Origin of the sequence: Desulfuromonas acetoxidans DSM 684 (assembly GCF_000167355.1) — a bacterium.
GTDB classification, from domain to species: Bacteria; Desulfobacterota; Desulfuromonadia; order Desulfuromonadales; family Desulfuromonadaceae; genus Desulfuromonas; species Desulfuromonas acetoxidans.
On sequence record NZ_AAEW02000003.1, the window covers coordinates 57672 to 115342 of the forward strand.

Here is a 57671-nt window from a genome sequence, read left to right on the forward strand (position 1 = left end):
TGTCTTCATAAGAAGAGTAGATAAACCCCATGTAGGCAAAAGCTATTAACAGCAAAAAGCTTCGGCCTTTCCAAGTACGCAATAATGCCATCCCTAAAAAGACCGTGATTTTTATAATTCCAGCTCCAGCAATAACACCAGCAGCAGTTAGACCGGCCCCCGTAACTCCTGCACCACTTGGGAGGTTATCTTTACTAGACATGCGATATCCTTTCAAAAAATACTGCCCACGCTCTATAACAATAACGAGCGGGAGCGTATAACATGGGAACAATAGAATTCAATGACTTTAATATTAAAGGCCTTAAGCTCTTTCTTAATCCAGATGACAACAGATGGCATCAAAATGTGGACATGGAGCGAACTGTCAATATTTTATGGAAAGGTGATGTTGGCCTTTTCAGATACCATTATTCATTCCTTTTTTTGACCATACCGCCAGCTTGCCCAGCTGCGGTACCAGCGGCTTTATTTGCTGCACTTGTTGATCCTGGAGCTGAAACACCTTGGTGCATGGCCCCGGCGAAAATCATCCCGCCTTTATCGACACTTGCTTGCTCTCCCAAACTGGCCGCCCCTTGTCCGATCCACCGGATTACATTGTCGGGCAACCAGGTTATCAAGCTAAACAGTTTCTGCAGTGCCAACACCATCACGACGGTAAAAATCACGGTGGTTGCAGTGTAAGTGATTGCCCCTGACAGTTGGCCAGCAGCAAGCCCTGCGGTATAGATCTGGAACCCTTCGGCGAGGTATTTGCCGATACCGTTTAACATGACAATTGAAAATACAAAGCCAATCATTAACAGCGGTGGCCGCAGCAGGACACTGAAAAAAAGGAGATAGCCTTGCTTGGCGCGTTCCCCCGCTAATCCATCACCTTCAGGTAGTGCATGTGCCGCGGCCCAGAGTGGAGCTGCAACCATGGCCTCCGCAAACTGGATCAACACGCCAATCACCGCCATAGTGAAGAAAATATATGGGATAATCGGCAGGTAGTAAGCCCAGGTCAAGCCGACGATCAGCAGAGGCAAAGCCAACAAACTGGCAACTGACAATGCAGCCTTCAGAAACGGGCTAATAGCTTTAGCCATCAACCCAAAACCGGGAATCTTTCCGGCAAAACCAGCAACAGCGCCTGCAGCTTTGCCGATAACGCTATTGTCTATCGACTCTTTAAAGTTCTCGTAGGTCACTTTAGCGACATACAGACCCACGATGCCATTGATAATTTGATGCCCTTTGCTTTGCAGGTACAAAAGAGGCTCCTGCCCCTCTGAGAGGGCCTCTATTGGGTCAAACAACACTGAGAGGCCCATACTATTGGACGGACCAAGCAAGCCGCTTAAATAGCCCCAGAAGCCCGAAGACTGGGCGGTATTGAATGCAACCTCTGCCAGTTCGGTGGCATCCGTCCTGGTCGCCATAATCGTGGCGATTTGCTGGGATGCCATGGTGTAGGTTTCCTGATCCTCATCAGTTTTGACTAGCCGATCAATATCAATTGGTGACTCAATAACAGGGCCTTGATTTATTCGCTCGTTGGCCTTTTGGTTCAGGCGCAAGCTGCTCCAGTAGTACCAACCAGACGAGGCCCAGCCCAGCTCTTTAGCGGCTTCGGCATAATCGGCCACCTCCTTGGCGAAACTGTCTTGGTCCTTTTCCATAGCTGCCGGGATTGCATCCCTCGTACGTAAAATATAGTTATTTAGAGCCAACTCGTATGACCTGCGCACCTCACTTGCAGATAGAGCCGTACTACTGGTGATCGACTCAACAATCTCCGTTGATGCCTCTTGTAGATCAGCTACCAGCATTGAGACAGCTTCAAGACGAGCCTGACACACTTCTGAGTCCTGGCCGGTCGGGCAGTCTATCAAGACAGTGCCAAGCACTTGACTGTCGGTTGATTCCTGATTGTTTATCGTCTGTTTATCATCTGTAAACTTGGCCCACAGATCAGATAGAAAACCGGTTTTCTGGGTTATTGTAACGAATTGCAGGCGGTGGTTCGCGGGGCGGGTTCCGTCTTCGTCTGGCTCACTTTCAATTGTATCAACGGTCATGACTGCAGGTGGGATCTGAGCGTTTTCCTGTGTATAGTCAAAAGCCCTTTCCTGTTGCAGCACCATGGCTGATAGAAGGTGTTGTCCAAGCTCTTCCGTGTGCTGCAAGCTGGTGTCGGTGTAGTACAAAACACCGCCGCTGTTTTGCAGCTGGTCCATGGTGGCTGAGTGTATCCACGACGCGCCACCAAATGACATGTAGGTTAGACTCAAAACCATTAATTGCATCAGGCAAAGCCCCTTAACTGCAGGAATTGGGGCGAGGCTAACGAAGGCAAAACATGAACGTATGGATGTCCAAAAAGAATTGTATTTACGGCCCATTGTCTCGCCTGTCTGGCTCGATCCAACCAGGCCTGTGCCAATGGTGTAAAGCAAAATGACAACGACACAACTGAAAAGAACCAAGTTGAATGCTTTAAGAGCGGCATACAGAACTTCTGAACCGCCAGCTGTCCCTGCTGGGACATTCAAGAGGTTATGCCAGCCTTCACCGAACCACCGACTAACCAGATGAACTGCAATATCCTGGTCTGGGGGAGTTAACACAATATCCGGCTGCTGAATGATTGTCTGCGCCGTCGACTCGGCTTGTGTACCAAGAGTTTGTACATCAGGCATCTGACAACCTCACTTTCAGCTTCTCAAACATAAACCGTCCATCCCGTAGGCCCTGCAGATAGTGATTTAAAGGGTGATCTGGGTTTGGTGCTGACTCAATCAACTGATCGAGGATAGACAGCGAGACAAAAGGGCCTGCTGCGTCTACCTGGTTAATCCAGTTTTCAGTTTTTATGATTATTTCAGGAATCATTTTGGTACCTCCACTTACATGCAAGGTGCAGCGCCATTTTGCCCACCTCCGCCTCTACTTCGCCCAGCCGGAATCGGCTTGTTGTTAAAATCATCACTGAAAGAATCTTTGATTATTTGATGAATTATCGGACTGACGGCAACCATTGTTCCAGCCAAGACCAATTCCCAGAGTTTTTGACAGTCCTTATGTCTGTAGATCCTGCGTGTTACGCGATCTGGATGCTTTGGTTTGAATTGATGATAACCTTCGATCCAGCTTTCTAGAGCATCGAAAACTAAAAGCAAATTTTGACGAAAAGCTTCCCGACTTGCGGCCACTTCGATCTGCTCAAGCTGAGATATGGAAAAAGCAAAGCCATGCTCCAGTGTCATTTTCACAATCAGTTGTATTAGTTGCATTTCTTGCGCTGCAGAGTTGTACATCATGTTCAATCCTTATCTTGGTTTGAAGACGTTTGACTCATTATCCTGCTGCTGGCGGCGTTTTTGCTCCAAACACAGGCGTTGGACTTCAGCTTGCATCCTCGCCAACTGGGAAGCTTCGGCTTGGTCCTTAATTTCTGGGACTTGCGACAGTCTTTTCTCTGCCTGATGGAGATCACCGGAGTTAGGCAGCGTCTTCAATTTTTGGAAGGCGTCAGCCCTTTCGCTCCTGTTTTCCTGAATCAGCTGGGCGGCTCGGCCTTTCAAGTCGGTGTGACTGTTTTTCAGCTCTGCGCCGTGCTCTCGCAGCAAGATTTTCACTTTGCTGTCGATCAGCTCGACCCGTTCAGCCAGTTTCTGTAGTTCCTTGCGGTCGCCTCCGGCGAGGGTTTTGGAGGCAAAGGACCTGTCCTGGTATTGCCCAAGTTTGGTTTTGTACTGATCAACAACCTGTTTAGCCTCTTTTTTCAGTTCTAGATATTCGCGCTCAATCCGCTTAATTTCTGGATTTCGTTCCTTGTTCGCCATCTTCAAAGCGTCTTTTTCGGCGAGCTCCGGCTGCTGCAACCAGGTGCTCAGCTGATCACGTTCTTCTATCCCGGCTTTGATCCGCTCGATCTCTTTCCGAAGCTCGGCAATCAACGGCTTATCGCCCAAGGCTTGCTCGATGGCTTCTCGTTCCTGGTCGGTTAGATCGCATTTGATAGAGTCGGCCGGAATTCCCAGCAGGCGGGCTTGCCTGAACATTTCGGTATGGAAATCTTTATCTCCGCCGCTGACATCGAATTTCGTCCAACCTTTTTGCAAACCGAGTTGCAAGGCTGCTTTGCAATTGGCTTCCGAGCTACTGCTGACGGTGATCATGTTCTTATATCCATGATCCAACAAGGCAATCGCCTGCGAGTTCTGCCAGCGGAATTCCCCGGTCGTTTCGTTTTTAACCATGTAGTCGAGAGCTTGTTTATAGCGCTTCGGTTGAGTCGCTTTCGGCGGCTTCGCAGAAATGTCTTTTTCGATCTGAGCAAGCAGCTTTTCTGCCTGCTGCAGCTGAGCAATGCGCTGATTTATTTTTTCGATTTCTTTGTTCAACTGCCCTCTCTCCGTTTCTTTGCCTTGCCTCTCCATGTTCGTCGCCGTTGGCCCTTCGTGCATGGTCGCCACTCGATCAATTCCCTGCGCTACTAACGTTCGCCGGTCAATACGAATATCTAAACCTTCGCGCTCCAATTCAGCATTGCAGACTCGCTCCCAGGTGTCGCGCATCCACTCGGCGGGGTCTTCATATTTGCTTCCTCCTGGTTTGCGTTTCTTGCAGGCGATGGGGTCAAGCTCGACAACCTTGTTGCCGAGACTTCCATCCTTTAAAATCTCACAAGCACTGTAGAGGATGTGCGAGTGATGGTTGCGGGGATCGCCGTATTCTTTTTGTCGCATGTCGTTTGTCGGCCGATGCCTGGCTAAATCGGTCGCAACGTTGTACTTTTCGCGGATCGCCTTCGCCATATTTCGGGCAGCGCGGTTTTTTCCCTTGTCGCTTAGCTGGTGAGGGATTGCGATTTCACATTCCCGGCTCGTCACGGCGTTGTCTTTTGTAAAATTCACTTCAACTGAATTCCAAAAATCCTGCCTGCTGATTTCCTGCCCACCGGGCAGGGTGAGTTCGGCGAACTCAATTCCTTTTTTTCTCCGGTAGTCGTAGGTTTCACCGGTTCGGTGATCTTCGATTTTCTCCCCGGCCCGATAGGCCGCTTTTCCGCAGGAACTGGGGCCTTTGGACCGATTGAAAGCCTTCAAGCTGCAGTGAAAAAACCCTTTTTCCATTACTGACAAATCCTTTGATTTGGCTTTTGGTTTTCGGCGCAGCCCGCACGTGAACTCGAAGAGTTCACTCTAAGTGCGCCCTTCTGAACTTCGCTTCGCTCGTTCAGTGCGGGTCAACCACACCAGCGGCGACGGTTTAAATTTGCTGCGGTGTCGATTTATTGATTGGCTGCAAACCAAATAATTCTCGGTCCCTGTCGTTATTTAGGTAATCATTTAGTTGCCGAATTAGCTTCACTCTAAAATCTGGGTCGGCTTTTGCCCGGCTGATAAAAAATGAACCAACCAAAATCTTGCGGCGGGTATCTTTCTTGCGTTCTGCTCCTGCAATTTTATTTTTTAGCTTGGCGAGTTTCGCTTTTTCCTGCTCGATCTTTTTCTGTTGTTTTGCTATTTGTTCGTTGACGTTATTCACAGCCCCACCTCGTCATGCTCTTTTTCGATTTCGTCGATTTCATTTTGATCAGCTTTGAAAATTCGGATTCTTACCTTACCGAACAACAAGGCAAAACTTGGCGCTGACCAAAAAAATAGCCATCCAAACCACCAATAAGTAGGCTGGACCTCTTGCCAGTTGTACCTCGCGGCGCTGCAAGCATCTAGAAGCGGTTGCAGAGCGTGTTTTGCAGCCAGATCACCCGCAACCGCTGCTGAGATCATGGCTGCGAGTAAGAAAGCGAAAATCACCCCTGTGGCTGCTCCTTTTAGATCAATGCAAATCATTGTTTTCTCCTGCTATCTGTTTCATTATTTTTCTTATCTGACTTCTACCTTTTTTTAATTCTGAGTCTGTTATCCCTTTATTTTGCAACTCGGGTTGTTTTCGAGTCGCAGACTCTAATAATTTCTTTTTTTCACTTTCACGCCACCTATATAGCTGCTTTCTGTCTATCGCTGATAAATCCCCCTGGCTGGCCAGGCGGCGTTTTATTTTTGCCTGAAAAGCATCAGGATCATCGTTCACGCTGCTATATTTTTTGTGCTTAACTGCCAAACGGACGTAATCATCTATTTCCAGCTTCGCAGCATGATTATCGTGCACCTTGGCATCCCCTTTTCTTATCATTTTCCTAGATTTTTTCTGATCAAGATAATCCCGATAAATATCTAACAGTTTCGAGGTGTTAAGTTGATAACCATTACTTGTTCTGCCACCGTCTTGACGATAGCGAGGCTCAGTAGTCAGCCAGTTTTCTCTTCTCAGATCAGCAATCACTTTACGACATGCTCTTTCCTTGTTTTTCCCTGTAAAACCAGCTCGTTCTGCGATTGTGACAACAGATGGAAAACAATATCCTTCGTCGGTTGCCTGGTCTGCGAGGGCCAGAAAAGTCATCTTTGCCGTCCTAGGCAGCGGCAGCTGCCAAACTGCATTGACAAGCAAATTGCTCATTACTATCCCTTGCTTGGCCGACCAGGGCGGCGGCGCTGGGGCACGGTTGACTCAAACTGGCGGTCAACCCACTCCTGAAGTTGATTTTTAGTCCAAAATGCCCTCTTCCCAATCCTGATACCCCGAGGAAACTCTCCTCGTGTCATCCTGTTTTTTAATGTCTGCGGCGCGATTTCGAACATTTCAGCAACCTCATCCACATCCAAAAGTCCCAATTCTTGTCTGTTCATTTCCCATTTACCTCCTTTTTTGATGTCACCCTATCCCCCCAAAATGAACTTGGCAACTAAAAAAATTCCGTAACTATTTGATATTATTCTATTTTATGTGTTATCAGATAACTAATAACACACAATGAAACTTCTAACACCTACAGCAACGTCTTGGAATTTATGGTTTTCTAATTTTTCATTGTGTGGATTCTGAGGTCGACAACAAAGGATGAAAAAAATTCATAATTCATTCAACAACTGGGTTTGGCGAGCGTAGCGAGTTGCTTTTCAGTAAGCCGAAGGCGAAAACCACCACGCAAAATTCGCGCGCGCGTTAGGTAGTGGTTATCTAGTGGTCAAGATTAGGGTTAACTACTGGTGGTTACCCTGTCTCCCAGGACAGGGGGGGGCCTGTCTCCCTGGACAGGGGGGGGCCTGTCTCCCAGGACAGGGGGGACCTGTCTCCGAGGACAGGGGGGGGGCCTGTCTCCCAGGACAGGGGGGGGGCCTGTCTCCCAGGACAGGGGGGGGGCCTGTCTCCCAGGACAGGGGGGGGGCCTGTCTCCCAGGACAGGGGGGGGCCTGTCTCCCAGAACAGGAGAACTGAACGGTTTTACCCTTTATTTATCGAAAAATTTAAACGGGGACAAATCAGGGACGGACTCAATGGGACAGTACAGGGATAGTACGGGGACAAAATGGGGACACTAGAGGGACACTTATGGACATTTTTTTCTAATATTCAAAAAAGTGATAAAAAACAAAAAGCCAGTCGTTACAGACTAAAATACTGTAATAACTGGCTTTTTTAATGGTACCCGGGACGAGAATCGAACTCGTACAGTCTTACGACCGAGGGATTTTAAGTCCCTTGCGTCTACCAGTTCCGCCACCCGGGCAAGGTGTCGCTAGTTTTAATGCATTCTCCGGACACTGTCAAATAAAATTCCCTTATCATCCCTACGATATGTTAGCAACATCGACAAAGGTCAATTCAGGCATCTCGGTAAAGTAGCCATATTTAGTGCAAAGCTCAAAAAACAGTGTCAATCCCTTAACGTGAACAACATCAAGATCATAAGACATACAGTTCCAATAATCGACGAGTTGCTTCCGTGACATCCATGGGCGATCAGCTACAGCTTCAGCAAGGGCATACAGATTTTGAAAAGCCTTATTTATGGAGTACTGCAGTTGTTTTTGCAACAACACAAACTCATTGGTCAAACGTTGATAAGCGTGTCGATGAACAATCCACAGGGCAAAAACAAATGGCAGCCCGGTGTGCTGATGCCACAACTGGGCAAGATCATACTGGCGACCTTTTTCGGGACCGACGGTCAGAGAGGCTTTAAGTGCTCGATCACCAATCAATAAAACAGGCTTACCTTTATTGAGGTAGTTTTCGGCCGGCTGTTCGGGAACGCAGCTGTCGATTGTTTGGCAACCGTAAAATTCTTTTAAAATGACATAAAGTAGATGCACAGATGTGGCAGACTCCCCAGTTAGATAAATTTTCTGGCCATCTAACTCTTCGAGTGGGGTTGAGCTGAAAAAAAGTACGCTCTGCACTTCATCAAAAGCACTAATGGAATAGTTTGGCAACAGGACGTAATCATGAAAATTGCGTCCATACTCAAAGGAAGAGGACGGACTCACATCCAATGTTCCTTGGGCAAGCATGGCATTAAGTTGAGCTGGAACATCTTTAACAATCGTTCCATCGAAACCAGCCTGTTGCAGATATTGGAAGAAAGGAACACAGTTCAGATAATCAATATGTCCTAATTTCATTTGCATACATCGCCCTCCTTTTAATCGAACCGGTTGGCGAAGGTTCAACATTCAGAATCACGCAAAAAGCGGAGAAAAATCTCCGCTTCTTATACGTAGCACAATTAAATAACAGGGAGTTTAAATCTTAACCCGTTCCAAAAATCCGGTGTCGATATCGCCTTCGATAAATTCTTTATTGTTCATGATTTTCTGATGGAACGAAATGGTTGTCTTGATCCCCTCGATCAGATATTCATCAAGAGCTCGCGACATCCTTTTAATGGCCTCCTCACGTGTTTCAGCATGAACAATCAATTTGGCAATCATTGAATCATAGTGAGGCAACACCTTGTACTGATCGTAAACAGCGCTGTCAACACGCACCCCAAGTCCACCAGGGGTATGATAACCATTAATCAATCCCGGACACGGAGTAAATTTTTCAGGATCCTCAGCGTTGATCCGGCACTCAATGGCATGACCGTTGATTTTAATATCTTCCTGCTTAAAACGGAGTTCCTCGCCAGCCGCAGCAAGAATTTGCTCTTTAATAATATCAACGCCAGTGATCATTTCCGTTACAGGATGCTCTACCTGAACACGGGTATTCATCTCCATGAAATAAAAATCATTGTTGGCATCGAGGAGAAACTCAATGGTGCCAACACTGGAATAATTGACCGCCTTGGCTGCAGCAACGGCACAATCTCCCATACGTTGACGAACATCATCGGGCAGAATGGCGCACGGCGCTTCCTCGATCAACTTCTGATGGCGGCGTTGAATTGAACAATCACGCTCGCCAAGGTGGATCACATGACCATGTTTGTCAGCAAGGATCTGAATTTCTACGTGGCGAGGACGCTCGCAATATTTTTCAATATACACTTCCGGATTACCAAATCCAGACTGTGCTTCGGAACGCGCTGCAGCAAAAGCATTGGGCAAAGATGCCGGAGAATGAACAATTTTCATTCCACGGCCACCACCACCAGCCGTTGCTTTAATAATAACCGGATAACCAATTTCGCCGGCAATGCGCACGGCTTCTTCAACATTAGGGACCCCATCTTTGGTGCCAGGAAGAATCGGCACTCCAGCGCTGGTGACCGTTTGACGGGCACTGATCTTATCCCCCATCAAGCGCATATTTTCCGCGGTCGGGCCAATAAAGGTCAGGCCACAGTTATTGCAGATATCAGCAAACTCTGCATTTTCAGAAAGGAATCCATATCCGGGATGAATGGCATCGGCATCAGTCACTTCAGCAGCACTGATGATCGCCTTCATATTCAGATAGCTGTCAATACTCGGTGCCGGTCCGATACAAACGCTCTGGTCGGCGAGCTTGACATGCAAGGCCTCACTGTCCACATCGGAATGAACGGCGACGGTTTTGATGCCGAGCTCTTTGCAGGCACGCAGAATGCGTAGAGCAATCTCACCGCGATTAGCTATTACAACCTTGTGAATCATAATCTCTCCAGAATTCATCGTTGCCGACAGATAACCATCGGCACGTGCGTCACGAGTTAAACCTTTTCGACAACAAACAAGGCATCTCCAAATTCAACCGGCTGAGCATTGGCTTTGGAAATCTCGATAATTTTGCACTTGAATTCAGCCTCGATTTCATTCATCAGCTTCATTGCTTCAACAATACACAAGGTCTGGCCGGCTTCGACAACATCACCAACCTTGACATACGGATCAGAATCCGGTGAAGGTGCGGCGTAAAAGGTCCCGACAATCGGAGACGGGATCGTATCGTATTGATCATTTACCGCTGCAGGGGCCACATCAGCTGGGGCTGCAGCAGCCGCAGGAGCAGCAGCCGGAACCGGTGCAGCAGGTTGAGCAGGAGCATAGGCCGGTGCAGAGACATGCACCACTTCAGGCTCACTGCCACGCTTGATGACAATGCGCTGCTCTTCGTTTTCCATCTCAAATTCTGTAATATCCGTATCCGTAATAACCTTGATCAATGACTTGATATCTTTAATATCCATTTTCTTTTCTCTCCAAAGTGTGACCCTGCTGGCGCTTATTATGATATTCGACCAGACAGGGGGGGAATCATGCCACCTGACGATAAGATTTGGGGATTTGCGTCAGGCAACGATAACCATCCACTGTCATCACAACAGTGTCTTCAATACGAACCCCGCCGACTCCAGGAACATAAATACCAGGCTCGATGGTAAAAACCATTCCCGTTGTCAAAAAAGCCTCTGAGCGTGGCGATACGGTTGGAGCCTCATGAATTTCAAGACCTACGCCATGGCCAAGTCCATGGCCAAAATATTTACCGTATCCCTTTTTCTCAATATACTGCCGTGCCACGGCATCGATCTCACTGGCTTTGACAGACGGTATCAAGGCAGCTAAAGCCAGGTCATGAGCTTGCAGAACAACATCATAAATTGCTCTGAGCTCGTTAGACACGTCTCCCACTGCAACCGTCACGGTTTCATCGGAATGGTACCGTTGGTAACGGGTACCAAAGTCGATGGTCACCAGATCACCTGACTCAATCTTCTTGTCAGAAGCTACGCCATGAGGTAAAGCCCCTCGATCTCCAGAGGCGACGATCAGGTCAAAGGCTTTTTCCTCACCTCCTGCCCGGCGCAGAAAGCATTCCAACTCAAGGGCAATTTCTCGCTCAGAAATACCTGGCTTTATCAGCGGTATTACGGCATCAAAAGCCTGTTTATTCAGCTGAGCAGCTTTCTCAAGACAACGAATCTCTACATCGTCCTTCACTTGGCGAATCATCCCCAAAGGTGCATCCAGGGGTACCAAGTCAAATGAAGAGGCCTGCTTAAGCAATTTCTGATGGAGAGAAACCGTTACAAAATCGGCTTCAAACCCCACCCGTTTTACCGTGCATTCCGTTAAGGTCTCAATAACCCCTTCGACCTTTTGAGAATACTGGCGCTTATGCCCGGCGGATACTTGCGCTTCGGCCTGCGCAACATATCGCGAATCTGTTAAAAAATAACTCTGTTCGCGAGTCACCAACAAGACACCATCAGTTCCGGTAAACCCGCAAAAATAAAGCAAATTTACAGGGTTAAAGAAAATAATGGCATCGACATCTTCACGATGCATGATTTCGCGTAAGCGATCAATCCGATACTCTAACATAATGCTTTTTTGCAGCACACTTAAAAAGTTTATGCCTGCTTCACATGCTCTATTAGAGCAAGCAAGGCAAGACGGTAACCACGAGAGCCAAGACCACAAATCTGCCCCAGACAAACCGGTGCCAAATACGAGTGATGACGGAATTCTTCGCGACAATGAATATTGGACAGGTGAACTTCAACTGTGGGAATTGAAACGGCACAGACGGCATCGCGCAAAGCAACACTTGTATGGGTATAGGCTCCGGGATTGATGACAATAGCGTCAACGCCATCGGTCATTGCCTGGTGGATTGCATCAACCAAGTCACCTTCATGATTGGACTGGTAACACTCAACAGCAACACCAAGCTCATCAGCATAACGACTTAATCCATTGTTGATTTCATTCAAGGTCTCTTGGCCATACACTCCAGGCTCACGCACCCCTAATAGATTCAAATTCGGGCCATGGATGACTTTTATTTTCATGATTCCGTCTCAATCGCGTTAGGTTTATTCAAGTTCTTTTTTTAACTTATGGGCATCACGCCGCAAGAGGTAGCGTCCCTTGCCAATATTGGCCTCATCATCAAACAGAAGAGCAACAAAATATTCCTCACTGAGCATCTCAACAACAATGGTCAACTGTTCACACTTAACCATGACCTCTTTCAACGCTCCTGCTGAGAGCAGTTGAGTCGTGTGCATTAATTCTTTGACCACGGCTGCAAACTCGACGGTGATCGCCTGAGTCTCTTCAGCTGCAGTCCCCTGTCGAAACACCGAATCAACGGCAATCCCGTCACATCCCATTAAAACAATTGAGGTTGCACCGGGCGTCTGATCAACAATTTCCTGTAAAATCGCTTTAAACATGCGTCCTCCTGCGTTGTATACTCAACAACCAACGGCTCAATTGCTGACGTTGGTTGTCCGGCGTTAGACTGTTTTTTGCATCCTCTGCGCCATGTTGTTCACCACGGATCTGCTTCACACGGTTCTGGTACAAAGCATTCTCCGGTTCCTGTTCCAAAAGCTTTAGATACAAAAGCAAAGCTTTTTCAACTAATCCCTGTCGAAAATAGAGGTCTGCCATCGTAGGTGTGACAACAATCGGCTCATCAAATTCCTCATCTGCGTCCTGCTGATCCAACATCTCTTCCAGACGTTTCAATTCTTCGCCAGAACCATAAGAATGTCGCCAATCGGCACATTTTTGCTCAGCGAGATGAAAATTACCCAAACGGATCTCCAAGTCTATTTCAACAAGAAGCCCGGAACGCCAAGCTGATGAAGAAGCATCGAGCTGTTGCAGAGTTGAGCGAACTTCATCATACAGCGCATTTTCAAGGTAAACACGCGCGGCCAAAACCCGACCATCATCAGATTCTGGATTATTTGCAGACCATTGTTTGACTGCGTCCAGAGCCGCATCAAGTAACCCAGCACTGAGGTAAAGGCCTACCAGTTCGGAAATAACATCTGAACTTGTATCCGATGGAAGGCGCTCCACCAGCTCGCGAATTCGCTTCAGTTCTGACATATCTGACCGTCAACCCAATACAGATTTAAAAACAGATTCAGGATCTTCAAGAGAGACAATGCGACTCTCTCCAATCCCGACATTAACAATAAACCGCAAAATACCACCGTGGACCTTTTTATCTCGCCCCATCGCCGCTAAATAATCTTCAAGGGAAAATGGCGGTGGTTGAGTAACAAAGCCAAACGCCTCAAGCAGTCGGGTCAATCGTTCAACATCTGAATCCTGACAAAGCTCCATCAGACGTGAAACGTTAGCAGCCACAAGCATACCGATAGCCACAGCTTCACCATGAAGAACAGTGCCATAACCGGATAATTGCTCAACGGCATGACCAAAAGTATGGCCGAAATTCAATACTGCACGAACCGAAGATTCGCGTTCATCAGCAGCCACGACCTCGGCTTTCAACTCACAGGAACGGCGAACGGCATACGCCAATGCCTCGGTGTCCAACGATAACAACGGTTCAACATGTTCTTCCAACCAGGAAAAAAACGTCTCATCAAACATAACTCCATATTTGATGACCTCTGCAATCCCGGCCAAAACATTGCGCTGATCCAAAGTCTCCAATGTCGCCACATTGATAAAAACAGCCCACGGTTGATAAAAAGCCCCAATCAGGTTTTTACCCAGCGGATGATTGATCGCCGTTTTACCTCCAACAGAACTGTCAACCTGAGCAAGAACCGTCGTTGGAATCTGCACAAACGGTATACCGCGCAAAAAAGTCGCCGCGGCATAACCCGCCATATCTCCAACAACGCCGCCACCCAAAGCAATAATACCGGAATGACGATCACATCCCAATTCGATCAATCGTGTATAAATCGTATTGAGAGTCTCAGCATTTTTATATGATTCACCGTCCTCCACAACAATTTGTTCGACATCATATCCCGATTCCGTCAGCAACTGACTAACCAAAGAGCCATATAGAGGCAAAACAGTTGTATTAGTAACAATGACAACCTTACCGGGAAATTGAATCCGTTGTAATTCTTCACTCAGACCGGAAAATCCATGATGAGTAATCAGGATCTGATAGCTGCGATCTCCTAGCCCTACACTCAGTTGTTCCACATTCTATCCTTGCGCAAGCTTTTGTTTGATTTCCAACACAACCTCTTCCGGGGTTAATTCATCAACATCAATCTGCACATCAGCCCTTCGATAAAGCTCCTGACGGCTCTCATATAATGCCTTCAGCGACTCCAAGTCATTTTGGTTAACAAGAGGTCTCTCTGATGACCCTTCTAGGCGTGCAAGAACTGTCGGCCATGAACACGCCAAAAAAACGACCACGCCGCAAGAGTTCATTATCTGCCAGTTTCTCTCAGAACCGATAATACCGCCACCAGTTGAAAAAACCAGCCCTTCTTTTACTGAAAACTCTTTTAGGAGTTCAGATTCATAGCGACGAAAGACATCTTCGCCCTCTTCTCTGAAAATCGCATTTATTGAACGCTGCTGCCGCTTGACAACCTCATCATCAAGATCAATAAAGCCCATTCCTAGAGCATCGGCAAGTAGCTTACCCACTGTTGATTTCCCAGACCCCATAAAACCTACAAAATAAATCTTTTTATACGTCACAAGAGTTCCCGATTGACAAGATAAAAGTTGAGTCATTACTAACGGAGCAGAAGCCCGTTATATCATCCGTAGTTTTGATAAAAACAGTTTAGAATTGACATCATACAAGAAAAGGACAGGCGATGCCTGTCCTTTTCTTTACCATTGGTAAAAAAATAAACTAATCAACAATATGCGGCGTCAAGAAAATCAGAAGTTCTGTCCGATCGTTCGAGGACGTTTTATACTTAAAGAGATTTCCAATAAAGGGGAGATCTTTTAAATAAGGAGTACCCGAATCCGAATTTTGTTCATTCTCTGTATAGATACCACCAATAACAGTTGTTTCACCATTTTTCAAAAGCAACTTAGTTTCAGCTTCCTTTGTATTAATGGCAACACCATCAGTATAGGCCACTCCGGGAGAACTGTTAGTCGCCAAGATCTCAAGTAAAATGGTATTGTCGGGATTAATCAACGGTGTTACTTCAAGAGCTAATTCTGCCTTTTTGAATTCTGTTGTTGTCCCGTTATCGCTCGTTGTTTTATAAGGAATTTCAGTCCCTTGCCCAATTCTCGCAGTCTCACCATCCAAAGCCATAACTTTAGGGGATGAGATAACTTTACCACCCCCAGATGACTCAAGAGCAGACAGCTGCAAATCAAGTACAATTGTATCCAACCCTACCCGACCAAACGTTAACGCAGTTCCAAGACCATCAGTCGCACTGGTCGGTGTAATAAAGTTCCCGCCAAGGCCGACAACCGCATTATCCAGAGAAGAACCAATGCCACCACCGGAGCTTCCGGAATCATTATCAAACTCAAACCCCCAATGAATACCAAAAGTCTGTTCCGCGCTTGTGTCAGCCTCAACGATGCGGGCTTCAATTAGTACCTGCTTGACCGGCTCATCTAATTGGTTAATAAGCATCCTAATCTCTTCCAATTTCGAGGGAATATCATTCACCATGATCTTCTTACTTCCCTCAATCAACTGGACCTCACCCTGATTACTCAACACATCATCAATGACATCTTCAATCGCTTCTGTATCTTTATAGTTAATGACAAAAATTTCTGTTCGCGTCTCCTCCAGCTTTTTAATATCTTTTGTAGCTTTAAGACGTTCAGCTTCCATTTTTTTAATTGTGCCCAATGGCAAAATACGCACAACATTTCCCTGAGTAATTGTTCCTAATTGCTTGACATCAAGAATCAAATCCAAAGCTTGGTCCCAAGGAACATCATGAAGCCGCAGAGAAACCTTACCTTTAACATCATCGGATAGGATAATATTCAGATTACTGATTTCAGCGATAAGTTGCATCACTTTACGAATATCTGCATCATCCAATACGAGCGTTACAGGCTCACCAGTATAAACCTTCGGAGCATCCTTGTCCGCTGTTGCAGAAAGCAAACCAGCAGCAGATTCACCTTCAATACGGTTCAGAACCTGTGATACATCATCCATATTTTCATCGTAGGCATAGGCGGGGTCAGAGATAGTTTCAACAATCCCATTCGATTGAGCAGCTTTCGTGGGTTGCACAGGAACATAAACTGAGTCCAAGGCACTTGGAGCAGTTTCAGCAAAAACGCCATCAACTGTGCTGAAAACCAACTGACTACCGTTTCTGCTCACACTGTACTGAACTAGTCCCTTCATTTTAGCCGAGAACATGACATTACGCGTTCCGTCTATAATCGTTGAATAAGGAGTGATTTGCAGAACTGAGCTGGGAAAAACAGATGCGTCAACAACACGCCTCAAAGAACGCGGAATAACAGTATCACTGGCACCAAACCTGATTGTACCATCTACAGTTTCAGCCTCAATCAAATCAAAACGACCATCAAAGTCTACCGTAAACGTTGATGCTCCGTCTTGTGCATCAAAATTAATCGATTTTACAGAAACCGGTTTCTCAACTCGAGGTTTTACCGCAACGGCAGTTTTCCCAGACCAGTCGATAACAATATCGTTTCCATAACGCTCGACTGTTGCTTCAGGTAGCTGACCAGAATTAGCATCAAAAACAAAGCGTGTTTTGTCGGCATAAATCCCAACACGAATGGCTGAAAAGCCGGAGGCAACATCAAAAGCTCGTTCCTCGAACAAAGGCAATACGCCACTGACGTCAACGACTAAGCGGGGAGGAGCCCCTAGTGTATAAAAATCAAAAGCAACATCTGGACTATCAATTGCCAATACAGCTGAAGTCTCAGAAATAGTAACGCTTTCAACCGTTGCCATCGCTGCATGGGCAGCACTGTTGTCGATTCCGACAAGAGAGAAGAACAGTGACAGAACTACAGCAGCATAGCCCAGCGTTTTACGAACAGGTTTCAACACAGTCATTTTCTATTCCCCTTCTCGTTGAGGAAGTGCAATTTCTTTCAATTCGGTGCGCAGAGCCCCCGAAAAATCACGATAACGTTCCTCGACAACAACTTTACTTTCTGTAATTTCAACAACATGGCCACGGTTACGGCCGACCTTAACCCCGGCAACCAACGTGTAGGCTTTTTTATCAGGTGCAACCACCATCGCCCTAGGTTCATTTTGTCCCAGAACAACGGCAATCAATTGTAGTTCTTTCAAGCCAAAACGCTGCAATGGTGTTTCCGGCTCAGTCTCATCATTCAGGGGTTCACGTATCTTCAAAAGAGAGGCAAAAGGGTCACGACGGCCCTCTGCTATATATTTATATTTTATTTCATTTTTTTTCCCTTGAGGTGCCTCAACTACTTTCGCCTTAATTTTTTTAGACACAGCCTTGGGCGTTATTTTCTTAACTTTTTTGGGTGCTTTTTCATCTCCGCAAGCAGCAAGACTCAAAACAAGGGCGAGAAATAAAACAAGAGCAATAATCCTCATCATTTTCTTCTCCCTTTCTTCTTGGGAGCCGGTGGATTCTCAACAAAACGATAAGTCACCACAGTATTGGAAATTGACAACTGGGCGACCCCGTCACTCATCTTCGGTTTACCTAAATCCAAGTTAGTGACATTAACAATACGAGCTAGATTCGATACTGCCTCACAAAAAAGGGCCATCTCATGATAATTCCCTTTAAGCTTCAGCGAGACAGGCACCTCCGCATAAAATCCCTTTGTTCGTTCTTTGCCTGGCTTAAATTCCACAACTTCAAGGCCATTATCTCGAGCCAACCCCGCAACACTAGTCAATAAGTTGGGTATTTCACTTTCATTCGGCAATTCATTCAGGGCCAAATCAAGCTGTTTTTTCATCTTTTCATATTCAGCCTTAAACCTTGGGAGGTTATTGGCGATACGACGTTTCTCCTGCAGCTCAACGAGAACTTTTTTATTATTTTTCTGCTGTTTAGCAAGTTCTTTCTGAGCAGGCACATAAAGAAAATACGCATATCCGCCAGCAATTACACCCAAGATCAGCAACAACAGTAATACACGCTGATAGAGAGGCATTTTAAGAACTTTTTCAACTCGTGGATCCATCTTATTGATCCTCCCTATTTTTTCACCCCTGAAGAAGGCTGCTCAACCTTGCATGACAATTCAAAATTTTGGAGTCTTAATCCGCCAGATGTTTTTTGTTTCGTCACCTTTAAACGAACATTTTTATAATATGCAGAAGCGTCAAGATTTGTCATGAAATCGGCAACATCATCTTCACTTAAGCCAACCCCCTTTAAAGTTATATTGCCACCCTTCTCTTTAAAATCAGTAACCCATAAATTGTCCGGCAAAGCCGTGATCAAATCATCCATAATATGAACAGGCCCAGACTTCGCCTTTTTCAAAGTTTCAAGAACATCAAGTTTATTTTTCAATTCTTCCTGAAGTGCTTTGAATTTATTTACTTCACCAATCTTTTTTTGCAGGCTTTTTATCTCAGCCTTATTTTTTCTTATCTGAGACTTAACCGTGTCGATATCAGATTGAATCGACATTTGCATAACCACGCATCCGACAATGATGATAGCAAGTGCAACGCCCGCAACAACAAACTGATTACGTAACTGCTCTTTTTTTTGGGCTGCTTTTACCGGAAGCAGATTTATACGGATCATAATTTATCTCCCAACTTACGCGTTGCCAATCCGGCAGCGACAGAAAAGAATGGGGCAACTGATTTCACATAATCAAGATCAAAATCTTTTTCATTGACCGTCATGCGGCTGAAAGGATCCAAAATTTCTACCGCAACATCCAACCCCTCAGACAACGAAGGGACGATATTCGTAATTAAGGAAACACCGCCTGTTATATACACCTTTTCAACACGTTCATCTGCAAAGGTCGCGGAAAAGAAATCCAAAGATCGACGAATTTCTTGAACCAGGTTGTTCGTAACATTCTGGAGCGCATCCTGAACCGCCTCATCATCCATACTCAATGAATCTGCACCCAACTTAAGGGATTCGGCATCTTCACTGTTGATACCAAAACGTTTTTGCAACTCCTCGTTATAGCTATTCCCTCCCAGCTGAATTTCGCGGGTAAAAACAGAAACACTGTTTTTCAAAACATTAACCTGAATCCCACTAGCACCCATGTCAATCAGTGCAACAACATTCGCAGACTCATCGTCATAAACAGAGCAATAGATATTTTCAATTGAGAAACAATCCACATCAACAATGACCGGATTAAGACCGCTTTCCTTAAAAACTGCTACATATTCATCAACAAAGTCTTTTTTGGCAGCGATCAGTATAACTTCCATCTGCCCTTGATCATTTGGATCGGGTCCTAAAATATGATAATCAAGAAAAACCTCTGACATTTCAAATGGGATATACTGTTCCGCTTCCCACTGAATCGAGTTTTCCAGTTCGTCTTCAGTCATCAAAGCCAGTGAAATTTTGCGAATAATGACTGAATGCCCTGACACAGATGTCGCCACATCTGCAGCCTTAATATGATTGCGTGTCATCAAATCGCGAATTGCCATAACAACAGCACTTGAGTCCATAATTGAACTGTCAACAACCGCCTCGGGTGGCAAAGGCTCACGATCCAATCGCAACAGATGGAATCCGGACTTACCTTCATGAAGCTGCACCAGCTTGACTGCACTGGCCCCGATATCAATACCGACAATATCTTTCTTTGATCCAAACATAAGACAAGATCCCATTGTGAAAGATGCTAAAAGACGTACTCGCCATTAGGGAACATAAAAATCAAATGTTCCATGCAGTTATACTCTGTCGATTATAAGCAAAATCATAACATCGTCAAGTATAATTAAAAAAAAACAAGCTATAGCGAAACCATATTCTACTGGCGGGATATCAGAGTTTTTTAAATGACAAATAAATTAAAATACCACCGCACAAGAACTTCCCCCCAAAATAAATAAATCAACGTTCCTGCAACAAGGAAAGGCCCAAAAGGTAGTGCCATTTTTGAATCTCCTTTTTGTAACAACATCACTGGAATACCCACCAGTGAGCCCAGCAGTGAACTTAAGAAAACCACCGGAAGAATGACACGCCAACCACAAAAAGCGCCAATCATTGCCAATAGCTTAATGTCACCTCCGCCCATCCCCTCTTTTTTAGTAAAAAATTCATACAGAAAGGCAACTGCAAAAAGACTCCCCCCGCCAACAAGAACCCCGATCAACGAATCCTTCCAACTGACCCAGGGAATGGCAAAAGAGCAGATAAAGCCGATCGGGATACCAGGCAAAGTAATTACATCAGGAATAATCTGATGGTCATAATCAATAAACGTGACAACAACAAGTGCCGAAACAAACAGAAAAAGAACCAAAGTCACCATGGAAAAGCGCGCGTAGTAAAAAACCAGACAATAAAGTGCCCCATTAAGAGCTTCGATACCAGGGTAGCGCCAACTAAACGAAGCACCACAGAAAGCACAACGTCCACGCAAAAAAAGAAAGCTCAAAATCGGAATATTATGATACCAGCGAAGTCGACTATCACAGCTAAAACAATGTGAGGGCGGAAACACAACGGACTTCCCAAGGGGAATCCGATAAATGCACACATTCAAAAAAGAGCCAATAACAGCGCCCAAGACAAACACAAATAGCCAAATCATCATCAACGTCTCATCCGCAAACAGTCCCATGCTCTCCCCTCAACAAACCCTCTTTACACGCTTCAAAAACTCGACTTACCGAAATATCCTGAACACAACGATATTCAATTAAACATGGAGGAATCGTTCCAAAACGACTACATGGAGAACAAGGCAAACCCAAGCTCACGACACGATGTCCGCTTCCTCGTGGTGCCCATTTATCAATACTGCTGGGACCAAACAAAGCAACAGTTCTACTACCGACAGCAACCGCCAAATGCAACAAACCCGAATCAGCACCAACAAACAATTTACCTTCAGAGATAACTCGTGCGACCTGAGGCAAGGAAGTTTTCCCAGCAATACTAATTCCACCACAACGCTTAGCTACAAGCGATGCCGACTCTAAATCTTGATGGCCACCAACCACAACGACCTGACAATCCATCCCCCTTAAAGCAACAGCAAGTTGCGCCCATCTCTCAACCGGCCAGCGCTTATCTGCAACACTCGCCCCAGGAAAAAGAACAACATAAGGAGTTTGCGGTATCACTGAAGTCAGACATCCCAGCGAGGATCCACATAAATTTTGTGCGGAGATAAAAGGCGCCTGAACAGATGTCGGGCGAGGAACTTCCAGAGAGTCTAACAGACTCAAGAACGATTCAACTTCATAAGATTTCTGATCGTAGGCAGAGACACAATCAAATAATAGACGTCTTTTGTTAGAAGCAAAACCACAACGTCGACCAGCCCGCAAAAGCTTTGAAATTACAGCAGAAAGGTAATGTGACTGCTCCGTATCAATAATCAGATCGTAATCTTTAAAAAAGAAATCTTTCCAATCCCCCAGCTTGTCATAACACCAAACCTCGGCAACTCCTTCACAAAGATCAAACACTTGAGCATTTCTTTTTTCAGCCAATATATAAATTGAGGCACCTTCAAAAAAGTCTCTACATGCTTGCAAAGTGGGTAACAGCAAAACCGCATCACCTATCCCACCAGGACGCACAATTAAAATGCTCCGGCAATGGATCGCTGACCAGGAAGTCGACCTCACTGGCAGCAGTCCCAACAACCACACCAACAAAGGCCCAACAAGCCCATCAAGCTTTTTCAAAAAAGAGATCTGATTCAAAAACAACTCAACACATTAAGGGAAAAAAGTTTCTGCGGTATGAATCGTCACAAACGATGCCAGGACTGTATATAAAATGATAATCAGCAAAAAATAAAACCCAACAGAAAGCCCTACCGATGGTATTCCCAATAAAGGACATAAAACAAAAACAAGAGCGGTATAATCTGGGAAAGAAAAAAACGACTTCACGTTCTTAGCAAAAAACCACTGTCGATAGTGATTAAAGCGACGAAAAAGGGAAAAGCCCCCTAAAGTCCCCTCATGACTACTTATAGCAAAACCAGCAAGGTAGCTCATGTAGCATTCAGCTATATGCATAAAAGCCATCGCCCAAACCCAAGGCTCCATCAAAAGATTTTGCGACCAAGATAAAGCACCAAGAATCAATACATCGCCAACAAGATCTGAGACATGATCTAAATAACGCCCCAGCTCAGAAGACTCATTTTTTATCCTAGCAATTGTACCGTCAGCACAATCACATACATATGCAAAAAAATAGCTAATTGCTCCAACAACTAGTAAAGACCGGCTTGCGAAGAGAAAACAAAAAAAAGTCACCAAACGAAAGGCAATTGCCATCATGGTGACATGATTTGCTGTCAACGAGGTACGGTTGACCACAAGAACAACCAATTGTCGTGCCATAGGTTGTATTAACGGTAATGCCCACCATGTCTTTAACGACATAGCACGATCAGCTTCTCTGGATGTTACGGTGCCAGCAATTGACAAGACAATTATCCTTTCATCATCCCCTTAAGTAGAGATGTCGAAATATCTTCAGTACGTGACAAATAAATAACCTCGCAATACTCTTTTAAAAAATCAAACTCTCCAAGCCAATCATCACCTATCGTAAAAATATCAACCTTATATTTTCTCACATCTGATCTTTTCTGGTCCCAATTGTTTTCTGGAATTACTTTATCGACATATCGGATCGATTCGAGAATTTCTTTACGCTGTTCATAGGGCAAAAAGGAACTTTTATGCTTCACAGCATTGAACTCATCTGTAGAGAGGCCAACAATCAGCACATCGCCTAAAGACTTAGCTCGCTTTAAAAGTCTAACATGTCCGACATGCAACAAATCAAAAGTACCGTAAGTAATTACAATCTTTAGTTGTTTATTTTCCATAGAAAACCTACCGGATACGATGGTGTACTTATAGTGTAATCAAATCTGATTGAACAACAGATGCTACACGCTTTATTTCCGACTGAAGCTTATTTGAAAATCTAGACGACGTGTAAAAACCGATGTCAACCCCATCATAACCTTTAAAAGAAATTAGTGCAGTAGACGCTACACCAACCATTCTTTTAATATCTAAGCAACCATAAAACACCTCTACTGGACATGCAATCAACACATCGTCCTCAACAAAGTGAACCCTCGCTAGAGCATTCGAAGGTAAACTTTTCTTCAATTCCTCAATTTCTAATGGTGTAGACCGCGGATGGGGCTTTACTATCAAAAGATATGGGCTAATCTCAAGTTCACTATCAATAACCTTTGAAAAAAAGCTAAGATAATAATCTTTATCAGAAAAAAACTTAGGAAATAAGTTTTGCCAAACAAGAACAGAGACAGGTTTATGGAGGAGGTCAATGCAATTTTCTTCGATCACCTCTAAAACATTCGACCTCAACACGTCATAAACATTTTGAAGTGATTCGACATGAAGAGAATTTACATCGAAAGGAATCATTTCTTGCGAAGCAAGATACGGTGGTAAATAAAATTTACAAAGTCCTTTTTTCAGGAAGTTTTCGACTCCAAACATCTTAAAAAAAATACGTTTGGCAATATTTTTATTTAAAGAAAGATATGCTCCATCAGGGACAAAAAGAACTTCCTGCGGTGCAACAGAATTCAATAAGATATTATCGGAAACCAAATTTTTCCGGTATGGCATAACAAGAGTTGAACAGTGAAGCAGGGATGCGAAGCCTTTACCGTGAAGCCACAAGCGAATTTCCCCGACAAGGTCTTTCCGGAAAAATGACTTTATCAACTGCCCTAAGCTACCAATGCAAACCTCTGAAATTTCATCTTTGAGATTTTCTATTGATCCTAAATACTTGTAGCCAAAACATCGACAAACATATTTTTCAAAATCAACAATTCGCCGATCTCCTCCTACATAGCTTAAAACACCAGCAACATCGTCCCCTCTATCCAATTGTTGCAACAAAGCAATTGAAGACAACAACTGCTGAGGTCCACCTGAAATTAAAAAAACTAATTTAGCCATCTGCCAAAATCATGTCAGCAAATGCACGTACGGCCCCCTGGCCTCCCTTTACATCTAGAACGATATCAACACAATCCCTCACCTCTTTTGAGGCGTCCATTGGACATGCTGTAACACCACATAGCTTTATGGCAGGCAAATCATTCACATCATCACCAATATAAGCAATTTGATTCAATGAAATACCGATATTGCGGGCAAAATTCATTAGGGTTTTATCTTTTTGTTTTATTCCCATAAAGACAAAATCAATACCCACTTTTTCCGCCCTACGTTTAACAAATAGTGTTTCTTCACCTGTAACAATAGCAGACTGGATACCCTTCCCACGAAGGAGCTCTACAGCTTTCCCATCTTTGGTGTTGAATTTTTTAAATGCCTCACCATCTTCATTGTAGTACATCCCTGCATCAGTCATGACACCATCGCAGTCCATGACAAGCATCTTGATATTCGAAAAGTCATGTTTTCTGCCTTCCCTATTTAACAAAAGGGCTTCCACAATTTTCCAATCACTTACTTCATCTATCTCATAATATGTTTCATCATCCATTTCATAACAGGTAATCTCACCAGAAATACGACATTGAGACTTTAATATTCCCTCCCTTGAAGATAGATAAAAAGCTCCATTTTCTACAAGATATCCATCAAACTGCTGACGCCTTGGGCGATTAAACGGATCATAATTTACAGATTCTGCATTTCCAGGAGAAGATTCTCTCCAGATAAAACGCTTTTGCCGCACAACAGAGATGAGTGAATCACAGCAAGTATCTTCGAAAAGTTTCCAAGCATTGTCAAAATCTTCACTTGACACCAAAGGAGATGTCGCTTGAACTAAAAAAACCTTGTCAAACGAATAATTATTACAAAACTCCAAAAGAGCAGATTCCGTACTAGCAACATCTGTGGCAGTTTCGACTGATCGTCCAATGACCTTTAGTTTTGGAAACTGCAATATCTCAACAATCTCAGAAATAACAGGAGAGTCTGTCGACACATAAACTGCATCAATACACTCCGCCGCACAAGCAGCCTCGACAACCCATTGAACTAATGGTTTTCCAGCAATCGATTTGACATTTTTCAGGGGAATCGATTTGCTTCCTCCGCGAACAGGGATAAAAGCAACCACTTTTCCTCTATCAGTCATTTTTATTATACTCTCCCCACTTGAGCTTTTTTCTTTGTGGCAATTCAACATTGAGAAGCTCAGCAGATTTATATCTCAAAGACTTTGAAACATTGCGCAAATCACGAGTCAGCCGACGCATACCATCAGGCTCCAAAGATGCTGCGTGATCCGTTCCTTTCCAAGTTCTATCCAAAGTAAAATGTCGCTCAAAATAGGTTGCACCTAAAGTTAATGCCCCGATATCTGCTGCGATACCAAGATGATGCCCGGAAAAGCCAATAGCCTTCACTCGCTGTTCAAACTGTTCTTTCAGACGAGTTACCTCCAGCAAACAAATATCTTCGAATGATACAGGGTAACCAGAAGTACATGAATAAATGACAAGATCCTTGGCACGGCCATGTTTTTCAAAAAATCGCACCAAGGCCTGTTCCTCCTGATGAGTGGTCATCCCAACTGAAGCATGAATCTCTCCATCATAGTGCTTGCAAAGGTATTCCAACATTTCATAATGCTGGTTGGAAGCCGATGGAATTTTAATAAACTTAGGTTCTAACTCGGCAATCTCTTTTGCTGAAGTCAAATCCCAAACAGAACACGAATAAACAACACCAAGCTCATCGCACCATTGTTTCAACTGCCGGTGCTGGTCTTGGTCAAACTCTAGAAACTCTCTATGTTCACCATAAGTTGCCCCATAAGAATTCATAGGGTTAGGATGTGGTGTATTATACTGTTCGGGTGTGAGCAATTCACGATTGCTCCTTTTTTGGAATTTTACTGCATCGACTTTACAAAAAATCGCTGCAGTGGCTATCAGCTCCTTAGCAATAGTCATATCACCTTTATGATTACACCCGACCTCAGCGACAACAGTAATTTTATCCATGGTTTCTCCTATTCAATAAAACCCTTAATTTTTAGAAAATAATAAACTTTAAGAAGAAAGTTTTTAACAATAGATTTATATCCTAAAGATAAATCCTGCTCAATGAAATCACAGTATGATTTAGTAATTGCCTTTAGATGATTATAGCGAAACGGAAAAGTCCTAGCCTCTCCTGAAACATCATTAACCAAAGAATCTACCTCTTGAAAAACTCGAAAAGAATTCTTTCCATCAGACAAAAAGTGGTTGTCCCACCATGAACGATCTGGTTCGACCATACGATCATCTAACAAATCTGTGAATGTCATAGCACAACCACTAGCTGCGAAATAATTGGTTCCATAATCTTCACGGATACCGAAATCCATTAGAAACCCGACATGGACGCCCTTATTTACTGCCTCAAATGCTGCAGTAGAACTCACAGTCAAACAAAGATCAACCATATCTAATAGATCGACAATTGGATCATAAGTGAGCATAAAATTCTGAGGGATCTCGTGTTTTCTTGAAAGACATTCAACTATCTTCTGATAATGAAAAACCGTCTTATGGACGGAATCTTGATTAAGACGATGACGTGGCTTAAAGTATACTGTTCTTTCAGGATATTTTTCACAGTATTTAAACAATGAGTAAACCAAACTAGCTCTCTCAGACAAAGTTTCAGGAACTGTTGGTTGTCCCGCAAATAAAACATTTTTTTTATTATCATGAGGACTAGGGTTATTTTGTTTAAAGCTTAAATCCAACAACGGCAACCCTGTAAGGGTTATATTGCTACTATCAGACACTTTGTAATCCGATAACAACTTACAAAACAACTCATAATCATACTTTGAGTTAACAAAGAAAATATCTAGCGGTTGCCGAAAAAGTAATCCCATTGAGAACTTTTCATATACAATGCCACAATACCCTCCAAAAAAAACAGGTCTCTGAACATCAGCAGGATAGACATCCGACAACCGAGAAAGAATTCGGTTTATTTCATTGCCTTTTAGACTCAACATGACAGCGTCAAATTGACTTATAAAATTCATATCGTAAATTTTTTTTACATCACTGGATATATAGTGGTGACTGAACCCAATATCATTAAGGTGCTCTTTATCTACAACACCGTTATCCGTAAGTATTAAATACTCAACGCGGTATGAATTATGTTCGAAAATATTGCAGACTGGAATACTTGCTTTAATAAAACTATCAGACCGACAACATATTAAAAGTTTATTTATTTTCAAAATACCTCTAATCCTCAATTCAAAAAATAATTCTACAACGCATCTAAAATAGAGTTAACATTATTCTTTGTGATTTTATAAATATCTGTCTGACATCTAGCAATGTCTACTTCTAAATTTCTACGATTATCTAGGCAATAACGAATTTTATCTTCAAGCCTGGCCCCTAAATCTTTATCATGTATATTTATTGCCAAATCAGGACGATTGATATCTTCAAAAAAAGCTTTAACTTTCCGATGAGTCACAAGCCCAATCGGCACAGTTCCTACCCCAAAAGGGATCAAACCGGCATGTCCTCGCACTCCAACAGACAGATAAGGAGTTCTATAGGACTTTATGATCTCATCTGGTTTCATACGGTATAAATCTTCACACCTTAATAGTATGTCGTAGGCACCCCTCAAAGCATTCAAAAATCTTTTATCCCCTGGGCTATGGGCGTAATAAACAATTTCAAAATCTTTTCCAATTGTGCTTATTACATTGGCTATTTCTTGTAAAACCATATCAAAACGACCTGAATATCTTTCCTCAAAACGGTCAAAAGCAAAATTCAATGAAACGATAGGTTTTTTATCAATTGGTGGCAAGTCAGAATAAATCGAATTTATTAATGTCGTTGGACAAGGTTGATAAACAACTTTATCTTTCAATGAACCAGGAAGAGCATCACGAACAATATTCACATCATCTAGGTGCCTAAACCCAAGAAATAGAGACTTTTCTGCACAAATAGACAAATATATGGGATACGGCGAAAGGCCCCGGCAACGGCACCACGTTGGATATAAACGTTGCCACGAAAACGCGCTAGCCCTTTAACGCCAAAGGAAAGGTCCAGTTCATTTTCTTCTTCGAGTTTGCGTTTTTGCGCATCGGTGAGAATGCTGTAGCACAATTTTTTTGTATCGGCCGGCATCAATACCGGATGATTGAGCGGTTTGATCCCGCCGTCGATACGTATCTGCGGCGGAGCTCCGGTGGTCACATGAAGATCCGACGCTCCGGAGTCGACCATCACCTTGAGAAAATCATGTATCGTTGCCATGCAATCTCCCATTGTACTCCAGCAAGGTGCTGGACGGTGCTAAGGATTAATTAGATAAACATCTATTGTGCTGATTATGACAAATTTTTTTAATTTCTCAAATTATTTCAAAGATTTTCCGATCAATCATCGGCCACGGTACAACGGATCACCTCTTCAAAAGACGTAACGCCTTCCTTAAGCGTCTTCAAGGCGGCCTGACGCATGGTTCGCACGCCGAGTCGCATGGATTCGCGCTTAATTTCAGCCGTATTTGCTCCGGCTAAAACCATTTCACGGATTTCGTCAAACATCGGCATGACTTGGTAAATACCAACACGCCCTTTGTAACCACTATCGTTGCAGTTACTGCACCCTTTGCCTTTGTAGCAGACAAAATCATCCACCTCGTCAGGGGCAACACCGGCATCGAGAAGAGCCTGCTTGGACACCTCCTCAACTTCTTTACATTCTGAACACAGTCGACGGCCGAGGCGCTGTGCGGTAATCAGGTTGACGGCAGAAGCGACCAGGAAAGGTTCAATGCCCATATTCAACAAGCGGTTGATGGTACTGGGCGCATCGTTCGTATGCAGGGTCGAAAGTACCAAGTGACCGGTCAGGGCCGCCTTGACACCGATTTCCGCTGTTTCAAAGTCACGGATCTCACCAATCATGATGATATCAGGATCCTGACGCAGAAAAGCGCGCAACGCGCTGGCAAAGTTGAGGCCGATCTCTTCGTGCATCTGCACTTGGTTGATGCCGGCAAAGTTAAACTCGACCGGGTCTTCCGCCGTTGAAATATTCTCCGTGGTTTTGTTCAGTTCGCCAAGCGCTGAGTACAGCGAAACAGTTTTACCACTCCCCGTCGGACCAGTAACCAGAACCATGCCGAACGGCTTGCTAATCTCCTGCTTGAACCATTTAAGAGATTCCTCTTCATAACCCAGCTTGGTCATATCCAATTGCAGATTGGACTTATCAAGAAGTCGCAGACAGATTTTTTCGCCAAACAATGTCGGCAGACAATTAACCCGGTAGTCCATGTCTTTACCACCAGGCAGTTTGATCTTAATTCGGCCGTCTTGCGGAAGACGCCGCTCGGCAATATCCATCTCAGACAGAATTTTGATCCGAGAGGTGATGGCGTTCTTCAGTTTGATCGGCGGCTTCATCACCTCATAAAGCACACCGTCAATCCGATAACGGACACGGAAGGATTTTTCATAGGGCTCAATATGAATATCGGATGCCCCTTTTTTGATGGCATCAGTAAGAATCAGATTAACCAGCTTAACGACCGGGGCCTCTTCCGTGGCCATCTGCAGTTCATTAAGGTCAACCTGATCATCATCATCAATAACTTCAAGGTCAATGTCGTCCAGATCACCCATGACATCGGCTAAGGAGGCCGACTGGTCGTAATAACGATCAATGGCGTCTTTGATAGCACTTTCCGTTGCTACCACAACCTCGACATTGTGACCGGTCATGAACTTGATATCATCAATGGCGAAAATATTGGAGGGGTCGCTCATGGCGACAATCAGAGTGGAACCGGCTCGATTGATGGGAACCAGATGATATTTTTGGACGACATCAGCAGAGATCAGCTTGACGACATCGGTATCGACTTCAAATTCAGCAAGGTTGATCGCCGGTGCGCCATACTGACGTGACAAAAATGCAGCAAGGTCATCTTCACTGATATATTTCAAACGGATCAATGTTGCAACGAACCGTTCCTTATTCATTTTTTGTTCACCGATCGCCTTGCTGACCTGATCTTCCGTCAACAGGTTACTGCGAACCAGCAGTTCCCCTAACCGATTAGTTGCCATAAAGTTCTTCCGCCTAGCTGTTTAATTGATAACTCAAACGAATCTGCCGATCAACGCAGAGCCTGCGCCATAGCCCGCCCGGGATCTTTTCCAGTCCACAAGCGAAACGCCGCCTCGCCTTGGGCGATCAACATCCCCAGTCCATCACAGCAGCGATATCCCCGTTCGCGGGCCGCCAGGACAAGAGGTGTTCCCTGAGCTGAATAAATCATGTCGTAGATATAACACGGCCTCCCTACAACGTGCCATGGTAGCACATTAAAGGATTCACCGGAAAGACCTAATGATGTTGAATTGACAATTAAATCGGTTTCAGAGACAACCGAGGTCAATGCTTCGCATGTCAGTGAACTGACAAGGAAATCGACATCTGGAAAAGAAGGTTGATAACGCTCCACCAGTTGCTGCGCCCGGTCGACAGTACGATTAGCAATCGTCAACTTTCTTACGCCCTGTCGAGCCAGGGCGACAATGGCTGACCGGGCTGCACCACCAGCGCCGAGCACCATGACATTTTTCTGACAGACATCAATATTAAGATCCGCTTTAAGCGAATCTACCAGCCCCAATCCGTCGGTATTGTATCCAACAAACTCACTCCCTTCGCGGACAACCGTGTTCACCGCACCGATCAAAGCAGCCTCATCATCCAGACGATCCATAAAAGCGCAAACCATCTCCTTGTGAGGCACAGTGACATTAACACCCTGGACCTGCAACGCTTTCAAACCGGCAACAGCGTCTTCCAAATCGTTTGGCACAACATGAAAAGGCACATACACCGCGTCAAGACCCAAAGCGGTAAAAGCAGCATTTTGCATCACCGGTGACAGAGAATGTTGTACTGGATCACCCAAAATGCCGTAAATCTTTGTTTCCCCTGAAACGGTCATGCCTCGTCCTGTTTAAACGTGAGGTACTCACGATATTCAATAATCCGGGTCCGCTCCAAGCAATGATGCGCCTCGGTGACATCCTGCTCAATGGCACCAATCAATGCATCTTTATCGGAAAAAGTTTTTTGATTCCGCAGTTTTTTAACAAAATACAACCGCATGGTCTGATCATACACATCCTCTTTAAAATCAAACAGATGCGCTTCAATCGTCAACGGATGGTCACCAAAGGTTGTTTTGCAACCGATACTCACCACCGATTTGTACTCTTTGCCATGGACCATGGCAATACAAGCATAAACACCGCTGGCTGGAATGAGTTCTTTTTCAGTGGCAAGGTTAGCTGTGGCAAAACCGAGATTATGTCCACGGCCATCGCCATGCACCACTTGTCCTTCAAAGTTAAAATGCCGTCCCAACAACGCAACCACGCCCTCGACATCCCCTGAAAGAACATGCTGGCGCACTCGCGTCGAGCTGATCACCTGTCCTTGCTTCTGCACAGGACCAAACACATCGACAATAAAGCCCTTACGCTGTCCCTGTTCGCGCAAGAACTCAATGGAACCGCTGCGCCCCTTGCCGAAAGCATAATCATAACCGACAACCAGATGTTTTAGCCCAATGCGCTCGATAAGAATCTGATCGACAAACTGTTCCGGATCCAACGCCGCCAATTCAGGGGTAAAAGGGAGAACCAGCAAGACATCGACACAGGATGCGCCTATCAGCCGTTCACGCTCCTGAGGCGTATTGATCAACCGTGGCGCACGGTCAGCGGCCAACAATTTCAGCGGATGGGGCTCAAAAGTGCAAACAATAGAAGTCCCTCCTTCGTTGCGAGCACTCTCTACCACGGACCGAAAAATTTCCCGATGACCAAGATGGACACCATCAAAATTTCCCAGCGTGACCACAGCATGGTCAAAAGGATGGTCTATTTCAGATAAATTGCGAATTACTTTCATACCATTCAATCACTCAAATCTACCGTCGCCGTTTGCGACGTTCCCCCAGTCGACGCCGTCGCGACACATGCAGCGACACCTCCAGATCAGGCAAAACAAAATCGATCTCACGAGCTGCAGATTTAATCTGCCACACCTCAACCTCAACCGTATCACCAACCTGAAACGTCTTTCTTCGGGCCTGTCCGACCAGAATCAGTCTCTCTTCATCAAAAACATAATAGTCATCGCTCAAGGTGCGGATATGAACCAACCCTTCGACAAAAAACTCATCCAGCTCAACGAAAAAACCAAACGCATTCACCGAAGTAATGTAGCCACTGTATCGGGTACCTATCTTGTCTTCCATAAACTGACACTTGCGCAAATCGACAATATCACGCTCAGCTTCCATGGCTCGCCGTTCCGCTGCAGTCGCCGCATCCGCCAGTCGCGGCAACGGTTCATCCGCTTCCCAGTCTGCACGACCATCGAGTATCTGCAGCAACAACCGATGAACCAGCAGATCGGGATAGCGTCGAATCGGCGACGTAAAGTGGCAATAGGCATCGCTGGCTAAACCGAAATGACCTGAATTTTCAGCATCATAACGTGCTTGCTTCATACTGCGCAACAGAATACGATTTACACTGAACTCCAGGCTGGTACCTTCCACTTCATGAAGGAGGCGACGCAATTCTCGCGCTGAAATGCCGTCTTCATCCAAAGTAATTCCCAGATTGAGTGTTGCCAGAAACTGCTGAAACGATTGCATGGAGCGGATGTCGGGAGATTCATGAATTCGAAACATCCCTGTCTCGCGCCGCGAAAGGATAAACTCCGCCACAGCTTCGTTGGCACACAGCATAAACTCTTCAATCAAACGATGTGAATCCAAGCGACTGCGCCGGCCAATACGTACAATGCGTCCTTCATCGTCAAAAATAACATTTGCTTCCGGCAGATCAAAATCGATGGCACCACGGTGCAAACGGCGATGCCGCAACGACTGCGCCAGATGCTGCATCTGGTGTAGCATTTCCGTCAGAGGCTCACTCACCGGTATTTCCGGAACCTGGCCATCAAGCACCTGCTGTACCTGTTCATAAATAAGACGTTGCCGGCTACGGATCGTCGCCCGGTACGCCTCAAAATTCAGACGTCGTCCGAGATCATCAAAGGTTATTTCTGCAACAACGACCAACCGCTCTTTTTCAGGCTGCAACGAACAGATGCCGTTGCTGAGCGCCTGGGGGAGCATAGGCAGGCAACGACTGGGGAAATAAACGCTGGTTCCCCGCTCTCGTGCTTCGAGATCCAGTGCAGACCCTTCCTCGACATAATAACCCACATCGGCAATGGCCACATGAAGCCTCCAATGACCGTCTTCTGAGCGCGCCAGACACACCGCATCATCAAAATCACGTGCATCGGCACCATCAATTGTCACAAACGGCAGTGAACACAAATCCGCTCGAGCAGCAACAACCTCCGGTGGCACCTCCGCAGCGATCGCAGATGCAGCCTGCTCGACTGCCGCTGAAAACCGGTTGGGAATCCCCAGCCGGTGAACCGTGCTGAGAATATCAACTTCCGGACTCCCCGCATGTCCGAGAACATCGACGATATGACCAAGTCCGTTCTCATGCATGGCCGGATAACGGTCGATCCGCAAGACAACAACCTGCCCCACAAGCAAAGAGACATCTCGACTACGATCATCAACATCGAAGGTCAACCCACCCTGTTCGCTACGAAAAACCACGCCTCCCTGGCGGGAATTTTTTTCGCACACTCCGAGGAGTGTCTCACGTGAGCGTTTGACAACTTCGACAATCCACCCTTCAGGTCGCCGACCGCGTGACTCCGGCAGCTCCAAGGCCATCACCTCATCACCATCCATGGCACCGCCAAGACGAAACGTAGCGACATAAAGCTCATGGCCATCATCGCAGTCGGTCAACACGCCATGGCCGGAAGATTGATGTTTCAGTCTGGCACAAACCAGCTTCAATGGCCTGTTTACCCGATAGCGACCGCGCCGCATATGCTTAATCAGACCAGCGACAACCAGCGAATCGAGAAACTGCACCAATTTACGACGCAGCGACCGCGACAAATTCAGTTCACCAAGCAACTCGTTAATACTGAACGGTTGACGTTCAAAGCGCTGCAACTGGCGTATAACTTCTGCAATTGAAAATGGCATAAAAAAGACGGACAGCTATCCGGCTCCCTTGTTAGAGAAAATCGCCGATCTGCTCACCTGACACGATGGGATTGATCACCAGCCCACTGAGGACACTGGGAAAAAAACATGTTGAACATTCCGGAATCTTCCCCCCCGCATTGGCAATATCCCGAACCGTTGCCACACTCAGGGCTGGGAACAAAAGAGCGCCGCGGGCCATGCCCTGATCCACACACGTCAAAGCGTCAGCAACCTGGTGCACAATCCCTCCGTCTTCTTCGTTGGCCACGTCACACAGCAATTGCTCCAAAACAGCACGATACAAAATTGCACGATGCGTTGCTGACGGAGCATGAACCAGCAGATGACGATAGCGTTGGGACTGTTCCTCAAGGTCTTTCAACGTCAGGACATATCCTTTGCCGTTGCCGACATATAAAAGAATCTCCATGTCATGACCATCACCCGGCGTCGGCACCTGATCCACCCTCTCTTGCCAGGCGTCTCCCTGCAAAGCAACGACATTAAACACTATTGTCGCCTGCGCCCAGAAAGGATCATAGGTCCGCGCAGAAATCAAACGATGCTGAGCAACGGTCTGACAACTGGGATCTTCCATATTGGAAAAATACATGGAGATATAATTGAAGGTTTCTTTGCCACTGAATTCCCCTTGTTTTTCGCGCTGTTCATCACGATAATTTAAAGCGGTTTCATAACGGTGATGCCCATCCGCAATCAACAGGGGCTTGGCATCCAGCACTTCACTAATTGTCATGATCAAACGACGATCATGGATCTTCCAGAGTTTATGCCGAACACCCTGATCATCGGACACCTCCAAATCAGGAGCCTCCTTGCGAACACCACTGGTCATGGCCTCAACCACACAACAGGGATCGGAATACAGAGAAAAGACCGGACTGAAATTGGCACGGCAATGGCGCAGTAACTGCAACCGGTCCCGACACCAGTCAAATCGAGTCTGTTCATGGGGTTTGACCATTCCCGAAGCAAATTCTTCAATACGGGCCAACGCAATAAACCCCTTGCGAACAATGGCTTGCTCACCGATCTGGTAGTGCTGATCGTAAAGATAGATCGCCGGCTCCTCATCACGCACCAGAACCTGTTCATCCCGCCACTGCTGAAACAACACGGCGGAGCGCGTATAACGGTTATTCTCCGCATCATCGCCATCGTGAGTTGTACCCAGAATGAGGCGGACAATATTATAAGAACTGCGATCAAACAGACGTTGTTGTAACGTGGAGTCAATCACGTCGTAGGGCGGTGAGACAACCAGATCCAGGCCGTCACCCCTGGAGGGATTAAAGCAGATACCCCGGAACGGAGCAATTTGAGCCATAAAAAACCTCGCAAATATGCAGCAAAAGAAAGGATTCCGCCACTGCAATATCTCTCGCAAAAAAGCAAAAATTCCTGTAAAATCAATCATTCTTGCTTTGTCCACATATAATCAGAGCTGGACTCCGGTTGCAAGTAAAAAGCCGCCTCTCACCGTCTTCACATGCAAGGCCAGCAGGAGAACAAACGATCCATGACCGATCCCATCGAGATCATTACAGCTTACTACCCGCCCCACACTAGAGCGCATCATATTTTATTGCGTCACAGTCAACAGGTCGCCGAAAAAGCCATTTCGATCGCCGAACACCTGTGTCGCCAAGGTGAGATCATCGACCTGGAATTTATCCAACAGGCGGCCCTGCTCCATGATATCGGAATTTTTCGCGTGCATGCGCCCGCCCTGGGCTGTTATGGTCAGCTCCCTTATCTTCACCATGGTATCGAGGGGGCTAAAATCCTCCAGGCGGAAGGACTTCCACGCCACGCCAACGTATGCGAGCGACATACCGGCGTTGGTCTGACTGCCGAAGAAATTACACAAAACAAATTGGGCCTGCCACGTCGCAATATGATTCCAACCACCGTTGAAGAGCAGATCATCGCTTACGCTGACCTGTTCTTTTCCAAAAACCCTCACCACCTCGACCGACAACGCCCTGTAGAAAAGGTGCGTATGTCGTTATGCACGTTTGGTGAGGAAAAAGGTGAGATTTTTGACCGTTGGCACCGACGATTTCACTCATGAGAGATCAAGACTTCACCTCTCAGGTTAAACGTGATAAATATTTGAGCGCATTCAGTTTTGACTCGCGTGGAGAAAGCTCACCATGATCCAGCTTTTTAATATCGGCAAAATCTACCAGAACGGAGCACCGGCGCTTCACGATATCAGCCTGAAAATTCCGGATGGCGATTTTGTCTACGTCACCGGCTCCTCAGGTGCCGGCAAATCAACCCTGCTCAGACTCTTGTATTGCGCTGAAAAACCCTCGCGCGGTCAGATTCTCATGGGCGAGCGTAACACCACACGACTCCGTGGACGCAATGTCTCGTATTTACGCCGCGATATCGGCTTCGTCTTCCAGGACTTTAAGCTGCTCAACAGCCGAACGGTTTTAGAAAATGTCGCTCTCCCCCTGCAGGTGCAAGGATTGTCTCGTCATGAAATCAGCACCCGGGTGTATCAGATGCTGCAATATGTCGGTCTGGAGTACAAACTTCAGCGCAAACCCTTGGAACTCTCCGGCGGAGAGCAACAGCGTGTTGCCATTGCCAGAGCCATGATTGTCAACCCCCGATTGCTGCTGGCCGATGAACCAACCGGCAACCTGGATCATGAACTCGCCGTAGAGATCATGGAGATGTTTACCCGGATCAACGAAACCGGGACAACAGTTCTGATCGCCACCCACGACAAAGAGATGTTGGAACTGTTTCCCCATCGCACTGTCGTGCTCCATGCCGGCAACGTTGTTTCCGATGTCACACCGGACGGTGTTGCAACTGCGATAGCGCCGGAGGAAGAATGATATGGAACGGCTAAGATATTTTATTCAGCGCACCATCTTCAGCATGAAGCAAAGTCCCTTGCTGTGCAGCGCGACCATCGGAACAGTCGCCATCGCACTGATGTTGCTGTCGTTTTTTACGCTGATTGTCCTTAATGTGCAAAACCTGACCAAGCAGTGGAGCCGCGACATTCAAGTGGTGGTTTATCTTGATCAGGTACCTAGCCAAAGCGCCCTGGAACAGTGGCTTGAAGAGATTCAAACCTATCCGGAGGTCGAATCCGTCTCCTATGTTTCCCAGCACGAAGCATTCGAACGGTTCAGGGTCCGTTTGGGACAAAATAAAGATCTGCTCGAAGGACTGATGCCGGAGATTCTGCCGGCCGCATTGGAAGTCAGCTTAAAAGAAAGTGCCCGCTCGCGTGAAGGAACAGAAAGCCTGATCTCCCTGCTTAAAAGCAATAAGGAATTCCACAATTTTCGTTATGGCCAAGAATGGTTGGATCGCTACGATGCCTTTATTTTCCTGCTGCAACTGACCGGCAGTATGGCCGGGGGGTTCCTGATTTTCGCCACCTTGTTTATCATCTCCAACACTATAAAACTGACCATCTATGCCCGCCGTGATGAATTGGAAATCATGGGGCTCATCGGAGCAACACCGTTTTTCATCAAGGCGCCGTTCATGGCTGAAGGCGCGTTTCAAGGGACCATTGGAGCCATTCTCGCTCTGGGCGGCTGCCACATGCTGTATTACTTTTTCCTGAAAAAAGGGCTGGCAGCCCTGCTCACCACAGCGGCCGCAGAAAACATCCACTTTCTGCCAGTCACGGTACAGGTTGGCGTGATTGTCATCGGGCTTCTTCTCGGTTTTATCGGCAGCTTACTGCCATTACGCAAATTTGTCCGGATTTAACGGCGACTCGATATGACCTTTAGAGCAATGTTCACGGCGCAATCCTTGATAAAGCACCTCGCCCTACACTCTTTAGTCGGAGTGATTCTGCTGGGGGGCTTTTCTGCCCATGGCGATGAAATTGCCAAAAAAAAAGAAACCCTGCAACAGGTGAAACAGCAGATCTCTGAAACAGCCAGTGAAATCAAAGAAAAAAAGCACAAGGAACGCACCCTGCTGCAACAGCTTGACCAGTTGGAACAACAGATGGCTAATAGTGATGCAGCAGTCAGACACGCCAGCCGAGCATTGGGGGAAGCCAAAGAGAAGATTGCCGGACTTGAAGAAAAAATCACCCGCTACGAATCGATTCTCAAACGATCCCAGAAGGATGTTGAACAACGGTTGCGCACTCTGTACACCAGTGGCGACATCACTTCATTACGATTGATTTTCTCCACGGAAACCCCGCTGCAACTGGCGGAAAACCTCGATTTTCTCAGCCGCATCGCTGCTCACGACAAAAATCTTTTGTCCAGTTATCGTCAGCAAACACGCCAGTTGCAACGAGCACGTCTCGATCTGCACAATGAATTGTCCCGCCAGGAACTGGCCTTGACCGAAAAAAAACAACACAAACAAACCCTGGCCAAGAACAAAACCCGTAAAGCGCAACTGGTCACACAAATCAAACGTGACCAACAGGCACTTAAACACCGACTGACACAACTGGAAGAACGATCGAAAAACCTGTCGGCGCTGGTCAGCAAGCTCAAACAAGACAAACGAAATGCAGCCTATGTTCCAACGAATCAGCCGTTCATCTCAGCAAAAGGCAAAATCCCCTGGCCATCGTCCGGAGCCGTCCGGGAGGGATTCGGCACCCACAAGGATCGCACCTTCGGCACCAAATACAAAAGTAACGGTCTGGAGATTGCCGCAGTTCCCGGCACACCAATTAAAGCAATCTGGCCGGGAAAAGTGGTTTTCTCATCACCATTTAAAGGGTACGGTAACCTGATCATCATTGATCACGGCAGCCAGTATTACAGCTTGTATGCTCAGGTCACCAACCTGAAGCATTCCGTGGGCACCATCGTCAATGCCGGCGATGTCATTGCTACCTCGGGATACGAACAACGCGACAGCTTTCATCTTGAAATCCGCCATCGCGGCACGCCTGTCGATCCAAAAGACTGGTTGAGGCCACGCAATGGATAATTTATCGATGCGATTACACCTTGTTATAGTGTTAGGTCTGTGCCTTTTGCTTTCGGACCCGGCCCGCGTGCTGGCCCAAGCGAAAACATCAGATTCCGGAGATCAACCGGCAGAGCAACTCAGTGCCTATGAACACCTCGACCAGTTCATTGACGTGCTGACCCTGATTCAGAAGAATTATGTCGAACAGCCCCCCATGGATCAGCTTATGTCAGGAGCGATCAAAGGGATGCTCAGCGAACTGGATCCCCATTCCGCGTATATGCCTCCAAAGATGTTTGAGGAGATGCAAATTGAAACTATGGGGGAATTCAACGGCCTCGGCGTCGAAATCACCGTCAAAGACCACCTCATCACTGTGATTGCCCCCATCGCCGACACCCCGGCCGACCGAGCCGGGATCCGTGCAGGTGATATTATTGTCGAAATCGACGGCACCTTGACCAAAGACATGTCAATCATGGACGCTATCAACCAGATGCGCGGACCACGCGGCAGTGAAATCACTTTGGGGATTATGCGTCACGGCGAAACAGCGCCCCTCTCCTTCACCCTAACGCGTGAAACCATCCGAGTGGACAGCATCCGTGAGCGCCTTTTCGAGCCGGCCATCGGCTATGTCCGCATCAGCCAGTTTCAACAACGGACAGCGCGAGAATTTAAAGCGGCACTCAAAACGTTACACGACAAAGCAGGGACGCCACTGCAAGGGTTACTGATCGACCTGCGCAACAATCCCGGCGGTCTGCTTGACCAGGCCATTCAGGTCTGTGATCTTTTTCTGAACTCGGGAAAAATCGTTTCAACAGAAGGGCGACGTAAAACGGATAACTTCACCTATAATGCCACAGCAGCCGACACACAGCCCGGCTACCCGATTGTTGTGCTCATCAATGAAGGAAGCGCCAGTGCTTCGGAAATTGTTGCCGGCGCCCTGCAAAATCATAAACGCGCCGTTATCCTCGGCACCGGCAGCTTCGGCAAGGGCTCCGTACAAAGCATCATCCCCCTCGCCGATCACTCCGGACTCCGTCTGACCACAGCATATTACTATACGCCCAATGGCACCTCGATCCAGGCACGCGGAATTGTTCCGGATGTCAATGTGGAACAAGCGATCTGGAAAAAGACAGCCACCTATGAACTCACTAAGGAAAAAGATCTGAACAACCATCTGGAGCCACCAAGCCCGTTAGATCCTAAAAAACAGGACGTGGCCGATCCGGATAAAATTGAATCGGACTTTCAACTGCTCAGAGCATTGGATCTGCTGCGAGGCTGGCAACAAATGAAACACCTTCAACCCTGTCCGATTGACGGGGAGCAAGCGGCATCATGACTCAGAAAAAACGTAAAAAAGCGCCGACAAAAAAGAAGACAGCCGCAAAAAAAAACCATAACAACCGCCTGTCCTGGCTCAGTCACCCGTTAACCGCGCTGGCGTTTCTGCTGCTATTGCTGCTTGTCGGCGGCTATATTATTACCCGCTGGTCGCTCCCCGAGCCAGTGCCACAACAGCAGCCACAGCCGGTCATCACCTATCCAATGGAAGAGTATCCTGCAGAAGTAGACAAGCCGCAACCGCCCCAGATCACTCCGCCGGATCATGTCCCCAAGGTAGCCATCATCATGGATGATATCGGCATCAATCGCGCAGCCGCGCTTGACGCCCTGCAATTGCAGATGCCGCTGGCCCTGGCTATCATTCCTGGCGAAGCCCATTCGACGGAGATTATGAATCTGGCTTATCAGCAGCACAGCGAGATTTTGATCCATATCCCGATGGAACCAGTCAGTTATCCCAAAAACAATCCAGGCCCCTTGGGGCTCTTTGTTCATCAATCTGACAGTCAGATCAAACGGCGGATTGACGATATTATTACCGCCCTCCCCTATGCCATTGGCGGCAATAACCATATGGGCTCTGAGTTTACCCAGCATGCTGACAAGTTGCGCCCGGTGCTGCTGGCCCTGAAGCAATCAGGGCTGTTCTTTGTCGACAGCCTCACCAGCAAAGATTCCGTCGCCTACCAACAGGCGCAAAAACTGGGTCTGAGCTGTGCATTGCGCGATGTTTTTCTCGACAATGTGCGCCAGGTCGAACCAATTCTTTTTCAACTCGACCGCTTGGTCACCTTGGCCCACCGTCACGGCAGTGCTATCGCCATCTGCCACCCGTACCCGCAAACAATTGAGGCGTTGCAGCAGTTTATTGCCGACCCACAACGTTTTGATGTTGAAATCGTTCCAATCAGCCAACTTGTCCATCCACCTGTGCCAAGCTCTGACAAACACACTGCCGCCCCGGCCGTTCATCATTAACCCTATTTTTTAACTCGTGATGACCAAACAACATAGCCGGTTTTACAAAACCTCATCGTTTTTCTTTCTGACACGTTGATAAGAGTCGCCCATGCTTATTGAAGCCCCCCCGATCCTCACCATTGGCCAGCTCAATGAACTGATCCGCGAAACACTCGAAGACAATTTTGTTCAGGTGCGTGTTCGTGGTGAGATCTCTAACTTGTCACGTCCAGGATCGGGGCACTGGTATTTTACCCTCAAAGATGAAAAAGGGCAGATCCGCAGCGTGATGTTTCGCAGCGCTAACCGCCAGGTGCCCTTTCAACCTGAGCATGGCCAGCAAGTGATCTGCAACGGCCGTATTTCTCTCTACGAAGCCCGTGGCGATATCCAATTGATCTGCGATACAATGGAGGCCGAAGGTTACGGCGGTTTGCAGTTGGCTTTTGAACAACTGAAAAAGAAACTCGACGCAGAGGGTTTGTTCGCTCTGGAGCACAAAAGAACTCTGCCGCCACACCCGCAATGCATTGGGGTGATCACCTCTGCCACCGGAGCGGCGATTCACGACATTCTCAACATCCTGCAACGCCGCGCTCACGGTTTACGGGTCGTATTGCGCCCCGTTCTGGTTCAGGGCGATTTGGCACCACAACAGATTGTGATGGCACTGAAGGAACTGAACGAGTACGGCCAATGCGAAGCGATCATTGTCGGTCGAGGCGGTGGTTCTCTGGAAGATTTGCAAGCATTCAACAGCGAAGAGGTGGCGCAGGCGATTTTCGCTTCTGCATGCCCGATCATCTCAGCAGTGGGCCATGAAACCGACTTCACCATTGCCGATTTTGTTGCCGACCTAAGGGCGCCCACCCCCAGTGCGGCGGCAGAACTGGTCGTAAAAAATCGCCAGGAACTTGAACAGCACCTGGATCAACTGTCCATCCGACTCAATACGGCAATGAACCGCCAGTTAACCCTCAAACAACAACATCTCGAAGCATTAAGCAAGCGGTTGCGCAGTCCACAGGCGCGCCTGCAACAGCAACAACAACGCTGCGATGATCTGGCCCGCCGTCTGCAACAGGCCATTGCTCACGATCTGGAACGGTGCCAGCACCAGTTACAGCAGCTTGCCGGCCGTCTTCACGCCCTCAGCCCACTCAATACCATGCAGCGGGGATTCAGCGTTGTAGCAACCGAAGACACGCCACCGGCCCTAGTGCGTCATGCCGATCAATTGCACGTTGGACAACGGGTTTCATTACAATTTCATCAGGGTTCGGCCAAGGCAACGATCGACGCCGTTTCTCCCGTCGATCCATCTTGACTCACTGCAGCGAAACGGCCATAATCAAGTGTTTAACGTAAACGTAAATCTGGAACCTGGGTTGAACCTCAACCTGCTCTGTTTGACAGCGTCTCACAGGACTGCGTTCAGGGTAAATCCACAGGAGAAAAGATATCATGGCTAAGGGCCCCTCTTTTGAAGACGCCATTAAAACTCTGGAAGCCTGTGTCGAACATCTCGAGCAGGACGATCTGCCCATTGACGAGGCACTCAAACAGTTTGAGACCGGCGTAAAAAACGTCCAGAAGTGCCAAAAAGCCCTGGAGGGTGCCAGACTGAAAATTGAACAATTGACCCGGGACCAGAACCAACAGCTCACAACGGAAACTCTGGACCTGTAAAACGGCATCATCACGGTATTCAGCGATACGGAATCACTCATGGATTTGAAAAACTATCTCACCAGCCAGCGCCAACGCGTCGAGGAGGCCTTGGCGCAAACTCTGCCGCCAAAACAACAGCACCCCACCCAACTGCACGAAGCCATGCATTATTCGGTTTTTGCCGGGGGCAAGCGACTGCGTCCCATCCTGATGATGGCGGCATGTGAAGCGGTTGGCGGAGATATCGAAAATGTGCTACCAGCAGCCTGCGCCATGGAGATGATCCATACCTATTCACTGATCCATGACGATCTTCCGGCGATGGATGACGATGATTTACGGCGTGGACAACCAACAAACCATAAAGTGTTTGGTGAGGCCACAGCCATTCTCGCTGGAGACGCCCTGCTGACGGAAGCCTTTGTTGTGCTGTCGGCTCCGTCTGACTCAGTACAAATCAATGACCGTACCCGCCGTGAAGTGATTCAACTGCTGGCCCGTGCCGCAGGAGCAGCAGGGATGGTCGGTGGTCAAATTGTCGATATGGAAGCAGAAGGGATGGAGCAACCGGATCTGGCGACGGTGGACTATATTCACGCCCATAAAACCGGAGCCTTAATCCTCGCCTCCATTCGTGCCGGAGCCCTGCTTGGCGGTGCGAATACGGAACAATATGAAGCCTTAAGCCGGTTCGGAAAACTCGCTGGACTCGCGTTTCAGATTGCCGACGACATTCTCGACATCACCGGAGATCAGGAACAGCTCGGTAAAGATATCGGCAGTGATCAGGAACGGGGTAAGGCTACCTATCCGGCCGTTCTCGGTTTAAGCGAATCGATCCGCCGGGCCACAGAACTGCACCAACAAGCCTTGAAAGCGCTGGAGCCGCTGGCAGATGCGGCAGAACCTTTGCGACAAATTTCGCATTACATTATTAATCGCTCGTCGTAGCGTTGAGAAAAACAATATACAGCTTATGAGTCATTTACTTGAAAATTTGGAAACACCGGCAGACCTGAAGGATTTCTCTCTCAATGAGTTGACTGTCCTGGCGCAGGAACTGCGCGATGAAATTATCAACACGGTCTCCCATACCGGTGGGCATCTGGCGAGCTCATTGGGCATTGTCGAACTGACAATCGCCCTGCACTACGTCATGAATTCACCGCGTGACAAGATCATCTGGGATGTCGGCCATCAGGCCTATGCCCACAAACTCCTGACCGGTCGTCTGAATCTGTTTAACACCCTGCGTCAACTTGACGGAATCAGCGGCTTTCCCAAACGCAAGGAAAGCCCCCACGACTGCTTTGATGTCGGTCACTCAAGCACCTCGATCTCCGCAGCTCTGGGCATGGCGGTTGGCCGCGACTGCAAAGAGCTCAACAATAAAGTGGTTGCGGTGATCGGCGACGGTTCACTGACGGCTGGACTGGCCTTTGAAGCGCTCAACCATGCCGGCCACCTCGACCGCAACATGATCATCATTCTCAACGACAATGAGATGTCGATCTCACCCAACGTCGGCGCCCTGTCCTCATTTCTCAGTCGCAAGATGACGTCACGGCTGTTTGTCCGTTTCAAACGGGAGACCGAGATCTTCCTCAAGAGTGTGCCGCGCTTCGGCAAAGACTTGGTTCAACTGGCAAAACGCACCGAAGACTCCTTTAAGGCGTTTGTCACTCCAGGGATGCTGTTTGAAGCCTTCGGCATCGAGTATGTCGGTCCGATTGACGGCCATTCCATGGATGAGCTGATTGAAACCCTGCAGAACGTTTCGCGCCTCGATGGCCCATCATTGATCCACGTAGTGACCCGCAAAGGCAAAGGCTACCAACCTGCTGAAGACAACCCAGCCCTGTTCCATGGGGTTGGACCGTTTGACAAAACCAGCGGCAAAGTAAAAACCACAACGGGAGCCCCCCCCAGTTACACCTCTGTTTTCGGTGAGTATCTCTGTCAATTGGCGGAAAAAGATTCGCGTCTGGTGGCCATTACGGCTGCAATGTGCACCGGCACCGGCCTGGTTCCCTTTGCCGAACGTTTTCCCAAGCGTTTCTTTGATGTCGGTATTGCCGAGCAACATGCGGTCACATTGGCCGCAGGCATGGCCTGTGAAGAACTGCGCCCGGTTGTTGCCATCTATTCGACCTTCCTGCAACGGGCTTATGACAATGTGTTACACGATGTCTGCCTGCAAAACCTGCCGGTCACGTTTGCCCTGGACCGGGGAGGCTTGGTCGGCGCTGACGGGCCAACACATCACGGCGTCTTTGATCTGTCGTATCTGCGCCATATTCCCAATGTGACGGTTGCCGTCCCGCGCGACGAGTTGGAGCTGAAACGCGCCATGCTCACAGCCACCACCAGCGACGGCCCCTTTGTTTATCGCTACCCACGCGGCAACGGTTTGGGCTTGCAGCAAACCGATGATTTCAAACCACTTACCATCGGTCAGGGGGAAAAACTACGCGAGGGTCAGGCGGCCACGTTGGTCAGCATCGGTACCTTTGCCGAGACAGCCATGGATGTTGCTGTTAAACTGTCTGAAAAAGGCATTGAAATTGCCGTTGTCGATGCCCGGTTCCTTAAACCACTCGATCAGGAACTCTTGATTGCTGAAGCGCGTCGTACCGGTAACATCATTACGCTGGAGGAAAATGTTCTTGCCGGCGGGTTTGGCAGTGCGGTAATGGAATTGATGGAGAAAAACCGCCTCTATCCGCGCGTTATGCGCCTAGGCTTACCCGATGAATTTATTCAGCAAGGAAGTCACGACGAGCTGTTAAAACTGCACGGTCTGGATGTGGATGGCCTCACTGAAAAGATTGCTGAATTTCTTGAGAACAACTGATACGAACACAATGAATTGAGGATTTGTAAAGCGCTTATGAATTGTTCCGTTGTCGACAGCATCCGAAAGATTAAACAACTCCCGCCACCCAGCGGCTTGTGTCGGGAAATCATCCAGATCGTCTCGGATGAGCAGGTTGATCTGATCGACCTGGTCAGCATCATCAATAAAAGTCCGGCGATAACCGCGCGAATACTGCGCTGCGCCAACTCCGCCTACTATGGACAACGCGGCGAGATTACCACGGTGCGCGAAGCGATCATTCGCGTTCTCGGACTGGCGATCACCCGCAGTCTGTCTCTAGCCATGGCTTTAAGCGGCAATTTTGATGTTCAACAGAGCCGCCTGTTTAATTGTCACCGTTACTGGTTTAATGCCGTCACAACAGCCGGTATGGCGCAAAGCCTGTCCCACTTTCTGTTTGTACGGGAAAAACCGGCTCCGGCCACAGCGTACACAGCGGGCTTACTACATAATCTCGGTTTACAGGCCTTGGTGCACTGTTTTCCCTTGGAGATGGAAAAAGTCTTTGCCTCCAGCCAAGGCAGTTTAAGCGAGCGCATCAATAATCAGCTCGGCATTAACCACCATCAGGCCGCCAATCTGCTGGCGGAAGCCTGGGATCTTCCCCAGCCCATTTCTCAAGCCTTAAACGGTCTGGCCTGCGATGACGACCTTGAAACATCTTCACCGCTGACTCAATTGATCTGGATCAGTTCCCAGCTTTCCGACACGCTTTATCACGAACAGTGCGATCCCTTTGCCAGCCTAGTCATCCCGGAAACGGTGATCAGTATGGAACATGTTCAAAAAGTCTACTCCGATACGCGCGACCAGCTTGAGTCGTTACACGAAATGGCCCAACTCATTACCGGCTGCGGAGGACAAGATGAGCAATAAGTACCCTTTTTCAGACATTATTCTCAATCTCTCGGATAACTTTGACGACCTGCTTGAGTCCTTATCCACGCTGCAACGGCTGGGAGAATTACCGGCTCACCGTCTGACCGAACAGGTGCTATTGGAAAATGCCCTGGAGATTTTGCACCACTCCATCAAGGCGACCCGCTGTTGCATTTACACGTTGCCGCCCCAAGAACTCACGCTGCTGGAAAACGCCCCACTGGGAAGCGTGCTTGCCATTGATTGTGAAGGAATTCCGAAACAATGCAATGCAACCCGCATTGAAGATATGTTTATACGCACCACTCTGGAAAAAGGCACCATGCAAGACTGTGACGACTGCACCACCCTCGACCTCGGCTCCGACCTGTTAGAAAACGAAACATCGATCATCAGCGTTCCCTTAATGGTCACAGAGCAACTGTGCGGCGTGATTACCACCAGCCATAGTGGTCGCCAACATTTTAATGCCTGGGGGTACCGACTGGTTGAACTGTTCAGCACGTTTCTCGGCCAACAGCTTGCGTTGTGCCGTTGCCAAAATCAGGCTTAACACAAAGTGTAAAACTCCCAGCCATAGGCTGCATAGCCTGTTAATCACATCTATTCGACAATAAAAAAATCCGATGCGGCTTAACCACATCGGATTTTTTTTGCATAACCACCGCGAAAATTACTCACACACTATTCCTGGGCAATAAACGATTCGGCCAGCGCCACATCTTCACGACAACCGATAAACACCGGCGAGCAATCATCAATGCCCTCCGGATCGATATCAAGAATCGGCTTGCTCCCGGTTGAAGCGGCACCACCGGCCTGCTCAATCAAGAAAGCCATCGGATTCAGTTCATACAACAGACGCAACTTACCATCTGGGCGCCCCTGAAGATGCGGATACATAAAAATACCACGCCCCTTCATCAGGATCTGGTTAATATCCGGAACAAACCCTCCGCTATAACGCAGCTTATGACCTTTTTCCTCCAGTGAGCGCACAAACGCTTCCGTTCCCGACGTGTAGAGATTGCGCTGACCGCCGGGAGAGTAAATACCACCTACCTTATCGATAGTGACATTCTCTTTAACCAGGGTGTATTCCATCAACTGATTCATGCCAAATTCATGAACGCCATCTCCAGTCGAATACACCAGCGTGGTCCGCGGGCCGTAAAGAATGTACATGGCTGCCGCCTGGTTGCGTCCACACTGCAAGATATTATCCCCCTCATAGATGGAAATAATCGTGCCGACAGCCAGATTGACATCAACCAGTGACGATCCGTCAAGAGGATCATAGGCAACCGAATAACAGACTTTATTAGTACACTCGAAGTTGATGATTTCGTTGTTCTCTTCAGAAACAACATTGGACACAACACCGGAATTTTTCAAACGTTTCTGCAAAATACGATCAGAGAGCACATCCAGTGCCAGCTGTTCTTCACCGTAAAGATTGGACGTACCTGCCACACCCAGATCACCGGTTCGAATTGAGTTGATAATATATTTGGAAGCTTCAGCGATTTCGCAGATCACCTCACGGAGTCGACGTTCGACTTTTCGTTCACGTAAATGCCTGCGTAAATCGATCTGAAACTTCGTTGTTCCCGGTGCGCCCATGAATGAATACTCCTTGGTAAGAAGAAAGTTAACGCCCTGACAATTCCGTTTCCGGATCACACAGACAGCACAAACGGGTTGCGGCGATCACTGCAATGGGAATTGTCACAAACTGCACAAACGGAATCATTAACATACACATCACAGCCAGACCGAAACCAACGGAGGCCATGAAATTTCCTTTGATAAAACGTTTTTGATCCGCAAAACCCAGATGCTTGCGACCAAAAACGAAGCCGGTATATTCGACCACCAGAAAAAACAGCGTCAAGGCAACAGAAAAAAACGCGTACACCGGTGACCCGACGACAGGAATCATATTAAACAGCAACAAAAAAACCATCAACGCGACAAAAATTGACATTTTGCGCAGTTCATCCCTGAGGACCCGCCACACATCGGCCATAAACATTTTCAGCGAAAAGGGCTCGGTATTCGGCTGGCCGGTTAAAATCTCTTCGGTGCGCTCGGAAAGGATATCGTTAAATGGTGAAGCAATCAGGTTACCAACCACAGTAAAGGTAAAAAACACAATCACCGCCGTTAATAACCCTGCAATGACTTTGACAACAACCGCCAGAATCTGCCAGTACCAAGCATCTTGAGGTGCAAGATACTCACCAACCATGCCGTTGAACAAATCAACCCCCCAATACAACGTTGCCGAAAACACCACAACATTGATCACAAACGGAATCGCCACATATTTAAGGAGCGAGGGATTGCCACCGAGAAAACGAAAGGCGTGCAACAACGAGAAAAAACCGGTACTGAACCGACGAACACCCGTAAACGGTATGGACTTCATGGATCGATTAAAGCCTTTTTAGAGAGGAGATAACTTAGCGTAACAAAAAACGAAAATAATCCTAACACGTCACAAAGGGAAAACCAAGTTCCGACAACTTTTTGTGTTACTTTGTTACGATGGCAAACGAACCAGTAAGGCAACGACTTTAACCTTGCCACGCCTGCATCGTTTACCTATACTGACAGACAGTAAGATTGCTCTCTACGCGGCAGGTGATATCTAAACGCCCACGCGGAATAATTTTACATCCGGGGTTCTTTTTCAGTGATGATGTGTGCCAGCCCTCCTCTGCAGAGGGACGCCTGATTCGTCGCTCAGGAACCCCACCTAATGGCTCTCGTTGTGAGGCCAAAGATTCACGGCAGGCGTGGAGAGCTCTACTAAGTAAAGGCATCTGGATGGTTTCCGATGCCTTTTCTACTGTCCGGCTTCTGTGAGTGAACATCGTGTTTGCCGCAAACGTTGCCGTTTAAACGATGTATGCTCTTTTAACCAAACACGTTTCTGCCCCGGCAGACGCTATAGGACGATACGGTTTTTATCCATGTCTCAATCCTCCCCCTTGGCAGATTCACCAGAATCGCAGAATAATACGAACGAATCATCCGACATCCACCGTTTAACCCATCACGGCAAAGAGATTATCCTCATCGGCACTGCGCATATCTCCAAAGAATCAGTTGCCACCGTCACCCGTGCCATTGAACAAGAGCAGCCGGATTGTGTCTGTGTTGAACTGGATGAACAACGCTATCAGACCCTTAAGGATCGCAACCGCTGGGAAAAACTCAACATTCTCCAGGTGGTCAAAAATGGGCAGGTACCGTTCCTCATGGCCAACCTGGCCTTGGCATCGTTCCAGAAACGGATGGGCTTACAGACCGGCGTCAAGCCGGGTGAGGAACTTGCTGCCGCAGCACAAACGGCTGAAGACCATGACATCCGTGTCGCTTTGGTGGACCGAAACATCCGCGTTACCCTGTTGCGTGCCTGGCGCAAAACCGGGCTGTGGAAAAAAATGAATCTGGTCGCTACGCTGTTTGCAGGCATGTTTGAAAAACAGGAACTCGACGAGGAGGAACTCAGCCAATTACGCCAGACCGACAGCCTTTCCTCAATGCTCGAAGAGATGGGCGAGCTGCTTCCCGCTGCAAAAACTATCCTGGTCGATGAACGCGATGCTTGGATGACCTACCACATTCTTCAAGCCGCTGGAGAAAAAACCGTTGCCGTGGTCGGTGCAGCTCATGTCCCAGGGATCAAAAGATGTCTGGACGATCCACCACACGATGATGCCATTGGAGAGATGGGGACAATCCCCCCCAAAAGCGCTCTTTCAAAAGCGATTCCGTGGATCATCCCGGCAATTGTTGCACTCATGTTTATCGTCGGTTTCTTTTATGGCGACCGCAGCCGACTGATGGATGCCGCCACGGCGTGGGTCCTGGCCAACGGCGCTCTTTCCGCACTGGGTGCCTTTATCGCCCTGGGACATCCCTTGACTGTCCTCTCTGCCTTTATTGCTGCGCCATTGACCTCACTCAATCCCACCATTGGTGCCGGCTTTGTCACGGCACTGGTTCAAGCCATGATGGCACCACCAACAGTTGCTGACATGGAGAACGTCAGTGACGATATTGCCCAACTACGCGGCTGGTGGTGTAATCGGGTGACCCGGGTTCTGCTGGTCTTCTTTCTCTCCTCCATAGGATCAACCATTGGCACCTTTGTTGCTTTTGGCTGGCTGAAAGATCTTATCTAAGGACTACCGGCCCCATAAGCAGGACCGTTAGGCCTCTTAAAGAATGTTGCTGAGCACAGCAGCGTTTTTTAAACCCTTTTTCAAACCAAAGAGTTGCAGTCACGGTTCGTCTTCCCCTGACGTATTAAGGTGTTAATTACACATTGCATCTGAACGCGATATTGTATACAATCTCGACGATTTGTTTATGTACCTATCGTGGAGGGAGTGAGCACATGTCTGAAAAAATTGATCTGCAACAAGCCATTAAAGAAGCCATGCAAACTGAAAAAGATGCCATGGACTACTATAAATACGGTGCTGAAAAGATGTTTGACGAAAAAGCCAAACGATCTTTTGAGATCCTCGCTAAAGAGGAAAAGCAGCATGCGCACATGTTTTACGCCATCTACAAAGGCGACGATATTCCCGACTTTGAAGCTTTTATCGCCTCGGCACCAAATACCGAGTCAAGCTGGTGGAAAGCACTTCAACAAGCCATGCTTGGTGACTTTGATGAGCGTAAAGCCATTGAACTGGCCATTGACCAGGAACTTGAACTGGAAAAAAATCTGCGCGCCATGGCAGAGAAGATCGATGATCCTGAAGTTAAGAAAATTTATCTGGCCAATGCCCGCTCAACGCATCACCATTATGAACTGTGTCAGGAAGAGCACAACGCGATCCTCGGCCAATCGAGCTGATTTTAAAGCCCGCCCTGTGTGACAGCGGCGGGCTTTTTCATTACCAACTAAAACCATATCGAGTAAAAAACATCAATATTTATATCCGGGCTGCAGTCTGAGAAACACGTGGTATACTCCTCCCATTAGTCAGAGTACTGAAATCATTCATGTTTCAGTTTTTCTCATTTCACGACACACACAGGGAGTTACTGCATGGCCGTCAAAATCATTATCATCCGTCAGGTCCCCCAGGAAAAAGAACCGGAAATCCGCCCATTACTCCTCAAAATGCGCTCTCTGGCCCACGCCCAGAACGGCTACATCTCTGGCGAAACCTTGATCAACTTCGATAATCCCAGCGAACGTATCGTTATCAGCACCTGGAAAACTCTCGAAAACTGGAACGACTGGCTCAACAACGATCAGCGTATCACTTTACAAAGTGAGGTTGATCGTATTCTCGGTCATGAGACCCTCTATCAAATTTACTATAACGGTTAATCGGCGGTTACCTGGCGGTTAACGGGTCCGCAACGACGTTCGCGGCCCCTCCCGACATCTCCTTTTTTCAATGCATTCCACGTGGAGAGACACCATGGAAAATAAAATAGATCAACTTCTGGCACTGCGACAACAAGCGTTGCAGGGTGGCGGATTAGAGCGTCAGAAAAAACGCCACAGTTCCGGACGCTATACGGCCAGAGAACGGATCGATCTGTTGCTTGATGAAAACAGTTTCGAAGAGTTTGACATGTTCAAAACACATCGCTGTACCCATTTTGACATGGGAAAAAATAAGTGGCCGGGTGACGGTGTCATTACCGGATACGGCACCATCAATGGCCGGTTGGTGTATATTTTCTCCCAGGATTTTACCGTCATCGGCGGTTCCCTGTCAGAAACCCATGCGGAAAAGATCTGTAAGATCATGGATATGGCCCTGAAGAACGGCGCTCCGATCATCGGCCTTAATGATTCGGGCGGTGCCCGGATTCAAGAAGGGATCGAAAGTCTGGCCGGCTATGCAGAGATTTTTCAGCGCAATGTCATGTGCTCCGGGGTGATCCCGCAGCTTTCGGCTATTTTCGGACCTTGTGCCGGTGGTGCAGTGTACAGTCCGGCATTGACCGACTTTACCGTGATGGTGCGAGATCACAGTTATATGTTTCTCACCGGTCCCAAAGTGGTGAAAAGCGTCACTGGTGAGCAGGTGGACGTAGAGCAGCTCGGCGGCGCCGAGATTCACACCACCCGCAGCGGTGTCGCTCATCTGGCTGTTGAAAATGAGTTCACGGCTCTGGATACGCTCAAACAACTGATCAGCTATCTGCCACAAAACAATATGGCATCTGCCCCGCTGGTGGAAAACGATGACCCGCCAACCCGGACAGTTCCAGAACTCAGTCAACTGGTGCCGGTTGACGCCAATCAACCCTACGATATGAAAACCGTGATTGCCCCCCTGGTGGATGACGGCAGTTTTTTCGAAATCCAGCCGGATTTTGCCCCAAACCTGATCATCGGCTTTGCCCGCTTCAACGGCCAGAGCGTTGGTCTGGTAGCCAACCAGCCCGCCCACATGGCCGGTGTTCTCGATAACGATGCATCGATTAAAGGCGCCCGCTTTGTGCGTTGTTGCGATGCCTTCAATATTCCACTGATCACCCTGGTAGATGTTCCGGGGTTCATGCCCGGCACAGTTCAGGAATATGGCGGCATCATCCGCAATGGCGCCAAACTGTTATATGCCTATGCTGAAGCCACGGTTCCCAAAATCACCATCACCACGCGCAAAGCCTATGGCGGTGCTTATTGCGTCATGAGTTCCAAGCACCTGCGCGGCGATATCAATTACGCCTGGCCCTCAGCCGAAATCGCCGTCATGGGGGCCAAAGGGGCGGTTGAACTGATTTACGGCCGCAGCCTCGAAGGTCAAACCGACGCCCTCTCCCAACGGGAAGCGGAATACAGCGAGGCGTTTGCCAATCCCTATGCCGCTGCTGAGCGCGGTTATGTCGATGATGTGATTCTTCCGGAGCGCACTCGGCTGCGCATTTGCAAGGCTCTGGCCATGTTGGCGGATAAGCGCGACAGCAACCCGCCGCGTAAACACGGCAACATCCCGCTGTAACCGACAGGAGCATGTATGATCCATTTTGACCTGACCAACGTTCTACGCGGTGACGGCATCACCACTACCATCATCGGCATGACCATTGTCTTCAGTGGTCTGTTGTTGATCAGCCTGTTTATCCGACTGTTACCTAAAGCCCTCACGGCATTGGATCGCATCACCTCACCGCAGCAAGCCTCTGCGTCCCAACCGGCACCGAATACAGTTCCCAGCGAAGAGGAGATCCATGCTGCGATCTGTCTGGCCATCCATATGGAACTGGAGCGGTGTGGTGGTGACCTGCAGCGCATCACCATTGCCCAACGTCCCGCTTCTGGCTCGTTCTGGAATTCGGCAGGAAAAATGAGAAGTCTTTCGGACAGGAGTCCCCATGCGTAAATATCAACTGACCATCAACAAAAAATCGATCACTGTCAACCTCAAGGAACTGACCGCCGAAGCTGCCGAAGTTGAAGTAAACGGCACCAGATATCAGGTAACCATTGAGGATATCCATCAGGATGAAGAAACAATGACCGGTCCAACCAGCCGCAGCCTCACTCGGCCGGTAAATGCGGTCACGCCATCAGCACAAACGTCGCCTACACAGGGAGACCAGAGTGGTTCGGTGTGCGCCCCTATTCCCGGATCCATCATTGCCGTCCTTGTTAAAACCGGCGACGAGGTCCAGGCTGGGCAACCGCTGTTCAAGATGGAAGCGATGAAAATGGAGAATGAGATCAACAGTCGAGTCAACGGCACCGTTGCCGCTATCCATGTCCAGCAAGGCGATAGTGTGGCTCAGGGGCAGGAGATCCTGTTGATTGAAGTCAAGCCGCCGCGTCGTCGCCAATCCGACCTGAAAGATTAAAGGATCCGCGCATGGAAATGTTCAGTCAATTCATCAATGGAACCGGATTTGTCTCGTTAAGCTGGGGCAATCTAATCATGCTGATCATCGGCATCATCTTCATAACTCTGGCCATCATAAAAGATTATGAACCGTTGCTGCTGGTGCCCATCGGCTTCGGGGTTCTGGTCGGCAACATTCCGCCGGTCGCCGGTATGGCGTTGAGTGTTTATGATGACGGCAGCGTACTGCGCTATATCTACTACGGTGTCAGCGAAGGAATTTATCCGCCGCTGATCTTTCTCGGCATCGGCGCTATGACCGATTTTTCCGCCATGTTATCCAACCCCAAGTTGGTGCTGCTCGGTGCCGCCGCTCAGGTTGGTATTTTTCTCACCCTGATCGGTGCTCTTGCGTTAGGGTTCACACCTCAGGAGGCCGGGGCTATCGGCATTATCGGTGGTGCAGACGGCCCGACGGCCATCTTCCTGTCGTCCAAACTGGCTCCCCATCTGCTTGGATCCATTGCCATTGCCGCCTATTCCTACATGGCCTTGGTTCCGGTGATTCAGCCGCCGATCATGAAACTGCTCACCACCCGCGAGGAGCGTCTGATCCGTATGGCCGCGCCACGCAGCGTCAGTAAGCGGGAACGGGTCATCTTTCCGGTCGGTGCGTTTCTGATCTGTGCCATGATCGCGCCCGGCTCCATGGTCTTGATCGGTATGCTGTTTTTTGGCAACCTGCTCAAAGAGAGTCTGGTCACCGACCGATTGGCCAATACAGCACGTAATGCCATGATCGATATCGTCACCATCCTGTTGGGCTTTTCCGTTGGCGCCAGCACCAGTGCTGATCATTTTTTGACACCACAGTCCATTCTGATCTTTGCGCTTGGCGCCCTGTCCTTCTGCATTGCCACTGCCGGAGGAATCCTATTTGCCAAATTTATGAACCTGTTTTTGAAGGATAAGATTAACCCACTGGTCGGCGCTGCTGGAGTCTCAGCCGTGCCCGATTCAGCCCGAGTGGTTCACAACGTGGGGCAAAAAGAGGATCCCGGCAATTTTCTGCTCATGCACGCCATGGCGCCCAATGTTTCCGGGGTCATCGGCTCGGCCATTGGTGCCGGTGTGCTGTGGACGGTCTTGGTCAAATAATCGCGCTCACCTCTACGGCGGTCACAGGACAGCACACACCCGAAAAATAAGAAAAGCGGCGTCATCACGACGCCGCTTTTCTTATAACAAACACACTCTGTTTCTTAAAACTACAACAGATCCGCGATTTCCGGAGCGATACCGATATACCCTCCCGGAGTCAACTCTTTTAAACGTTTTTTATCCTCTTCCGGCAGTTCCAGACCTTCGACAAATTCACGAATAATCTCCGACGTGATCTTCTGGCCGCGAGTCAATTCCTTGAGTTTTTCGTAGGGATTTTCAATGCCCGCCTTGCGCATCACTGTCTGAATCGGTTCAGCAAGAACCTCCCACGCCTGGTCCAGATCATGAGCCAGCTTCTCTTCGTTGAGCTTGAGCTTGCTCAATCCCTTAAGGGTCGAATGATAAGCAATCATGCTGTAACCGAAACCAACGCCCATATTGCGTAGTACCGTGGAATCGGTCAGGTCACGTTGCAGCCGTGAGATGGGCAGTTTGCTCGACAGATGTCCAAACATGGCATTGGCCAAACCGCAGTTGCCCTCGGAGTTTTCAAAATCAATCGGATTGACTTTATGCGGCATGGTTGAAGAACCGATCTCACCTTTGATGGTTTTCTGACCAAAGTAGGCCATGGAGATATAGGTCCAGATATCCCGGTCAAGATCGGTAAGAATGGTATTCCAACGACACAGGGCATCAAACAGCTCAGCCATGTAGTCATGCGGTTCGATCTGGGTCGTGAACAGGTTTTGAGTCAGGCCGAGGCTCCCTTCAATGACCCGCTTGGCCAGAGCCGGCCAATCCACATCAGGATACGCCGACACGTGAGCGTTGAAGTTGCCAACCGCTCCATTGAGCTTGCCGAGGATCTCCACAGCAGCAATGCACTGACTCTGCTTCTTCAGACGAGCCACAAAGACCGCCAGCTCTTTGCCGATGGTGGTCGGAGATGCCGTCTGTCCGTGGGTACGAGCCAACATGGGTACAGCCCGAAATTCATGCGCCAACCTGGCAACCTCATCAACAATCTCCTGTTGCAACGGCACCAGAGCCGCCAGACCATCTTTGAGCATCAAAGCATGAGACAGATTGTTAATATCTTCTGAGGTGCAGGAAAAGTGGATAAATTCGGAAATATCTTCCAGAGTGGTCCCGGTGATCTGCTCCTTGAGGTAATATTCCACCGCTTTTACGTCGTGGTTGGTGACACGCTCCAGAGCTTTAACCTTCTCGGCACGTTCGGGGGTGAAATCATCAATCATCGACAGCAACAGTTGCTGCTCTTCATCGCTTAGAGACCGACATTCTACAATGTCTTTCTCAGCGCAAAGTTCCAGCAGCCACATCACCTCAACCTTGACCCGGTTACGCATCAACGCATATTCGGAAAAACACTCGGTCAAGGGAGTTACTTTGGACGCATACCGTCCATCAATCGGACTGATCGCAGTAATCATTCTGTATTCTCCTTACAGCTCTGGCATGAAATGGATGCGGCACTATATCGCATCACCGAACCGCTCGCAAGAGCTTTGCCGCACCATTGACAGCTCTGGAATCATTGC

General features: G+C 47.6%; 59 protein-coding genes, 1 tRNA gene, 1 other RNA gene and 1 pseudogene (1 of these 62 only partly in view). 20 read left to right on the plus strand and 42 right to left on the minus strand.

Features of this window, described 5'->3' with window-relative positions; translation table 11 throughout:
* The 39 genes and pseudogenes from DACE_RS02795 to DACE_RS02985 all read right to left on the minus strand — a co-directional run.
* Nucleotides 1–202, minus strand: partial view of a hypothetical protein gene (locus DACE_RS02795; RefSeq protein WP_005998154.1) — the 5' portion only. The gene continues 614 nt to the left of window position 1, outside the view; only the first 202 of its 816 coding nucleotides appear in the window; its start codon is at nucleotides 200–202; the stop codon falls past the left edge of the window.
* Nucleotides 203–410: 208 nt separating this feature from the next.
* Complete coding sequence (locus DACE_RS02800) at nucleotides 411–2687, minus strand: DotA/TraY family protein (protein WP_005998155.1); 2277 nt, start codon at nucleotides 2685–2687, stop codon at nucleotides 411–413.
* Nucleotides 2680–2880, minus strand: a complete 201-nt coding sequence (locus DACE_RS02805) for a hypothetical protein (protein WP_040366030.1) — start codon at nucleotides 2878–2880, stop codon at nucleotides 2680–2682. The genes DACE_RS02800 and DACE_RS02805 overlap by 8 nt, the downstream gene beginning before the upstream one ends.
* A gap of 14 nt (nucleotides 2881–2894) precedes the next feature.
* Nucleotides 2895–3308 (minus strand): hypothetical protein, encoded by a 414-nt coding sequence (locus tag DACE_RS02810; RefSeq protein ID WP_040366034.1) that lies wholly within the window; start codon nucleotides 3306–3308, stop codon nucleotides 2895–2897.
* Between the two features lie 9 nt (nucleotides 3309–3317).
* Complete coding sequence (locus tag DACE_RS02815; RefSeq protein ID WP_005998158.1) at nucleotides 3318–5126, minus strand: MobA/MobL family protein; 1809 nt, start codon at nucleotides 5124–5126, stop codon at nucleotides 3318–3320.
* Nucleotides 5127–5262: 136 nt separating this feature from the next.
* Nucleotides 5263–5541, minus strand: coding sequence for a hypothetical protein (locus tag DACE_RS02820; protein WP_005998160.1), 279 nt, complete (start codon nucleotides 5539–5541; stop codon nucleotides 5263–5265).
* Complete coding sequence (locus DACE_RS02825; RefSeq protein ID WP_005998162.1) at nucleotides 5538–5849, minus strand: hypothetical protein; 312 nt, start codon at nucleotides 5847–5849, stop codon at nucleotides 5538–5540. The genes DACE_RS02820 and DACE_RS02825 overlap by 4 nt, the downstream gene beginning before the upstream one ends.
* Entirely contained in the window at nucleotides 5836–6519 is a 684-nt protein-coding gene (locus DACE_RS02830; protein WP_005998164.1) for a helix-turn-helix domain-containing protein, read from the minus strand. The genes DACE_RS02825 and DACE_RS02830 overlap by 14 nt, the downstream gene beginning before the upstream one ends.
* A 2-nt stretch (nucleotides 6520–6521) precedes the next feature.
* Nucleotides 6522–6749 (minus strand): helix-turn-helix transcriptional regulator, encoded by a 228-nt coding sequence (locus DACE_RS02835; RefSeq protein ID WP_040366035.1) that lies wholly within the window; start codon nucleotides 6747–6749, stop codon nucleotides 6522–6524.
* Between the two features lie 794 nt (nucleotides 6750–7543).
* Nucleotides 7544–7630, minus strand: a tRNA-Leu gene (locus tag DACE_RS02840).
* A gap of 61 nt (nucleotides 7631–7691) precedes the next feature.
* Nucleotides 7692–8531, minus strand: a complete 840-nt coding sequence (locus DACE_RS02845) for a menaquinone biosynthetic enzyme MqnA/MqnD family protein (protein ID WP_005998166.1) — start codon at nucleotides 8529–8531, stop codon at nucleotides 7692–7694.
* A 114-nt stretch (nucleotides 8532–8645) separates the two neighbouring features.
* Nucleotides 8646–9983, minus strand: coding sequence for an acetyl-CoA carboxylase biotin carboxylase subunit (accC, locus tag DACE_RS02850; protein WP_005998168.1), 1338 nt, complete (start codon nucleotides 9981–9983; stop codon nucleotides 8646–8648).
* A gap of 56 nt (nucleotides 9984–10039) precedes the next feature.
* Nucleotides 10040–10516: an acetyl-CoA carboxylase biotin carboxyl carrier protein gene (accB, locus tag DACE_RS02855; protein ID WP_005998170.1), complete on the minus strand. Its 477-nt coding sequence runs from the start codon at nucleotides 10514–10516 to the stop codon at nucleotides 10040–10042.
* A gap of 67 nt (nucleotides 10517–10583) precedes the next feature.
* Entirely contained in the window at nucleotides 10584–11654 is a 1071-nt protein-coding gene (locus DACE_RS02860; protein WP_040366092.1) for a M24 family metallopeptidase, read from the minus strand.
* 29 nt (nucleotides 11655–11683) lie between these two features.
* Nucleotides 11684–12124 (minus strand): type II 3-dehydroquinate dehydratase, encoded by a 441-nt coding sequence (aroQ, locus tag DACE_RS02865; RefSeq protein WP_005998173.1) that lies wholly within the window; start codon nucleotides 12122–12124, stop codon nucleotides 11684–11686.
* A gap of 24 nt (nucleotides 12125–12148) precedes the next feature.
* Nucleotides 12149–12511 (minus strand): roadblock/LC7 domain-containing protein, encoded by a 363-nt coding sequence (locus DACE_RS02870; RefSeq protein ID WP_005998175.1) that lies wholly within the window; start codon nucleotides 12509–12511, stop codon nucleotides 12149–12151.
* A complete protein-coding gene (locus DACE_RS02875) occupies nucleotides 12504–13178 on the minus strand; it encodes a tetratricopeptide repeat protein (protein ID WP_005998177.1) in 675 nt (224 codons plus the stop codon). The genes DACE_RS02870 and DACE_RS02875 overlap by 8 nt, the downstream gene beginning before the upstream one ends.
* 9 nt (nucleotides 13179–13187) lie before the next feature.
* On the minus strand, nucleotides 13188–14264 hold the full coding sequence (aroB, locus tag DACE_RS02880; protein ID WP_005998181.1) for a 3-dehydroquinate synthase: 1077 nt from the start codon (nucleotides 14262–14264) through the stop codon (nucleotides 13188–13190).
* Nucleotides 14265–14267: 3 nt separating this feature from the next.
* Nucleotides 14268–14777, minus strand: a complete 510-nt coding sequence (locus DACE_RS02885; RefSeq protein ID WP_005998183.1) for a shikimate kinase — start codon at nucleotides 14775–14777, stop codon at nucleotides 14268–14270.
* Nucleotides 14778–14937: 160 nt separating this feature from the next.
* Nucleotides 14938–17121 (minus strand): type IV pilus secretin PilQ, encoded by a 2184-nt coding sequence (locus DACE_RS16975; protein ID WP_005998185.1) that lies wholly within the window; start codon nucleotides 17119–17121, stop codon nucleotides 14938–14940.
* A 3-nt stretch (nucleotides 17122–17124) separates the two neighbouring features.
* The gene (locus DACE_RS02895) at nucleotides 17125–17643 is read right to left on the minus strand and encodes a pilus assembly protein PilP (RefSeq protein ID WP_005998187.1); all 519 of its coding nucleotides are present in this window, start codon (nucleotides 17641–17643) and stop codon (nucleotides 17125–17127) included.
* On the minus strand, nucleotides 17640–18242 hold the full coding sequence (locus DACE_RS02900; RefSeq protein WP_005998189.1) for a type IV pilus inner membrane component PilO: 603 nt from the start codon (nucleotides 18240–18242) through the stop codon (nucleotides 17640–17642). The genes DACE_RS02895 and DACE_RS02900 overlap by 4 nt, the downstream gene beginning before the upstream one ends.
* 14 nt (nucleotides 18243–18256) lie before the next feature.
* A complete protein-coding gene (locus DACE_RS02905; protein WP_005998191.1) occupies nucleotides 18257–18817 on the minus strand; it encodes a PilN domain-containing protein in 561 nt (186 codons plus the stop codon).
* A complete protein-coding gene (gene pilM, locus DACE_RS02910) occupies nucleotides 18814–19872 on the minus strand; it encodes a type IV pilus assembly protein PilM (protein ID WP_005998193.1) in 1059 nt (352 codons plus the stop codon). Before pilM ends, DACE_RS02905 begins: the two co-directional genes overlap by 4 nt.
* Before the next feature lie 182 nt (nucleotides 19873–20054).
* Nucleotides 20055–20849: a prepilin peptidase gene (locus DACE_RS02915; protein WP_005998194.1), complete on the minus strand. Its 795-nt coding sequence runs from the start codon at nucleotides 20847–20849 to the stop codon at nucleotides 20055–20057.
* A complete protein-coding gene (locus DACE_RS17765) occupies nucleotides 20830–21942 on the minus strand; it encodes a glycosyltransferase family 9 protein (RefSeq protein WP_162013583.1) in 1113 nt (370 codons plus the stop codon). Before DACE_RS17765 ends, DACE_RS02915 begins: the two co-directional genes overlap by 20 nt.
* Before the next feature lie 15 nt (nucleotides 21943–21957).
* The gene (locus tag DACE_RS02925) at nucleotides 21958–22680 is read right to left on the minus strand and encodes a CDP-alcohol phosphatidyltransferase family protein (RefSeq protein WP_005998196.1); all 723 of its coding nucleotides are present in this window, start codon (nucleotides 22678–22680) and stop codon (nucleotides 21958–21960) included.
* Nucleotides 22681–22685: 5 nt separating this feature from the next.
* The gene (gene tagD / locus DACE_RS02930; RefSeq protein WP_005998197.1) at nucleotides 22686–23087 is read right to left on the minus strand and encodes a glycerol-3-phosphate cytidylyltransferase; all 402 of its coding nucleotides are present in this window, start codon (nucleotides 23085–23087) and stop codon (nucleotides 22686–22688) included.
* Between the two features lie 28 nt (nucleotides 23088–23115).
* Nucleotides 23116–24207 (minus strand): polysialyltransferase family glycosyltransferase, encoded by a 1092-nt coding sequence (locus DACE_RS02935; RefSeq protein WP_005998198.1) that lies wholly within the window; start codon nucleotides 24205–24207, stop codon nucleotides 23116–23118.
* Entirely contained in the window at nucleotides 24200–25363 is a 1164-nt protein-coding gene (locus tag DACE_RS02940) for an acylneuraminate cytidylyltransferase (protein ID WP_005998199.1), read from the minus strand. Before DACE_RS02940 ends, DACE_RS02935 begins: the two co-directional genes overlap by 8 nt.
* Entirely contained in the window at nucleotides 25356–26234 is an 879-nt protein-coding gene (locus tag DACE_RS02945) for an N-acetylneuraminate synthase family protein (RefSeq protein WP_005998202.1), read from the minus strand. The genes DACE_RS02940 and DACE_RS02945 overlap by 8 nt, the downstream gene beginning before the upstream one ends.
* Before the next feature lie 8 nt (nucleotides 26235–26242).
* Nucleotides 26243–27481 (minus strand): DUF6716 putative glycosyltransferase, encoded by a 1239-nt coding sequence (locus DACE_RS02950; RefSeq protein ID WP_040366045.1) that lies wholly within the window; start codon nucleotides 27479–27481, stop codon nucleotides 26243–26245.
* Between the two features lie 32 nt (nucleotides 27482–27513).
* A complete protein-coding gene (locus DACE_RS02955; protein WP_005998205.1) occupies nucleotides 27514–28170 on the minus strand; it encodes a hypothetical protein in 657 nt (218 codons plus the stop codon).
* Between the two features lie 35 nt (nucleotides 28171–28205).
* Nucleotides 28206–28532, minus strand: a pseudogene (locus DACE_RS02960) (type IV pili twitching motility protein PilT); the annotation flags it as partial.
* Nucleotides 28533–28654: 122 nt separating this feature from the next.
* Nucleotides 28655–30355 (minus strand): type IV-A pilus assembly ATPase PilB, encoded by a 1701-nt coding sequence (gene pilB, locus DACE_RS02965; RefSeq protein ID WP_005998207.1) that lies wholly within the window; start codon nucleotides 30353–30355, stop codon nucleotides 28655–28657.
* A gap of 50 nt (nucleotides 30356–30405) precedes the next feature.
* Nucleotides 30406–31248: a shikimate dehydrogenase gene (gene aroE, locus DACE_RS02970; RefSeq protein WP_005998208.1), complete on the minus strand. Its 843-nt coding sequence runs from the start codon at nucleotides 31246–31248 to the stop codon at nucleotides 30406–30408.
* Nucleotides 31245–32219: a bifunctional riboflavin kinase/FAD synthetase gene (locus DACE_RS02975; RefSeq protein ID WP_005998209.1), complete on the minus strand. Its 975-nt coding sequence runs from the start codon at nucleotides 32217–32219 to the stop codon at nucleotides 31245–31247. The genes aroE and DACE_RS02975 overlap by 4 nt, the downstream gene beginning before the upstream one ends.
* Before the next feature lie 19 nt (nucleotides 32220–32238).
* Nucleotides 32239–34407, minus strand: a complete 2169-nt coding sequence (rnr, locus tag DACE_RS02980) for a ribonuclease R (protein ID WP_005998210.1) — start codon at nucleotides 34405–34407, stop codon at nucleotides 32239–32241.
* A gap of 31 nt (nucleotides 34408–34438) precedes the next feature.
* Nucleotides 34439–35758: a DUF1015 domain-containing protein gene (locus DACE_RS02985; RefSeq protein ID WP_005998211.1), complete on the minus strand. Its 1320-nt coding sequence runs from the start codon at nucleotides 35756–35758 to the stop codon at nucleotides 34439–34441.
* A 192-nt stretch (nucleotides 35759–35950) separates the two neighbouring features.
* Here DACE_RS02985 and DACE_RS02990 point away from each other — a divergent pair, with 192 nt between their 5' ends.
* From DACE_RS02990 to DACE_RS03045, 12 genes are all read left to right on the plus strand, one after another.
* Nucleotides 35951–36505, plus strand: coding sequence for an HD domain-containing protein (locus DACE_RS02990; protein WP_005998212.1), 555 nt, complete (start codon nucleotides 35951–35953; stop codon nucleotides 36503–36505).
* An 82-nt stretch (nucleotides 36506–36587) separates the two neighbouring features.
* Nucleotides 36588–37289 carry a cell division ATP-binding protein FtsE gene (ftsE, locus tag DACE_RS02995; RefSeq protein WP_005998214.1) on the plus strand — a complete coding sequence of 234 codons (702 nt, stop codon included), beginning with the start codon at nucleotides 36588–36590 and terminating at the stop codon, nucleotides 37287–37289.
* Between the two features lies 1 nt (nucleotide 37290).
* Complete coding sequence (gene ftsX / locus DACE_RS03000; protein WP_005998215.1) at nucleotides 37291–38184, plus strand: permease-like cell division protein FtsX; 894 nt, start codon at nucleotides 37291–37293, stop codon at nucleotides 38182–38184.
* Between the two features lie 12 nt (nucleotides 38185–38196).
* Complete coding sequence (locus tag DACE_RS16980; protein ID WP_005998216.1) at nucleotides 38197–39384, plus strand: murein hydrolase activator EnvC family protein; 1188 nt, start codon at nucleotides 38197–38199, stop codon at nucleotides 39382–39384.
* A gap of 7 nt (nucleotides 39385–39391) precedes the next feature.
* Complete coding sequence (locus tag DACE_RS03010; protein ID WP_238326388.1) at nucleotides 39392–40723, plus strand: S41 family peptidase; 1332 nt, start codon at nucleotides 39392–39394, stop codon at nucleotides 40721–40723.
* Nucleotides 40720–41706, plus strand: a complete 987-nt coding sequence (locus DACE_RS03015; RefSeq protein WP_005998218.1) for a divergent polysaccharide deacetylase family protein — start codon at nucleotides 40720–40722, stop codon at nucleotides 41704–41706. The genes DACE_RS03010 and DACE_RS03015 overlap by 4 nt, the downstream gene beginning before the upstream one ends.
* A 91-nt stretch (nucleotides 41707–41797) precedes the next feature.
* Nucleotides 41798–43015 (plus strand): exodeoxyribonuclease VII large subunit, encoded by a 1218-nt coding sequence (gene xseA, locus DACE_RS03020; RefSeq protein WP_005998219.1) that lies wholly within the window; start codon nucleotides 41798–41800, stop codon nucleotides 43013–43015.
* 137 nt (nucleotides 43016–43152) lie between these two features.
* Nucleotides 43153–43377: an exodeoxyribonuclease VII small subunit gene (xseB, locus tag DACE_RS03025; protein ID WP_005998220.1), complete on the plus strand. Its 225-nt coding sequence runs from the start codon at nucleotides 43153–43155 to the stop codon at nucleotides 43375–43377.
* A 39-nt stretch (nucleotides 43378–43416) separates the two neighbouring features.
* Nucleotides 43417–44310 carry a polyprenyl synthetase family protein gene (locus tag DACE_RS03030; protein WP_005998221.1) on the plus strand — a complete coding sequence of 298 codons (894 nt, stop codon included), beginning with the start codon at nucleotides 43417–43419 and terminating at the stop codon, nucleotides 44308–44310.
* Between the two features lie 25 nt (nucleotides 44311–44335).
* A complete protein-coding gene (dxs, locus tag DACE_RS03035; protein ID WP_005998222.1) occupies nucleotides 44336–46213 on the plus strand; it encodes a 1-deoxy-D-xylulose-5-phosphate synthase in 1878 nt (625 codons plus the stop codon).
* 36 nt (nucleotides 46214–46249) lie between these two features.
* A complete protein-coding gene (locus DACE_RS03040; RefSeq protein ID WP_005998223.1) occupies nucleotides 46250–47113 on the plus strand; it encodes an HDOD domain-containing protein in 864 nt (287 codons plus the stop codon).
* A complete protein-coding gene (locus tag DACE_RS03045; protein ID WP_005998226.1) occupies nucleotides 47103–47669 on the plus strand; it encodes a GAF domain-containing protein in 567 nt (188 codons plus the stop codon). Before DACE_RS03040 ends, DACE_RS03045 begins: the two co-directional genes overlap by 11 nt.
* A gap of 131 nt (nucleotides 47670–47800) precedes the next feature.
* Here the strand turns inward: DACE_RS03045 and DACE_RS03050 are convergent, their stop codons facing one another.
* The gene (locus DACE_RS03050; protein WP_005998228.1) at nucleotides 47801–48739 is read right to left on the minus strand and encodes a class 1 fructose-bisphosphatase; all 939 of its coding nucleotides are present in this window, start codon (nucleotides 48737–48739) and stop codon (nucleotides 47801–47803) included.
* Between the two features lie 28 nt (nucleotides 48740–48767).
* Entirely contained in the window at nucleotides 48768–49547 is a 780-nt protein-coding gene (gene cysZ / locus DACE_RS03055; protein WP_005998230.1) for a sulfate transporter CysZ, read from the minus strand.
* Between the two features lie 198 nt (nucleotides 49548–49745).
* On the opposite strand from cysZ, the gene ssrS reads away from it, so the two are divergent.
* From ssrS to DACE_RS03090, 8 genes are all read left to right on the plus strand, one after another.
* Nucleotides 49746–49928, plus strand: a non-coding RNA gene (gene ssrS, locus DACE_RS17770) — 6S RNA.
* A 166-nt stretch (nucleotides 49929–50094) separates the two neighbouring features.
* On the plus strand, nucleotides 50095–51312 hold the full coding sequence (locus DACE_RS03060) for a TraB/GumN family protein (protein ID WP_005998231.1): 1218 nt from the start codon (nucleotides 50095–50097) through the stop codon (nucleotides 51310–51312).
* 215 nt (nucleotides 51313–51527) lie between these two features.
* Entirely contained in the window at nucleotides 51528–51995 is a 468-nt protein-coding gene (locus DACE_RS03065; RefSeq protein WP_005998233.1) for a ferritin-like domain-containing protein, read from the plus strand.
* Between the two features lie 195 nt (nucleotides 51996–52190).
* Nucleotides 52191–52478: an antibiotic biosynthesis monooxygenase family protein gene (locus DACE_RS03070; protein ID WP_005998235.1), complete on the plus strand. Its 288-nt coding sequence runs from the start codon at nucleotides 52191–52193 to the stop codon at nucleotides 52476–52478.
* Nucleotides 52479–52572: 94 nt separating this feature from the next.
* Nucleotides 52573–54108: an acyl-CoA carboxylase subunit beta gene (locus tag DACE_RS03075; protein ID WP_040366052.1), complete on the plus strand. Its 1536-nt coding sequence runs from the start codon at nucleotides 52573–52575 to the stop codon at nucleotides 54106–54108.
* A gap of 15 nt (nucleotides 54109–54123) precedes the next feature.
* The gene (locus DACE_RS16985) at nucleotides 54124–54489 is read left to right on the plus strand and encodes an OadG family protein (RefSeq protein WP_005998239.1); all 366 of its coding nucleotides are present in this window, start codon (nucleotides 54124–54126) and stop codon (nucleotides 54487–54489) included.
* Nucleotides 54482–54961, plus strand: a complete 480-nt coding sequence (locus tag DACE_RS03085) for a biotin/lipoyl-containing protein (protein ID WP_005998240.1) — start codon at nucleotides 54482–54484, stop codon at nucleotides 54959–54961. The genes DACE_RS16985 and DACE_RS03085 overlap by 8 nt, the downstream gene beginning before the upstream one ends.
* Nucleotides 54962–54972: 11 nt before the next feature.
* A complete protein-coding gene (locus DACE_RS03090) occupies nucleotides 54973–56100 on the plus strand; it encodes a sodium ion-translocating decarboxylase subunit beta (RefSeq protein ID WP_005998242.1) in 1128 nt (375 codons plus the stop codon).
* 110 nt (nucleotides 56101–56210) lie between these two features.
* Here the strand turns inward: DACE_RS03090 and purB are convergent, their stop codons facing one another.
* Nucleotides 56211–57563, minus strand: coding sequence for an adenylosuccinate lyase (purB, locus tag DACE_RS03095; RefSeq protein ID WP_005998244.1), 1353 nt, complete (start codon nucleotides 57561–57563; stop codon nucleotides 56211–56213).
* Between the last annotated feature and the right edge of the window lie 108 nt (nucleotides 57564–57671).

What these genes read in the sequence shown, in the direction of transcription:
- DACE_RS02800 (WP_005998155.1), bottom strand. Translation starts at nt 2,687, where the DNA reads ATGCCTGATGTACAAACTCTTGGTACACAAGCCGAGTCGACGGCGCAG.
- DACE_RS02805 (WP_040366030.1), bottom strand. Translation starts at nt 2,880, where the DNA reads ATGATTCCTGAAATAATCATAAAAACTGAAAACTGGATTAACCAGGTA.
- DACE_RS02810 (WP_040366034.1), bottom strand. Translation starts at nt 3,308, where the DNA reads ATGATGTACAACTCTGCAGCGCAAGAAATGCAACTAATACAACTGATT.
- DACE_RS02815 (WP_005998158.1), bottom strand. Translation starts at nt 5,126, where the DNA reads ATGGAAAAAGGGTTTTTTCACTGCAGCTTGAAGGCTTTCAATCGGTCC.
- DACE_RS02825 (WP_005998162.1), bottom strand. Translation starts at nt 5,849, where the DNA reads ATGATTTGCATTGATCTAAAAGGAGCAGCCACAGGGGTGATTTTCGCT.
- DACE_RS02830 (WP_005998164.1), bottom strand. Translation starts at nt 6,519, where the DNA reads ATGAGCAATTTGCTTGTCAATGCAGTTTGGCAGCTGCCGCTGCCTAGG.
- DACE_RS02835 (WP_040366035.1), bottom strand. Translation starts at nt 6,749, where the DNA reads ATGAACAGACAAGAATTGGGACTTTTGGATGTGGATGAGGTTGCTGAA.
- DACE_RS02845 (WP_005998166.1), bottom strand. Translation starts at nt 8,531, where the DNA reads ATGCAAATGAAATTAGGACATATTGATTATCTGAACTGTGTTCCTTTC.
- accC (WP_005998168.1), bottom strand. Translation starts at nt 9,983, where the DNA reads ATGATTCACAAGGTTGTAATAGCTAATCGCGGTGAGATTGCTCTACGC.
- accB (WP_005998170.1), bottom strand. Translation starts at nt 10,516, where the DNA reads ATGGATATTAAAGATATCAAGTCATTGATCAAGGTTATTACGGATACG.
- DACE_RS02860 (WP_040366092.1), bottom strand. Translation starts at nt 11,654, where the DNA reads ATGTTAGAGTATCGGATTGATCGCTTACGCGAAATCATGCATCGTGAA.
- aroQ (WP_005998173.1), bottom strand. Translation starts at nt 12,124, where the DNA reads ATGAAAATAAAAGTCATCCATGGCCCGAATTTGAATCTATTAGGGGTG.
- DACE_RS02870 (WP_005998175.1), bottom strand. Translation starts at nt 12,511, where the DNA reads ATGTTTAAAGCGATTTTACAGGAAATTGTTGATCAGACGCCCGGTGCA.
- DACE_RS02875 (WP_005998177.1), bottom strand. Translation starts at nt 13,178, where the DNA reads ATGTCAGAACTGAAGCGAATTCGCGAGCTGGTGGAGCGCCTTCCATCG.
- DACE_RS16975 (WP_005998185.1), bottom strand. Translation starts at nt 17,121, where the DNA reads ATGACTGTGTTGAAACCTGTTCGTAAAACGCTGGGCTATGCTGCTGTA.
- DACE_RS02895 (WP_005998187.1), bottom strand. Translation starts at nt 17,643, where the DNA reads ATGATGAGGATTATTGCTCTTGTTTTATTTCTCGCCCTTGTTTTGAGT.
- DACE_RS02900 (WP_005998189.1), bottom strand. Translation starts at nt 18,242, where the DNA reads ATGGATCCACGAGTTGAAAAAGTTCTTAAAATGCCTCTCTATCAGCGT.
- DACE_RS02905 (WP_005998191.1), bottom strand. Translation starts at nt 18,817, where the DNA reads ATGATCCGTATAAATCTGCTTCCGGTAAAAGCAGCCCAAAAAAAAGAG.
- pilM (WP_005998193.1), bottom strand. Translation starts at nt 19,872, where the DNA reads ATGTTTGGATCAAAGAAAGATATTGTCGGTATTGATATCGGGGCCAGT.
- DACE_RS02915 (WP_005998194.1), bottom strand. Translation starts at nt 20,849, where the DNA reads ATGGGACTGTTTGCGGATGAGACGTTGATGATGATTTGGCTATTTGTG.
- tagD (WP_005998197.1), bottom strand. Translation starts at nt 23,087, where the DNA reads ATGGAAAATAAACAACTAAAGATTGTAATTACTTACGGTACTTTTGAT.
- DACE_RS02935 (WP_005998198.1), bottom strand. Translation starts at nt 24,207, where the DNA reads ATGGCTAAATTAGTTTTTTTAATTTCAGGTGGACCTCAGCAGTTGTTG.
- DACE_RS02940 (WP_005998199.1), bottom strand. Translation starts at nt 25,363, where the DNA reads ATGACTGATAGAGGAAAAGTGGTTGCTTTTATCCCTGTTCGCGGAGGA.
- DACE_RS02945 (WP_005998202.1), bottom strand. Translation starts at nt 26,234, where the DNA reads ATGGATAAAATTACTGTTGTCGCTGAGGTCGGGTGTAATCATAAAGGT.
- pilB (WP_005998207.1), bottom strand. Translation starts at nt 30,355, where the DNA reads ATGGCAACTAATCGGTTAGGGGAACTGCTGGTTCGCAGTAACCTGTTG.
- aroE (WP_005998208.1), bottom strand. Translation starts at nt 31,248, where the DNA reads ATGACCGTTTCAGGGGAAACAAAGATTTACGGCATTTTGGGTGATCCA.
- DACE_RS02975 (WP_005998209.1), bottom strand. Translation starts at nt 32,219, where the DNA reads ATGAAAGTAATTCGCAATTTATCTGAAATAGACCATCCTTTTGACCAT.
- rnr (WP_005998210.1), bottom strand. Translation starts at nt 34,407, where the DNA reads ATGCCATTTTCAATTGCAGAAGTTATACGCCAGTTGCAGCGCTTTGAA.
- DACE_RS02985 (WP_005998211.1), bottom strand. Translation starts at nt 35,758, where the DNA reads ATGGCTCAAATTGCTCCGTTCCGGGGTATCTGCTTTAATCCCTCCAGG.
- DACE_RS02990 (WP_005998212.1), top strand. Translation starts at nt 35,951, where the DNA reads ATGACCGATCCCATCGAGATCATTACAGCTTACTACCCGCCCCACACT.
- ftsE (WP_005998214.1), top strand. Translation starts at nt 36,588, where the DNA reads ATGATCCAGCTTTTTAATATCGGCAAAATCTACCAGAACGGAGCACCG.
- ftsX (WP_005998215.1), top strand. Translation starts at nt 37,291, where the DNA reads ATGGAACGGCTAAGATATTTTATTCAGCGCACCATCTTCAGCATGAAG.
- DACE_RS16980 (WP_005998216.1), top strand. Translation starts at nt 38,197, where the DNA reads ATGACCTTTAGAGCAATGTTCACGGCGCAATCCTTGATAAAGCACCTC.
- DACE_RS03010 (WP_238326388.1), top strand. Translation starts at nt 39,392, where the DNA reads ATGCGATTACACCTTGTTATAGTGTTAGGTCTGTGCCTTTTGCTTTCG.
- DACE_RS03015 (WP_005998218.1), top strand. Translation starts at nt 40,720, where the DNA reads ATGACTCAGAAAAAACGTAAAAAAGCGCCGACAAAAAAGAAGACAGCC.
- xseA (WP_005998219.1), top strand. Translation starts at nt 41,798, where the DNA reads ATGCTTATTGAAGCCCCCCCGATCCTCACCATTGGCCAGCTCAATGAA.
- xseB (WP_005998220.1), top strand. Translation starts at nt 43,153, where the DNA reads ATGGCTAAGGGCCCCTCTTTTGAAGACGCCATTAAAACTCTGGAAGCC.
- DACE_RS03030 (WP_005998221.1), top strand. Translation starts at nt 43,417, where the DNA reads ATGGATTTGAAAAACTATCTCACCAGCCAGCGCCAACGCGTCGAGGAG.
- dxs (WP_005998222.1), top strand. Translation starts at nt 44,336, where the DNA reads ATGAGTCATTTACTTGAAAATTTGGAAACACCGGCAGACCTGAAGGAT.
- DACE_RS03040 (WP_005998223.1), top strand. Translation starts at nt 46,250, where the DNA reads ATGAATTGTTCCGTTGTCGACAGCATCCGAAAGATTAAACAACTCCCG.
- DACE_RS03045 (WP_005998226.1), top strand. Translation starts at nt 47,103, where the DNA reads ATGAGCAATAAGTACCCTTTTTCAGACATTATTCTCAATCTCTCGGAT.
- DACE_RS03050 (WP_005998228.1), bottom strand. Translation starts at nt 48,739, where the DNA reads ATGGGCGCACCGGGAACAACGAAGTTTCAGATCGATTTACGCAGGCAT.
- cysZ (WP_005998230.1), bottom strand. Translation starts at nt 49,547, where the DNA reads ATGAAGTCCATACCGTTTACGGGTGTTCGTCGGTTCAGTACCGGTTTT.
- DACE_RS03060 (WP_005998231.1), top strand. Translation starts at nt 50,095, where the DNA reads ATGTCTCAATCCTCCCCCTTGGCAGATTCACCAGAATCGCAGAATAAT.
- DACE_RS03065 (WP_005998233.1), top strand. Translation starts at nt 51,528, where the DNA reads ATGTCTGAAAAAATTGATCTGCAACAAGCCATTAAAGAAGCCATGCAA.
- DACE_RS03070 (WP_005998235.1), top strand. Translation starts at nt 52,191, where the DNA reads ATGGCCGTCAAAATCATTATCATCCGTCAGGTCCCCCAGGAAAAAGAA.
- DACE_RS03075 (WP_040366052.1), top strand. Translation starts at nt 52,573, where the DNA reads ATGGAAAATAAAATAGATCAACTTCTGGCACTGCGACAACAAGCGTTG.
- DACE_RS16985 (WP_005998239.1), top strand. Translation starts at nt 54,124, where the DNA reads ATGATCCATTTTGACCTGACCAACGTTCTACGCGGTGACGGCATCACC.
- DACE_RS03085 (WP_005998240.1), top strand. Translation starts at nt 54,482, where the DNA reads ATGCGTAAATATCAACTGACCATCAACAAAAAATCGATCACTGTCAAC.
- DACE_RS03090 (WP_005998242.1), top strand. Translation starts at nt 54,973, where the DNA reads ATGGAAATGTTCAGTCAATTCATCAATGGAACCGGATTTGTCTCGTTA.
- purB (WP_005998244.1), bottom strand. Translation starts at nt 57,563, where the DNA reads ATGATTACTGCGATCAGTCCGATTGATGGACGGTATGCGTCCAAAGTA.